47 protein-coding genes (1 of these 47 only partly in view) are annotated in these 57,671 nt (G+C 66.0%); 24 read left to right on the top strand and 23 right to left on the bottom strand.

Annotated features, from left to right (window positions below):
• Nucleotides 1-174: 174 nt before the first annotated feature.
• The 3 genes from ahcY to OH146_RS04360 are packed head-to-tail and all read right to left on the bottom strand — an operon-like array spanning nucleotide 175 to nucleotide 3,322.
• Entirely contained in the window at nucleotides 175-1,653 is a 1,479-nt protein-coding gene (gene ahcY, locus OH146_RS04350) for an adenosylhomocysteinase (protein WP_265157724.1), read from the bottom strand.
• A 53-nt stretch (nucleotides 1,654-1,706) separates the two neighbouring features.
• Nucleotides 1,707-3,119, bottom strand: coding sequence for a phosphomannomutase/phosphoglucomutase (locus OH146_RS04355; protein ID WP_265157726.1), 1,413 nt, complete (start codon nucleotides 3,117-3,119; stop codon nucleotides 1,707-1,709).
• Entirely contained in the window at nucleotides 3,116-3,322 is a 207-nt protein-coding gene (locus OH146_RS04360) for a DUF3499 family protein (protein ID WP_265157728.1), read from the bottom strand. The genes OH146_RS04355 and OH146_RS04360 overlap by 4 nt, the downstream gene beginning before the upstream one ends.
• A 24-nt stretch (nucleotides 3,323-3,346) precedes the next feature.
• Between OH146_RS04360 and OH146_RS04365 the strand changes: the two genes are divergently transcribed.
• Nucleotides 3,347-3,781, top strand: a complete 435-nt coding sequence (locus tag OH146_RS04365) for a metallopeptidase family protein (protein WP_265157730.1) — start codon at nucleotides 3,347-3,349, stop codon at nucleotides 3,779-3,781.
• A gap of 33 nt (nucleotides 3,782-3,814) precedes the next feature.
• Here OH146_RS04365 and OH146_RS04370 read toward each other — a convergent pair whose 3' ends face one another.
• From OH146_RS04370 to OH146_RS04380, 3 genes are read right to left on the bottom strand one after another with little or no spacing between them, the layout of a single operon-like run.
• On the bottom strand, nucleotides 3,815-5,362 hold the full coding sequence (locus OH146_RS04370; RefSeq protein ID WP_265157732.1) for a DUF5719 family protein: 1,548 nt from the start codon (nucleotides 5,360-5,362) through the stop codon (nucleotides 3,815-3,817).
• Complete coding sequence (locus OH146_RS04375) at nucleotides 5,355-8,231, bottom strand: glycosyltransferase family 2 protein (protein ID WP_265157733.1); 2,877 nt, start codon at nucleotides 8,229-8,231, stop codon at nucleotides 5,355-5,357. Before OH146_RS04375 ends, OH146_RS04370 begins: the two co-directional genes overlap by 8 nt.
• Before the next feature lie 60 nt (nucleotides 8,232-8,291).
• Nucleotides 8,292-8,618, bottom strand: a complete 327-nt coding sequence (locus tag OH146_RS04380) for a WhiB family transcriptional regulator (RefSeq protein WP_265157734.1) — start codon at nucleotides 8,616-8,618, stop codon at nucleotides 8,292-8,294.
• A 363-nt stretch (nucleotides 8,619-8,981) separates the two neighbouring features.
• Between OH146_RS04380 and OH146_RS04385 the strand changes: the two genes are divergently transcribed.
• Nucleotides 8,982-9,953 (top strand): GlxA family transcriptional regulator, encoded by a 972-nt coding sequence (locus OH146_RS04385; protein ID WP_265157736.1) that lies wholly within the window; start codon nucleotides 8,982-8,984, stop codon nucleotides 9,951-9,953.
• Between the two features lie 17 nt (nucleotides 9,954-9,970).
• Here the strand turns inward: OH146_RS04385 and manA are convergent, their stop codons facing one another.
• A complete protein-coding gene (gene manA, locus OH146_RS04390) occupies nucleotides 9,971-11,116 on the bottom strand; it encodes a mannose-6-phosphate isomerase, class I (RefSeq protein ID WP_265157738.1) in 1,146 nt (381 codons plus the stop codon).
• A gap of 151 nt (nucleotides 11,117-11,267) precedes the next feature.
• Here manA and OH146_RS04395 point away from each other — a divergent pair, with 151 nt between their 5' ends.
• Together OH146_RS04395 and OH146_RS04400 are read left to right on the top strand one after the other, a co-directional pair.
• The gene (locus tag OH146_RS04395; RefSeq protein ID WP_265157740.1) at nucleotides 11,268-12,446 is read left to right on the top strand and encodes an acyl-CoA dehydrogenase family protein; all 1,179 of its coding nucleotides are present in this window, start codon (nucleotides 11,268-11,270) and stop codon (nucleotides 12,444-12,446) included.
• Nucleotides 12,447-12,477: 31 nt separating this feature from the next.
• Nucleotides 12,478-13,878, top strand: a complete 1,401-nt coding sequence (locus tag OH146_RS04400) for an O-antigen ligase family protein (protein ID WP_265157742.1) — start codon at nucleotides 12,478-12,480, stop codon at nucleotides 13,876-13,878.
• A gap of 37 nt (nucleotides 13,879-13,915) precedes the next feature.
• Here OH146_RS04400 and gmd read toward each other — a convergent pair whose 3' ends face one another.
• The gene (gene gmd, locus OH146_RS04405; RefSeq protein WP_265157743.1) at nucleotides 13,916-14,899 is read right to left on the bottom strand and encodes a GDP-mannose 4,6-dehydratase; all 984 of its coding nucleotides are present in this window, start codon (nucleotides 14,897-14,899) and stop codon (nucleotides 13,916-13,918) included.
• Between the two features lie 96 nt (nucleotides 14,900-14,995).
• Here gmd and OH146_RS04410 point away from each other — a divergent pair, with 96 nt between their 5' ends.
• A complete protein-coding gene (locus tag OH146_RS04410) occupies nucleotides 14,996-16,273 on the top strand; it encodes an O-antigen ligase family protein (RefSeq protein WP_265157745.1) in 1,278 nt (425 codons plus the stop codon).
• 3 nt (nucleotides 16,274-16,276) lie between these two features.
• Here OH146_RS04410 and galE read toward each other — a convergent pair whose 3' ends face one another.
• Together galE and OH146_RS04420 are read right to left on the bottom strand one after the other, a co-directional pair.
• Nucleotides 16,277-17,263, bottom strand: a complete 987-nt coding sequence (gene galE, locus OH146_RS04415) for a UDP-glucose 4-epimerase GalE (RefSeq protein WP_265157747.1) — start codon at nucleotides 17,261-17,263, stop codon at nucleotides 16,277-16,279.
• A complete protein-coding gene (locus OH146_RS04420; protein WP_265157749.1) occupies nucleotides 17,260-18,261 on the bottom strand; it encodes a glycosyltransferase family 2 protein in 1,002 nt (333 codons plus the stop codon). Before OH146_RS04420 ends, galE begins: the two co-directional genes overlap by 4 nt.
• Nucleotides 18,262-18,301: 40 nt before the next feature.
• On the opposite strand from OH146_RS04420, the gene OH146_RS04425 reads away from it, so the two are divergent.
• Nucleotides 18,302-19,399, top strand: a complete 1,098-nt coding sequence (locus OH146_RS04425) for a glycosyltransferase family 4 protein (RefSeq protein WP_265157751.1) — start codon at nucleotides 18,302-18,304, stop codon at nucleotides 19,397-19,399.
• 21 nt (nucleotides 19,400-19,420) lie between these two features.
• Here the strand turns inward: OH146_RS04425 and OH146_RS04430 are convergent, their stop codons facing one another.
• Together OH146_RS04430 and OH146_RS04435 are read right to left on the bottom strand one after the other, a co-directional pair.
• Nucleotides 19,421-20,602 carry a DegT/DnrJ/EryC1/StrS family aminotransferase gene (locus tag OH146_RS04430; protein ID WP_265157753.1) on the bottom strand — a complete coding sequence of 394 codons (1,182 nt, stop codon included), beginning with the start codon at nucleotides 20,600-20,602 and terminating at the stop codon, nucleotides 19,421-19,423.
• Nucleotides 20,599-21,543 (bottom strand): NAD-dependent epimerase/dehydratase family protein, encoded by a 945-nt coding sequence (locus tag OH146_RS04435; RefSeq protein WP_265157755.1) that lies wholly within the window; start codon nucleotides 21,541-21,543, stop codon nucleotides 20,599-20,601. Before OH146_RS04435 ends, OH146_RS04430 begins: the two co-directional genes overlap by 4 nt.
• A 116-nt stretch (nucleotides 21,544-21,659) precedes the next feature.
• Here OH146_RS04435 and OH146_RS04440 point away from each other — a divergent pair, with 116 nt between their 5' ends.
• The 4 genes from OH146_RS04440 to OH146_RS04455 all read left to right on the top strand — a co-directional run bounded on the left by OH146_RS04440 (nucleotide 21,660) and on the right by OH146_RS04455 (nucleotide 25,196).
• Entirely contained in the window at nucleotides 21,660-22,580 is a 921-nt protein-coding gene (locus OH146_RS04440) for a glycosyltransferase (protein ID WP_265157756.1), read from the top strand.
• A gap of 69 nt (nucleotides 22,581-22,649) precedes the next feature.
• Complete coding sequence (locus OH146_RS04445; RefSeq protein ID WP_279348844.1) at nucleotides 22,650-23,351, top strand: glycosyltransferase family 2 protein; 702 nt, start codon at nucleotides 22,650-22,652, stop codon at nucleotides 23,349-23,351.
• Nucleotides 23,348-23,716: a DUF2304 domain-containing protein gene (locus OH146_RS04450; protein WP_265157760.1), complete on the top strand. Its 369-nt coding sequence runs from the start codon at nucleotides 23,348-23,350 to the stop codon at nucleotides 23,714-23,716. Before OH146_RS04445 ends, OH146_RS04450 begins: the two co-directional genes overlap by 4 nt.
• A 52-nt stretch (nucleotides 23,717-23,768) precedes the next feature.
• Nucleotides 23,769-25,196, top strand: a complete 1,428-nt coding sequence (locus OH146_RS04455; RefSeq protein ID WP_265157762.1) for a DUF2142 domain-containing protein — start codon at nucleotides 23,769-23,771, stop codon at nucleotides 25,194-25,196.
• On the opposite strand, the gene OH146_RS04460 is transcribed toward OH146_RS04455, so the two are convergent.
• The 5 genes from OH146_RS04460 to OH146_RS04480 are packed head-to-tail and all read right to left on the bottom strand — an operon-like array spanning nucleotide 25,183 to nucleotide 33,172.
• Entirely contained in the window at nucleotides 25,183-27,048 is a 1,866-nt protein-coding gene (locus tag OH146_RS04460) for a hypothetical protein (protein WP_265157764.1), read from the bottom strand. The genes OH146_RS04455 and OH146_RS04460 overlap by 14 nt on opposite strands.
• Nucleotides 27,045-28,265, bottom strand: a complete 1,221-nt coding sequence (locus OH146_RS04465) for a hypothetical protein (protein ID WP_265157766.1) — start codon at nucleotides 28,263-28,265, stop codon at nucleotides 27,045-27,047. The genes OH146_RS04460 and OH146_RS04465 overlap by 4 nt, the downstream gene beginning before the upstream one ends.
• Nucleotides 28,266-28,318: 53 nt before the next feature.
• A complete protein-coding gene (locus OH146_RS04470) occupies nucleotides 28,319-29,383 on the bottom strand; it encodes an NAD-dependent epimerase/dehydratase family protein (RefSeq protein ID WP_265157768.1) in 1,065 nt (354 codons plus the stop codon).
• 55 nt (nucleotides 29,384-29,438) lie between these two features.
• Nucleotides 29,439-30,695, bottom strand: coding sequence for an acyltransferase family protein (locus OH146_RS04475; protein WP_265157770.1), 1,257 nt, complete (start codon nucleotides 30,693-30,695; stop codon nucleotides 29,439-29,441).
• Nucleotides 30,695-33,172, bottom strand: a complete 2,478-nt coding sequence (locus tag OH146_RS04480) for a glycosyltransferase (RefSeq protein ID WP_265157772.1) — start codon at nucleotides 33,170-33,172, stop codon at nucleotides 30,695-30,697. Before OH146_RS04480 ends, OH146_RS04475 begins: the two co-directional genes overlap by 1 nt.
• A gap of 210 nt (nucleotides 33,173-33,382) precedes the next feature.
• Here OH146_RS04480 and OH146_RS04485 point away from each other — a divergent pair, with 210 nt between their 5' ends.
• The 8 genes from OH146_RS04485 (at nucleotide 33,383) to OH146_RS04520 (ending at nucleotide 42,245) form a co-directional block, all read left to right on the top strand.
• Nucleotides 33,383-34,675, top strand: a complete 1,293-nt coding sequence (locus OH146_RS04485; protein ID WP_265157774.1) for a Wzz/FepE/Etk N-terminal domain-containing protein — start codon at nucleotides 33,383-33,385, stop codon at nucleotides 34,673-34,675.
• A 197-nt stretch (nucleotides 34,676-34,872) separates the two neighbouring features.
• On the top strand, nucleotides 34,873-36,498 hold the full coding sequence (locus OH146_RS04490; protein WP_265157777.1) for a polysaccharide biosynthesis protein: 1,626 nt from the start codon (nucleotides 34,873-34,875) through the stop codon (nucleotides 36,496-36,498).
• Nucleotides 36,495-37,625 (top strand): DegT/DnrJ/EryC1/StrS family aminotransferase, encoded by a 1,131-nt coding sequence (locus tag OH146_RS04495; RefSeq protein ID WP_265157779.1) that lies wholly within the window; start codon nucleotides 36,495-36,497, stop codon nucleotides 37,623-37,625. Before OH146_RS04490 ends, OH146_RS04495 begins: the two co-directional genes overlap by 4 nt.
• Nucleotides 37,626-37,627: 2 nt before the next feature.
• Complete coding sequence (locus tag OH146_RS04500; protein ID WP_265157781.1) at nucleotides 37,628-38,254, top strand: sugar transferase; 627 nt, start codon at nucleotides 37,628-37,630, stop codon at nucleotides 38,252-38,254.
• Nucleotides 38,251-38,886: an acetyltransferase gene (locus OH146_RS04505; RefSeq protein WP_265157783.1), complete on the top strand. Its 636-nt coding sequence runs from the start codon at nucleotides 38,251-38,253 to the stop codon at nucleotides 38,884-38,886. Before OH146_RS04500 ends, OH146_RS04505 begins: the two co-directional genes overlap by 4 nt.
• Nucleotides 38,843-40,081 (top strand): glycosyltransferase family 4 protein, encoded by a 1,239-nt coding sequence (locus tag OH146_RS04510; RefSeq protein WP_265157785.1) that lies wholly within the window; start codon nucleotides 38,843-38,845, stop codon nucleotides 40,079-40,081. Before OH146_RS04505 ends, OH146_RS04510 begins: the two co-directional genes overlap by 44 nt.
• Nucleotides 40,078-41,292: a glycosyltransferase family 4 protein gene (locus OH146_RS04515; protein WP_265157787.1), complete on the top strand. Its 1,215-nt coding sequence runs from the start codon at nucleotides 40,078-40,080 to the stop codon at nucleotides 41,290-41,292. The genes OH146_RS04510 and OH146_RS04515 overlap by 4 nt, the downstream gene beginning before the upstream one ends.
• Nucleotides 41,289-42,245 carry a GNAT family N-acetyltransferase gene (locus OH146_RS04520; RefSeq protein WP_265157789.1) on the top strand — a complete coding sequence of 319 codons (957 nt, stop codon included), beginning with the start codon at nucleotides 41,289-41,291 and terminating at the stop codon, nucleotides 42,243-42,245. Before OH146_RS04515 ends, OH146_RS04520 begins: the two co-directional genes overlap by 4 nt.
• Here the strand turns inward: OH146_RS04520 and OH146_RS04525 are convergent.
• Nucleotides 42,217-43,473, bottom strand: a complete 1,257-nt coding sequence (locus tag OH146_RS04525) for a hypothetical protein (RefSeq protein ID WP_265157791.1) — start codon at nucleotides 43,471-43,473, stop codon at nucleotides 42,217-42,219. The two genes, OH146_RS04520 and OH146_RS04525, sit on opposite strands and share 29 nt — an antisense overlap.
• Nucleotides 43,474-43,615: 142 nt before the next feature.
• Here OH146_RS04525 and OH146_RS04530 point away from each other — a divergent pair, with 142 nt between their 5' ends.
• A complete protein-coding gene (locus OH146_RS04530) occupies nucleotides 43,616-44,908 on the top strand; it encodes an oligosaccharide flippase family protein (RefSeq protein WP_265157793.1) in 1,293 nt (430 codons plus the stop codon).
• Nucleotides 44,905-45,444 carry a GNAT family N-acetyltransferase gene (locus OH146_RS04535; protein ID WP_265157795.1) on the top strand — a complete coding sequence of 180 codons (540 nt, stop codon included), beginning with the start codon at nucleotides 44,905-44,907 and terminating at the stop codon, nucleotides 45,442-45,444. Before OH146_RS04530 ends, OH146_RS04535 begins: the two co-directional genes overlap by 4 nt.
• A gap of 1,464 nt (nucleotides 45,445-46,908) precedes the next feature.
• Here the strand turns inward: OH146_RS04535 and OH146_RS13885 are convergent.
• Complete coding sequence (locus OH146_RS13885) at nucleotides 46,909-48,957, bottom strand: acyltransferase family protein (protein ID WP_265157797.1); 2,049 nt, start codon at nucleotides 48,955-48,957, stop codon at nucleotides 46,909-46,911.
• A gap of 105 nt (nucleotides 48,958-49,062) precedes the next feature.
• Between OH146_RS13885 and OH146_RS04545 the strand changes: the two genes are divergently transcribed.
• Genes OH146_RS04545 through OH146_RS04560 form a run of 4 tightly spaced genes read left to right on the top strand, consistent with a single transcriptional unit; the run spans nucleotide 49,063 to nucleotide 53,061 of the window.
• The gene (locus OH146_RS04545) at nucleotides 49,063-49,653 is read left to right on the top strand and encodes an acyltransferase (protein ID WP_265157799.1); all 591 of its coding nucleotides are present in this window, start codon (nucleotides 49,063-49,065) and stop codon (nucleotides 49,651-49,653) included.
• Nucleotides 49,650-50,738, top strand: a complete 1,089-nt coding sequence (locus tag OH146_RS04550; RefSeq protein WP_265157802.1) for a DegT/DnrJ/EryC1/StrS family aminotransferase — start codon at nucleotides 49,650-49,652, stop codon at nucleotides 50,736-50,738. Before OH146_RS04545 ends, OH146_RS04550 begins: the two co-directional genes overlap by 4 nt.
• Nucleotides 50,735-51,721, top strand: a complete 987-nt coding sequence (locus tag OH146_RS04555) for a Gfo/Idh/MocA family protein (RefSeq protein WP_265157805.1) — start codon at nucleotides 50,735-50,737, stop codon at nucleotides 51,719-51,721. The genes OH146_RS04550 and OH146_RS04555 overlap by 4 nt, the downstream gene beginning before the upstream one ends.
• 44 nt (nucleotides 51,722-51,765) lie before the next feature.
• The gene (locus OH146_RS04560) at nucleotides 51,766-53,061 is read left to right on the top strand and encodes a nucleotide sugar dehydrogenase (protein WP_265157807.1); all 1,296 of its coding nucleotides are present in this window, start codon (nucleotides 51,766-51,768) and stop codon (nucleotides 53,059-53,061) included.
• Here OH146_RS04560 and OH146_RS04565 read toward each other — a convergent pair.
• The 4 genes from OH146_RS04565 to OH146_RS13895 all read right to left on the bottom strand — a co-directional run.
• Entirely contained in the window at nucleotides 53,058-54,335 is a 1,278-nt protein-coding gene (locus tag OH146_RS04565; protein WP_265157809.1) for a nucleotide sugar dehydrogenase, read from the bottom strand. The two genes, OH146_RS04560 and OH146_RS04565, sit on opposite strands and share 4 nt — an antisense overlap.
• Nucleotides 54,328-55,620, bottom strand: a complete 1,293-nt coding sequence (locus OH146_RS13890; protein ID WP_265157811.1) for an O-antigen ligase family protein — start codon at nucleotides 55,618-55,620, stop codon at nucleotides 54,328-54,330. The genes OH146_RS04565 and OH146_RS13890 overlap by 8 nt, the downstream gene beginning before the upstream one ends.
• A gap of 80 nt (nucleotides 55,621-55,700) precedes the next feature.
• A complete protein-coding gene (locus OH146_RS04575) occupies nucleotides 55,701-57,050 on the bottom strand; it encodes a glycosyltransferase family 4 protein (RefSeq protein ID WP_265157813.1) in 1,350 nt (449 codons plus the stop codon).
• Between the two features lie 5 nt (nucleotides 57,051-57,055).
• A protein-coding gene (locus tag OH146_RS13895) for a glycosyltransferase family 4 protein (protein ID WP_265157815.1) crosses the window boundary here: on the bottom strand, nucleotides 57,056-57,671 show its final stretch. 713 nt of this gene lie beyond the right edge of the window; the window shows 616 of its 1,329 coding nt (coding positions 714-1,329); the start codon falls outside the window, past its right edge; it ends in the stop codon at nucleotides 57,056-57,058.

Consider the following 57,671-nt stretch of genomic DNA (forward strand, 5'->3'; position numbering starts at 1 on the left):
AAACACCGCGCAGTGCAGAAAACACCCCGCCGTGCAGAAAACACCGCGCCGTGCAAACACCGCGCAGTGCAGAAAACACCCCGCCGTGCAGAAAACACCCCGCCGTGCAGAAAACACCGCGCTGTAGCGCCGTGCGGATGCTGCGGCGCGGCCTTGCGGATGCTGCGGCGCGATCTAGTACCGGTAGTGGTCGACCTTGTACGGGCCAGCAGGGTCAACGCCGATGTAGGCGGCCTGCTCGGGTGTCAGCGTCGTGAGCTGCACGCCGAGCGCATCGAGGTGCAGTCGCGCGACCTTCTCGTCGAGGTGCTTCGGCAGCACATAGACCTGCTTCTCGTAGCGCTCATTGTGCGCGTAGAGCTCGATCTGGGCGAGCACCTGATTGGTGAAGGAGTTGCTCATGACGAACGACGGATGCCCCGTGGCGTTGCCGAGGTTCATGAGGCGCCCCTCGCTCAGCACGAGCACGCTTCGGCCCGTCGGCAGGCGCCACTCGTGCACCTGCTGTTTGATCTCGATGCGCTCGGCGCCCTCGAGCCGCTCAAGTCCCGCGACATCGATCTCGTTGTCGAAGTGGCCGACGTTGGCGACGATCGCGAGGTGCTTGAGGCCCAGCAGGTGCTCGACCGTGACGACGTCCTTGTTGCCCGTGCCGGTGACGACAATGTCGACGTCCCCGATGACGGACTCGAGCGTCGTCACCTGGTAGCCGTCCATAGCTGCCTGCAGCGCGCAGATGGGGTCGACCTCGCTCACGATGACGCGAGCGCCCTGGCCCCGCAGCGCCTCCGCGGCACCCTTGCCGACGTCGCCGTAGCCGCAGACGAAGGCGACCTTGCCGCCGATCAGCACGTCGGTCGCCCGGTTGAGGCCGTCCGGCAGGGAGTGGCGGATGCCGTACTTGTTGTCGAACTTCGACTTCGTCACGGAGTCATTGACGTTGATGGCGGCGAACTGCAGTTCCCCCGCCCGCGCGAGCTCGTAGAGGCGGTGCACGCCCGTCGTCGTCTCCTCCGTGACCCCCTGGATGTCGGCGGCGATGCGCGTCCAGCGGTCCTTCGAGGTGGCGAGGGAGCGACGCAGGGTGTCGAGAATCACGGTCCATTCGTGGGTGTCGCCCGCCGCAGCATCCGGAACCGCGCCCGCGAGCTCGAACTCGCGACCCTTGTGCACGAGGAGGGTCGCGTCACCCCCGTCGTCGAGGATCATGTTGGGGCCCGTCCAGTCGGCGCCGGCAGCGGATGCCTCGGCCGACCAGTCGAAGATCTGCTCGGTGCACCACCAGTAGTCCTCGAGGCTCTCGCCCTTCCAGGCGAAGACGGGGACGCCGCCCGGCGCCTCCGGCGTGCCGTCGCCGACGACGATCGCGGCGGCAGCTTCGTCCTGGGTGGAGAAGATGTTGCAGCTCGCCCAGCGCACCTGTGCGCCAAGAGCCGCGAGTGTCTCGATCAGCACGGCCGTCTGCACCGTCATGTGCAGGCTGCCGGCGATGCGGGCGCCCGCGAGCGGTTGTGAGGCGCCGAACTCCTCGCGCAGGGCCATGAGGCCTGGCATCTCGTTCTCCGCCAGGCGGAGCTGGTGGCGGCCGGACTCGGCGAGGCCGAGGTCGGCGACCTTGAAGTCGAAGTTCGTGGGGGCGCTGGAGGAGGGCATCCGCCAATTCTCGCAGATGCCGCCGTTCATCATTCAGGAACCGGCGAAGGCGACTACTGGCGGATGAGGGCGAGCACCCGGTCGCGCAGGCGCTCCATCTCGGGCTCGGTCGCGGCCTCCACGTTGAGCCGCAGGAGGGGCTCCGTGTTTGAGGGCCGCACGTTGAACCACCAGAAGCCCGCCTCGGATGCCCCGCTCACCGTGAGCCCGTCGAGCTCGTCGAACTCGCCCTCCGTCGTGAAGGCGTCGACGATGCGCGCGTAGGCGGCGGGGATGTCGGTCACGGTCGAATTGATCTCGCCGCTCTGGAAGTACGGGTTGAAGCGCTCGGCGAAACTCGAGAGCGTCTCCTCCTGGGCACCGAACTCGGCGAGCAGGTGCATGGCCGCGAGCATCCCGTTGTCGGCGCCCCAGAAGTCCTTGAAGTAGTAGTGGGCGGAGTGCTCCCCGCCGAAGACGGCGCCCGTCGCCGCCATCTCGTCCTTGATGAGGGAGTGGCCGACGCGGGTGCGCACGGGCATGGCCCCGGCGTCCTCGATCGTCTCCTTCACGAACCGCGAGGTGATGAGGTTGTGGATGACGCTGACGGATGCCGCGGGGTCGCTCTCGCGCGCCCGCCGGATTTCGCGCAGCGCGACGACCGCCGCAACGGCCGACGGGGTGACGGGTGCGCCCGTCTCGTCGACGACGAAGCAGCGGTCGGCGTCCCCGTCGAAGGCGAGCCCAAGGTCGGCGCCCTGCTCGACGACCGCCTTCTGCAGGTCGACGAGGTTCTCCGGTTCGAGCGGGTTGGCCTCGTGGTTGGGGAAGGTTCCGTCGAGTTCGAAGTAGAGCGGCAGCACCTCGATCGGCAGCTCCGGCAGGCCAGCGGCCGTTCCCAGCACGGCGGGTACCGTGAGCCCGCCCATGCCGTTGCCCGCATCGACGACGACACGGAGCGGGCGGATGCCGGAGAGGTCGACGAGGGAGCGGAGGTAGGCGGCGTAGTCGGCGAGCACGTCGCGCTCGCGCTGCTCGCCCGGCGAGGCGACCGGCTGGATGCCGTCGCGCAGGTAGGCGGTGGCACGGTCGCGGATGCCGCGAAGGCCCGTGTCGAAGCTGATGCCCTGGGCACCAGCGCGGCTGAACTTGATGCCGTTGTAGGTGGCCGGATTGTGACTGGCGGTGAACATGGCGGCCGGCGCGTCGAGGTGGCCTGAGGCGAAGTAGGTCTCGTCGGTCGAGCAGAGTCCGATCAGCACGACGTCGGCACCGCGGGCCCGCGCGCCCTGTGAGAAGGCGGCGGCGAAGCGAGGCGAGGAGTCGCGCATGTCGTGGCCGACGATGATGTCGCTGCCCGCAGCATCCACCTCGTCGACGAAGGCGGCGCCGAGCGCTTCGACCACTTCTTCGGTGAGCTGGCTACCGACCAGCCCCCGCACGTCGTAGGCCTTGATGAATGCGGAGAGATCGATGGGGTCGCTCATGCTCCCAAAGCTACATGACGGATGACCTGCCACCCCTGTGGGGCTGAGAGTCGCTCCGAGTGCCGCTCGCACAGGTCGTAGCTGTGCGGTTCGGCTTTCTGGCTGAGGGGGCCGAGCACCGCCATCGAGTCGGCGTAGTCGTAGGTGAGGGTCGAGATCGCGGCGCTCGTGCACGCGACCTTGCTGCAGGGCCGTCCGTCCATTTGGGTCCAGCCTAGACTGGGCTGATGGCAAGGACCCGCAGCACACGCGCATCGAAGCGCGGCGGCTGGCGCGATCGGCACGGCCGCGGCATCCGCGCCTCTGTGACCGGGCCGTACCTGCCCCCGCTTCGCACCCGCATCGACGTCTTCGACATGACGGTCGCGGCTGCGGCCGGCTACCTGAAGGACCTGTGGCCGGATGAGCTCGCCGAGGTGCGCTTCGAGGTCGCGGCTGTGCCCGTGCAGTCGGGTGGCACGGGCGTCGCCCGCTGGAGCGTCTACCCCTCGCAACAGCGCATCGTGCTCTACCGGCTGCCGATCGAGCGTCTCGCCCGCCTGCACCGCGACGACGAGTTGCACCGGCGCATGGTGATCGAGAGCTGCGTTTTCCGGGCCGTCGCGGAGCTGCTCGGCAAGGACCCCTGGGACCTCGCCCCGGACCGCTTCCGCCACTACTGAGCTGCGGATGCCCGCCCGTCTCTTGCTGCGCGGCTACGGGTAGACGACGATGGGGCTCGAGGATGGCGCCCTCGGGCTCACGCTGTGGGCTGTGATGGTGCCGGCGCTGAGGTAGCCGACGCTCGCGTGCATCCCGTCGACGCCCTCCAGGGTGTAGACGCCACCTTGCGCGACCTCGACGAAGACGGCGCTGCCCGCTTCGACGGTGACGGCAGCCTCCGCGTCGCCGCGGGTGAGCACCACGTCGGCGTCCTCGTCGCCGGGATTGTGGAGCGTGAGCACAGGGTTCGCGCCTCGCGCGACGGCGAGCAGCGCGGTGTCGTCGAGGGGCTGGGTTGCGGGCAGCCAGACGAAGTCGTTGTCCCCATCGCTCGCGACGGTCGCGACCCGTACTCCCGCGACGATCGGCACGTCGGAGGCGATCGAGGCGACGTAGCGTCCCGGCTCGAATCCGCCCACAGGCAGTTCCGTGACGCGGCCCGGATCGAGGGTGACGCTGATGTCGACGGGTGTCTCCTCGACGCTCTCACCCTCCTCCGTCACGGGGACCATAGTGACGACAGCGTGCGCCTGCGCCTCCCCCGGCACGAACATCCGGATGGCCGGATTGAGATCGAGATAGTCCTCGCCCGAAATCGCATCCTCGATGTCCTCCGGATCGGGGAGGATGACCCCCGGGATCGACAACTCGGTCGAGGGCTCCGCCGGTCCGGTCACGAAGTCGAGACCGCCGGGCTCGAGCGTGCGCACTGTCGACTGTTGCAACGTCGCGACCACGAGCGCCCCCTGGCTCTGCACGCGCACGACGGGGCTCGACAGCCCGGGCGCGAGGCCCGCGAGGGAGAACACCCGCTGCTCGCCCGCCGGGATTGCAATGCCGGAGGTTCCGGGCGCGCTCACGGCACCGGCATCCGAGTACACCGTGATGTCGACCCGTGCGGCGACCTCACCGGGGTTGACGATCGTGAGGATGCTCGTGCGACCCGTCGTCGTCGCGCCGCCCACCAGCCAGGTGTCGTCGCGCGGTTCGAGGCACTCTGCGGCAGCCGTGCCCACGAAGTCGCCGCTCGAAAGCGACTGCGACTGGCTCGCCGCGAGCAGGGCGTCCTCGTCACTGCCCGCGAGCGCGACGATCTCGCCGGTGTCCTCGCCGCCGTCGACATCGCGCGCTGGGGTCTCAGCGATGTCACCGTCGCTCGCACCGCTCGTGATGGTCGCCTCGCCGAGGGCGGATGCCGTGGTCGCCTGCGCACCCGTGTCATCCCCCAGCCGCAGGAGCGGGCCGGGGCACACCCTCGCCTGCTGTGCGGCGACGGGCGTCACGACGACGGCGGGGGGCTCGAGCGAGAGGGTCGGTAGGGGAAGCAGGATGGTCGCGGCGAGCACGACGGCGGCGACCGCGACGCCGATGAGGCCGGTGACGACGCGGGCGGAGACGATGGCGGCGCCCTTGAGGGTGCGGGGAGACCTGGCTGCCCCACTCGGCGTCGTCTCCGCGGGGGCAGCCGGCGTGGCGGGGTAGGTCAGGTCGATGTCGCCGACGTCGTCCTGCGGCTCGTGTGATCGCTGCGGGTCAGTCATCGAGATCCTCGTCGAAGGTCGTCGCGGGCCCCTCCCCCAGCGTCTGCATGCGCGTCGGCCGGCGGCGCTGCGTGGGCACCGCGAGGAGGAGCGTGATGAGGGCGATGCCGCCCTGCACTCCCGCGACGACTCGCCCCTCAAGCGTGTCGAGGGGTCCGGGCCGCTCCTCAGGCGCCGTGCGGGGCGGGTCGGCGATGCGCCAGAGCAAGCCCAGGTCGGTTTCGCCCACGGCCGTCACGTCGGCACTGCCGTCGAGCGAGTCGATCGTGCGCTGCGCAACCTGCTGCGCGGCCCCGCTCGGCTCGGCGGCCGGCGCCTCGCGGTCGGCGAGCACGACGAAACCGATGTGAAGCTCCTCGAGGTCGCCTTGCGGGTCGTAGGCGCCACGGGAGGCGAGGTTGCCGGCGAGGCGCGCGAGGGTGCGCTCGTCATCCGACAGGTCGACCGATGTCGCGGCGAGCGTCGATTGGTCCTCGAGGGTCGATCCCGTGCCGCGCTGTACGGTCGCGAGCAGGGCGCCCTCGGCTGTGGGGGTGAGCAGCAGGGTGCCGACGGCGGGGTCGGTGCGGGCCTCCGCCGCGACGACGGCCGGCACGAGGCGGGCGTCGCTCGGCTCGATGGCGGCGTGACCGAGGTGCATGGCGAGCAGGAGCGGCATCGAGAGGGCGAGCACCGCGAGGGATGCCACGACTCCCGCCCATCCGCCCGCCGGGTGGTCGCGGACGACGGGGCCGGCGGCAGCGAGCCCCTCGAGCGCGACGACGACGGCGCCGACGAGGCCGAGCCAGAACAGTGACAGGCCGCTGCCCGGCCACACGGGCACCGTCTCTGCGCCGAGAGCGGTAACAGCGATGTGCGTGCTGGCGACGGCCGTCGCGAAACCGAGGAGGGCAACCGCGAGGGCAGGAACGGCACGGCGGATGCCCGGCATCACGAGGGAGAGGAGCGCGAGGATGCCAACAGGGGCGAGCAAGGATGCCACGATGATGTGAGCGCCGACCCCGGGAAGCGCGAGCCGCGCAGCGGCATCCGTCCATCCACCGAGGCCCTCGCTCGCGCTCACGAGGGCGAGATGCCATCCCGAGGTCGCCCCCGCCGCGGCGGGCGCTCCCGGGTCGGCGAGCAAGGCGAGGGGCGTGCCGCGGAGGACTTGCTCGATCACGAGGGGGGCGAAGAGCGCCGCCGCGAGCACGGGCATGGCGATGAGTCGGCCGATGCCCTTCGGGCTCGCGATCATCCATGCGAGCCAGCCGAGGAGGAGGGCGGGAACGAGCACGGGGGCGCAGGCGGCGATGCCCGCGAAGAGGAGCGCCGCAAGGGCGGCGGAGGAGACGGAGCGGGCGCCCTTGAGGAGGGCCAGCAGGAACCACGGCAGCAGGATGTGCGCGATCGCAGAGGGCAGGTGGCCGCTCATGAGCGAGGCGATGTAGGGCGGCGCGAGCGACCACAGCACGGAGGCCACAAGGGGGATCCACGGCGAGCGGGTGATCCGGCGCGCGGCGAACCACGCCGTCATGGAGGCGAGCGGCAGAGCGAGAAGGTGGAAGGCGATGATGCTCAGCGACGGTTCCCAGAACGTCAGGGAGCCGAGCACAGCGACGATCGCTGCGAAAGGATCGGCGGGCCCGAAGAAGCCCGCACCGATGTCGCGCCAGCCGACTCCGACCGCCGACCAGAGGTCACCGACGCTCGCGCCGAGCGGCAGGAGGCCGCCACCCGTGGCGGCGCGGGCCGTGAGGAGCGGGCCGAAGGCGATGACCCCCGCAATCGCACCGAAGACGGCGACCCAGAGCCCGCCACCGCCCAGGTAGCCGATTCGCGGGTCGTCGACGACCGTGCCCGTGGCGGAGAACGCTTCGCGCGCCTGCCCTCGCCGCTCCCGCAACTCCGCGGCGGTGACCCGCAGCGGGGCGATCGCCTTCCAGCCGAGCCGCCGTGCCCGGCCGAGAGCACGACGTGCCGCCGGCACGCTGCCGTCGAAGGCGGCCACGACCGCCGCCGTGAACTCTCCGGGGATGCGCCCCGGCCGCTTGGCAAGTAGGTGCCAGATGCTGCGCAGCACGGCGAGAGGCAGCAGGCTCAGCCAGTGCACGGGAACCGCCAGGGCCGGCGAATAGACGAAGCGGCGGTGCAGCTGGGCGATGCGGGCAAGGCGCGCGTGCCGTCGCGGGTTTCCGTCGTGTCCGTCAAAGCGTTCCGGCCCGCCAAGCGCGGTGATCTTGGCGCCCGGCACGACCATGACGCGATGGCCTGCAAGCCGGGCCCGCACGCACAGGTCGAGCCCGGCGTCGATCGAGGGGAGGCCGGAGTCGAAGCCACCGAGAGCCTCGAAGACGGAGCGACGCACGAGCATCCCGTTGGCCGCGACGCCCATGACGTCCTCCGTGACGTCGTGCTGCGCCTGGTCGAGCTCTCCCTCCACGAGGGAGACGGATGCGCCGAAGCGCGTCATCGATTCCCCGAACTCCGCGATGACATCCGGCCGGTCCCAGGTCATGATCTTGGGTCCGGCGATGGCCACAGAGGGGGCGATCTCGACGGCTCCGAGCAGCTGTTCGAGTGCCCGAGGGTGGGGCGCGCTGTCGTGCGCGAGCAACCAGACCCACTCGGCATCCGGGTCCTGCACGGGGGTCCCAAGTACGGCGTGGCCAACGGCGGCGCCGAAAGTGGCGGGGGCGCGCGGCGGCAGCGTCATGAGCTGCGACGGTTGGGCTCGCGCCAGCAGCGCGGCCGTGTCGTCGCGCGAGGCGACATCGACGGCGATCAACTCGTCGGGGGTGCGTGTCTGTTCCGCGAGCCGCGAGAGGGTGCGTTCCAGCGTGTCGCCGCCGTTGCGGGCGACGAGCACGACGGTGACTCTCTGGCGCATCTGTCCGAGACTACGTGTTCACGTCGCCACAGCCCTCGAGACACGCAGGGCGGATGGCGCTCAGACGGCGCGCTTGCGGAGCTTGCGGCGCTCGCGCTCCGAAAGCCCGCCCCAGATGCCGAAGCGCTCGTCGTTGGCGAGGGCATACTCGAGGCACTGGGCCCGCACCTCGCAGGAGGCGCAGATCTTCTTGGCGTCGCGCGTTGAGCCGCCCTTCTCGGGGAAGAACGCCTCGGGGTCGGTCTGCGCGCAGAGCGAGTCGGCCTGCCAGGCGAGGGCGTTGTCGTCGTCATCGTCGCTGCGCCGCCGGACTCCGGGGACACCGAGCGACACAGGGTCGACGAACCAGTCGTCGGGGACTCCCCTCCGCTGTAGATCGGGCGCCATATCACACTCTCCCCTCGGCCTTGCGTGCGACGTGCGCGGAAAACGCATCGAAGTAATTACACTCGTGTAGTTCCCGCGCGTCAAGTCGCAAATCGTAAAGCCTCAACCCCTCATCGAGGGTTAGCGGGTGCATTTCGCTCCCGGCGCGTCGCTCCCCAGCGTCGCGTCGGAACTCGACGATACCCGTCCGATGCGAGCCCTCGCAGCGTGCCGACCGTTGCGATCACCACCACCGCGACGATTCCTGCCATCCAGATCTCCATGGCAGAAACGCTACGAGCATCGAAGATCTGTCACGAGTGGCAGTATCGCCATGGTTCGATAAAATCGTGCCATCTCACGTCGAGAGTGAAAGGGAAGCCCATGCTCAAGAAGGTCGTGCTCCTTGCAATCCCCGGCACGACGCCGTTCGAATTCGGCGTCATCTGCGAGGTCTTCGGCATCGACCGCAGCGACATGGGCGGGCCCGCCTTCGACTTCACGATCGCGACCGCGACCCCCGGCCCCGTGCGCACGAGCCTCGGCTACACGATGGAGATCACCCAGGACCTCTCGGTCGCCGCCGACGCCGACCTCGTCGCCGTGCCCGCCCACACGATCGGCGGATCCAGCGACACGGGGGACTACGACGAGGCATACCTCGAGGTCATTCGCGACGCCGAGCGACGCGGAGCCTGGGTGCTGAGCGTCTGCAGCGGCGCCTTCCTGCTCGGCGCCGCGGGCATCCTCGACGGCCGCCGCAGCACGACCCACTGGATGCACACCGAGCGCCTCGCGGTCGACTATCCGGGCACGCTGGTGGACCCCAACGTGCTCTTCGTGGATGACCGCCGCGTCGTCACGGGCGCGGGCACCGCCGCGGGCATCGACGCCGCCCTCCACGTCGTCCGCACCGAACTCGGGGCCGCCGTCGCCAATGTCGTCGCCCGCCGCATGGTCGTTCCGCCCCAGCGCGACGGCGGCCAAGCGCAGTACATCGGCAACCCCGTGCCCGAGCACCGGGGCGACTCCTTCGCTGCCGTCGCGGACTGGATGCTCGAGAACCTGCACGAGGACCTCACGATCGCCCATCTCGCCCGCAAGGCCCACATGTCAGCGCGCACCTTCGCCCGCCGCTTCCGAGCCGAGATGGGGGCCACCCCCGCCGCCTGGCTCAACCGCCAGCGGCTCCTGCGCGCCCAACAGCTGCTCGAACAGGGGCACCGCAGCCTCGAATCCATCGCCGCAGAATGCGGCTTCGGCACGGCGGCCGTCATGCGGCACCACTTCGTCAAGTCCCTGCAGACGACCCCGACCGCCTACCGGCGCACCTTCGGCCCGCGTGCCGCCGGATAACCCTCCAGAGGCACGTGTCAGCTGGCGGCCGCGGCCACGAGCAGCTCCCCGCCCGCGTCAGCGCGCACACTCGCCCGCTCCCCCGCCGGCACGTAGACGGCTTCGCCCCGCGAGAGAGCGAGCGGCGAAGCATCCGCTGCCGTGACCGTGCCGGAACCCTCCGAGGAGAGCACGATCGAGCGCGGCCCCGCGGTGAACTCGGCTCCGTCGCGCACGCGCACGAGCTCGAAGCCCGCACCCTGAGGGCGGAATGCCGTGACCCCGTCAGTGATGGGAAGCGCCGAGAGGAAGGGCGGCGGCAGCGGAGTGAAGTCCAGCACCGAGAGAAGCTCCGGCACGTCGACATGCTTGGGGGTGAGCCCCCCGCGCAGCACATTGTCGGAGGCCGTCATGAGCTCGATGCCGAGACCCGAGAGATAGGCGTGGATGTTGCCGGCCGGCAGGAAGAGCGCCTCGCCGCGCGAGAGGCTCACACGATTCAGCAGGAGTGCGATGACGACGCCGGGGTCACCCGGGTACTCAGCCGCGAGCATCCGCATCGTGTCGGCGGCGGGGCCAGAAGCGCTCTCGGCCGCCACCGCCGCCCGCTCCACCAGCGCGTCGACTCCCTCGCCGCGCGTGATGAGCCACTCGAACACCGCCGCGAGCGGCTCGGCCTCGACGCGCTCGGCGAGGCTCACAAGCGCGGGGTCGTCGCCCGCGAGTTCCCGGATGTCGGCGGCCGACAGGGCGGGATCACGGAAGCCGCACAGCGCGTCAAAGTGCTCACTGACGGCCACGATGATCTCGGGCTTCGCGTTGTCGTCCTTGTAGTTGCGATGCGGCGCGTCGAGCGGGATGCCCGCCGCGTTCTCCCGCTCGAAACCCCGGGCTGCCTGCTCGGGCGTCGGATGCGCCTGCAGCGAGAGCGGGCTCGCTGCAGCGAGGATCTTCAGCAGGTACGGCAGGCGGTCGCCGGCACCCTCGGCCGCCACAACCTCCTCAAGCGTCGGAGGGAGGCCCGCGGCATCCGCCCCCACGACCGCCGTGGGGCACCCCGGATGCGTGCCCAGCCACACCTCCGCCTCCGGGTCGCCCGAAGGGGCCTCGCCGCGGAACTCGGCGATCGCCGAGCGGGAACCCCACGCGTAGGGGCGGGGGTCATTGGTGATGCGGAGCAACATCACAACTCCTCAGGCAAATGCTTGACGGCGAGCTACAAACCTCCGGGGGGAGGCGCCGAGCGGCTTAGGACCAAAGTACCAACCACCTTGGGGAACGCAGGTAGCCCACCTAGGCTCCTCGCGTCCCGACCCATTCGACCACGGAGAACCCATGGCATTCGACACGCTCAGCTCCGACTTCTACGCCCTCGAGAGCACGCTCAGCGAGCAGGAGAAGAACTACCTCGCCGACCTGCGGGCATGGCTCGAGAGCGACATCAAGCCCATCGTCAACGACCACTGGAACCGTGCAGAGTTCCCCGCCGGGCTCGTGAAGGGCATGGCCGAGCACGGGGTCGCGGGTTTCGCGTGGGAGGAGACCCGGGCGTTCGAGAACTCGGCCGTCTTCCGCGGCTGGCTCGCGGTCGAGCTCGCGCGCATCGACGCAAGCGTGTGCACCTACATCGGCGTGCAGAACGGGCTCGCGATGGGGGCGATCGCCGAATGCGGCAGCAGCGAGCAGCGCGCCGAGTGGCTGCCCCGCATGGCCCGCGGCGAGGTCGTCGGCGCCTTCGGCCTCACGGAGCCGCTCTCGGGCAGCGACAGCGCGCAGGGCCTGCGCACGACCGCGACGCGCGAGGGCGACGAGTGGGTATTGAACGGCGAGAAGCGCTGGATCGGCAACGCGACCTTCAGCGACATCGTCGTCATCTGGGCGAAGGACACGGAGGACGGCCAGGTCAAGGGCTTCATCGTGCCCACCTCCACGCCCGGCTACACGGCCACCAAGATCGAGAACAAGCAGAGCCTGCGCATCGTGCAGAACGCCGACATCGTGCTCGACAACGTGCGCGTGCCGCACCCACTCAAGCTCGAGAACGCCAACAGCTTCAAGGACACCGCCAAGGTGCTGCGGGCCACGAGGGCGGATGTCGCGTGGACGGCCGTCGGCATCGCGATCGGCGCCTACGAGGCCGCCGTCGCCTACGCGGGCGAGCGCGTGCAGTTCGGCAAGGAGATCGGCGGGCACCAGCTCGTGCAGGACCTGCTCGTCAAGAGCCTCGGCAACATCACCGCCTCGCTCGCCATGTGCACGCGGGTGTCCGAGATGAGCGATGCGGGCACGCTGCGTGACGACCACTCGGCGCTCGCCAAGGCCTACTGCACGGCGCGCATGCGCGAGACCGTCAGCTGGTGCCGCGAGGTGCTCGGCGGCAACGGCATCGTCACCGACTACGACGTCGCCCGCTTCTTCGCCGACGCCGAGGCGATCTACTCCTACGAGGGCACGCGTGAGATGAACACCCTCATCGTCGGCCGCTCCATCACGGGCAAGGCCGCCTTCGTCTGAGCAGCTGCCGTCGGCGCGTAGGATCGAGTCCATGCCTCGCACCGCCGCCCCCGTCTCGCGTGGGATGCGGGCCTACGCCACGCTCGTGCTGTTCACGCTCCTGGCGGGTGACGCGTGGCGCAACTCGATCAGCTGGCTCGGCTGGGGCATCCTCATCGGGGCTCTCGCCCTCGCAGGCATCACGATGCTCGTGCGTCGCCGCCGCGACATCCGGCCCGACAGCATGCCGTACCCGCTGCTGGTCTTTCTCGGGCTCGCGACCGCGTCGATCGCCTGGTCGGCCTACCCGCAGTGGACGGCTCTCGGCGCGCTCGCGCAGTGGGTCACGACGGCCATCGCGGGGCTGCTGGCCCTGACGCTCGACTGGCGGGAGATGCTGCGCGTGCTCTCCCGCGCCGTCCGCCTCATCCTCGCCCTGTCGCTCCTCTTCGAGCTCGTCGTCGCCCTCTTCGTGCGGCAGCCCGTCTTCCCGTTCTTCACGGGGTGGACCGTCGATGAGGTGCCCATCATGTACGCCTGGTCGCGCGCCGACCTCTTCACGGGAGACCCCATCCAGGGCATCGTGGGCAACTCGAGCACGCTCGGCTTCATCGCGCTGCTCGGCCTCATCGTCTTCGCGATCGAGTGGTTCGTGGGGCGAGGGGCGGATGCCACGGCCGCCGATCCTCGAGGTGCCGACCTGCACGGTGCTGACATGCTCACCCCGCGTCACCGCCGTCTGCACGTGGCGGGGTGGTTCGCCGTCGCGGCCCTCGTGGTCGTGCTCACGGCGTCCGCCACCATCACGGTCGCGATCGTCGCGGTCCTCGCCGTGACGGGACTCGTGCAGCTCATGCACCGGGTGCCGGTCGGGCCGCCCCGGCTTGCGGCGGGGTCGGCCGCCCTCCTTGTTGCGGCGGGACTCGTGACCGTCGCCATCCTCATGCGGGAGAGCCTGCTCGGCCTACTCGGCAAGAGCGCCGATCTGACCGGTCGCCTCGATAACTGGCGCATCGTCGCCGATCTCGCTGCCGAGCGGCCCGTCGCTGGCTGGGGCTGGGTCAGCTACTGGATTCCGTGGGTGGAACCCTTCGACGGCCTCGTCATCCGCAACGACACGGAGCAGCTGCACGCCCACAACGCATGGCTCGACGCGTACCTGCAGCTCGGCGTGATCGGGGTCGTCGTGCTCGCCGCCCTCGTGCTCTCGGTCGCGACCCGGGCCTGGTTCATCGCCCTCGACGGCGCATCCGCCTCGCGCCCGGCTGACCGTGCCCTCGCGATGCTGCCGCTCCTGCTCGTGACGGTGCTCGTCGTGCAGAGCCTCGTGGAGAGCCGCCTGCTGCTCGAGTACGGCTGGTTCCTGCTCGCCTACCTCGCCTTCGCGACGAGGCGCGTGGCCGCCGGACCTGACGGGCCCGTGCGCTGGATGCCGCAGTCGCGCGTATCCTGACGGGCCCGCGCCCTGGCGGCCCGGCACCTCCGAAGGTTTAGCGGCCGAGGCGGCGCTGCTCCTCCAGGTCGGAGTCGACCATCATCTGCACGAGCTCGCGGAAGTCGACCCGTGGCTTCCAGCCGAGCGTCTCGCGCGCCTTGCTCGGGTCGCCCACGAGCAGGTCGACCTCGGCGGGGCGCATGAAGCGCGGGTCCTGCGTCACGTGGCGCTCCCAGTCGTCGATGCCGACATGGGTGAAGGCGACGTCAAGCAGCTCGCGGATGGTCTGCGTCTCCCCCGTCGCGATGACGTAGTCGTCGGCCTTCTCCTGCTGCAGCATGAGCCACATCGCCTCGACATAGTCGCCCGCGAAACCCCAGTCGCGGCTCGCCTCGAGATTGCCGAGCGCGACCGTGTCCTGCAGCCCGAGCTTGATGCGGGCGACCGCCTGCGTCACCTTGCGGGTCACGAATTCAGGGCCGCGGCGCGGCGACTCGTGGTTGAAGAGGATGCCCGAGGAGGCATGCAGGCCGTAGGACTCGCGGTAGTTGATGGTCATGTAGTGCGCGAAGACCTTCGCGACGCCATAGGGTGAGCGCGGCCACAGGAGCGTCGACTCGCGCTGCGGCACCTCCTGCACCTTGCCGAACATCTCGGAGCTCGAGGCCTGGTAGAAGCGGACCTTGGACACGTCGTCGCCCGCGTAGAGCCGAGTCGCCTCGAGCATGTTGAAGGCACCCTTGCCCGTGACATCCGTCGTCATGGAGGCGTTCTCCCACGAGTACGCGACGAAGGAGATGGCCCCCAGGTTGTAGACCTCGTCGGGCTGTGCGGTCTCGAGCGCCCGCATGAGGCTCGGCAGGTCGGTGAGGTCGCCGAAGATGAGCTTCACGTCGGGCAGGATGCGCCGGACCGTCTCGAGCTTGGGGTTGTTCTGCCCGCGCACGAGGCCGTAGACCTCGTAACCCTTCGACAGCAGCAGCTCACCCAGATAGAGGCCGTCCTGGCCCGTGATTCCTGTGATGAGTGCGCGCTTCATCGGTGTGTTCCTCCAAGGGATCGAGGCATGAGAGGCCAGACGGGTCGCCTAACTCTACACGCGCGCCCCCGCCGCATGCCGTACCCTGAAGGCCCCATGGCAACCCCACCGCGCCCGCCCCTCATCCCCGATGCGGGATGGGCGTTCCTCGGGTCGGCCGCCTTCACCAAGGCTGCGACGCTCGCGGTGCTGGGAACCGTGTTCCTCGCCCATCCGATCGTCGCCATGATCGGCTGGTGGGGCTACGGCGCAGCGCTCGCCACCCTGGCCGCGTTCTGCGGCGCCTCGCTTCGCGTGCGCCGCGGCGAGATCGAGTGGAACGGGATGCTGCCCATCTCGCTGCTCGTCTTCGTCGGGTGGAGCCTGCTCTCGATCGTCTGGAGCCAATACAACTGGGCCTCGCTCGGCGGGATCGCCTACCAGCTGGTGGTGGCCTTCCTCGGCGTCTTCGTCGCGCTCAGCCGCGACCTGCTCCAGGTGGTGCGTGCGGTCGGCGATACGCTGCGTTTCGTGATCGCCGCCTCCTTCGCGGTCGAGATCCTCGCGGGCGCGCTGATCGACATGCCGATCCCCTTCCTCGGCGTCTCTGGCAACCTCGTGGAAGGCGGCCCGCTCGAGGGCCTGCTGGGCACCCGCAACCAGTTCGGGGCGGTCGCCGCGATCGCCGTCATGACGTTCTTCGTGGAGCTCGCGACCCGTTCCGTGAGCCGCTGGGTCTCGGCGACATCGCTCGCGGCGGCGCTGCTCGCGGTCGCCCTCACGCAGTCACCCGTCACTCTCGGCGTGCTCGCGGTGCTCGTCGTGGCGACGGCCGTGCTGTTCGGCGTGCGTCGCGCGGGCGAGCCGCTGCGGCGCATCCTCAATCTCGTCGTCCTTGGGGTCGTCGGCCTCACGCTCGTGATCGTGTGGGTGGCGCGCTCGCGCGTCATCGCGCTGCTCAATGCGGGCAGCGAGTTCGAGCTGCGCTACACCCTCTGGATGCAGGTGCTGGGCCTCGCACAGTTACACCCCATCGAGGGCTTCGGCTGGGTGGGTGTATGGCCTCGCGATGTGCCCCCCTACTCGTGGTTCTTGGTGGCGGGGCGCGGCCACGCCTCGGCGCTCAACGCCTTCGTCGATGTCGCCTTCCAGCTGGGGCTCGTGGGCCTCGTCGCGTTCGTCGCCCTGCTGGGCCTCGCCCTCGTGCGCTCGTGGCTGCTCGCGACGCGTCGCCGCACGATCACCTACGTCTGGCCGGCCCTCGTGCTGCTCGTGCTCGCCGTGACCTCGCTCGCGGAGAGCTCGCTGCTCGTCGGCTTCGGCTGGCTGACGCTCGTCGTGTGCTGCGTCATGGCGTCGCGCAATCTCAGCTGGCGCACCCGCCTGCCTCGGTGACCCTTAGGCCGTGTGCGCCTGCCAGGCCGAGGCGACGATCTCGTCGAGGCCGCGGCGCGCGCGCCAGCCGAGCACCTCGGTGATGCGGGCGGGGTCGGCGATGAGCTTGGGCGGGTCGCCTGCGCGGCGCGGCATGATCTCGGGCTGCAGCTCACGGCCGGACGCCCGCGCGATCGCCTCGATGACCTCCCGCACGCTGCTGCCCTCGCCCGTGCCCACATTGAAGACGGATGCCTCGGGCTCGGCTCCCTCGCCACGCCGGGTCTCGAGTCGGTCGAGGGCGGCGAGGTGCGCGTGCGCGAGGTCGAGCACGTGGATGTAGTCACGGATGCACGTGCCGTCAGCCGTCGCGTAGTCGTCGCCGAAGATGCGCGGCTGCTCCCCCGCGTCGAGCCGCTGGAACACCATCGGCACGAGGTTCTGCACGGCCGTGTCGCCGAGGTCCGGCCAGCCGGCGCCCGCGACGTTGAAGTAGCGCAGCGAGGTGGCGGAGATGCCGAGGGGGGCGACGGATGCTGTGAGCAGCTGCTCCCCGACGAGCTTGGTCGCCCCATAGGGGTTGATGGGGCGGGTGGGGTCGTCTTCCGCGACGGCGCCCGTGTCGGGTTCGCCGTAGACGGCGGCGGAGGACGAGAAGACGACGCTGCCGACCGTGCTGCCCTCGATCGCGAGCAACAGGTTGGCGAGGGAGCCGACGTTCTGCGAGTAGTACCAGGCGGGCCGCTGCACGGACTCCCCGACCTGCTTGCGGGCGGCGAAGTGGATGACGGCGTCGACGGCGTGCTCGTCGATGAGGGTGCGCACGGCGGAGGGAGCGGCATCCGTAGCCAGGTCGATCTCGAGGGTCGGGATGCCCTCCGTGCGGGCGCGGACGCCGTTACTGAGGTCATCGACGATCACGACGCGGCTGCCACGCTCCTGGAGGAGGCGCACGACGTGCGAGCCGATGTAGCCGGCACCGCCGGTGACGAGGACGCAGGGAGTTGTCATGCTCTTATTCCATCACGCGGCGACCTTCCCGCCGGCTGCAGGAGGTCGCGCGCGACGTCGAGCGTTCCCTGACTCGAGAGGCGCCGGTAGGAGCCGGCGCGATACTCCCGGAGGACGGGACCGAGGCGGGCGACCCGGTGCCGGGAAAGCCCTGCGCGCACCCGGTCGAAGCGGGCGCGGTCACGGGCGGCACCGCGCCGCTCGGGCGAGACGGGAAGCGTTTCGAGCCGCTCGGCGAGCGCCTGGGCGCGGCGGGCGAGTCGCTCATAGCGGTCACCCCGGGGTTCGAGCATCCGCCCGATCCGATAGCGCAGGGTCGGCTTGGTGGCGCCGATCTGGTTGCCGCCGTGCTGCCGGTAGTCGATGAGCGCGGCGTCGAGGAGCTCGACCTGCCCCGTCGAGGCCGCGACGATCGCAAGCCACTCGTCGTGCACCCACGAGTCGGGGATGGGCAGCGCGTGCTCGAGCAGGGAGCGCCGCAGCAGCACGGTCGCGCCCGTCACGAGGTTGCGGCGCAAGTTGGCCTCGAAGGCGCGCCCCTCGGCGATCTCACGCCTCTCGCCCGGCGAGACCCACAGAGCGTCGAGCAGTCCCGCGCCGATCGGCGAGCCCTCGCCGTCGACGAGTCGGGCGTCGGAGTGCTGCAGGAGCAGCTCGGGCCTCACTTCGAAACTCGGCACGGCGGCCGCGAGGCGATCGGGGTGCCACACGTCGTCCTGGTCGCTGAGCGCGATCAGCTCGCCAGTGCAGGCGCGCAGGGCACGCTCGAAGTTCGCGGTGACCCCGAGCCGCCCCTCCGCCTCGAGCACGCGGAGGGCAACGGATGCCCCGAGCCGACCGTGCACGTCGCGGATGACGTCGAGCGTGGCATCCGTCGACCCGTCGTCGGCCACGACGAGCTCGGTGGGCGGCCGCGACTGGGTGAGGATGCTCGTCACCTGCTCGGCGACGAAGCGCTCACCGTTGTAGGTCGCGAGGGCTACGGAGACGGTCGTCACGCCGCGAGCCTACCGGGGCGCCGTCGCTAGCATTGGACCCATGCCCCTCGTCTTCGTCAACCTGCTCCAGACCACGGGGACGAAGGGGGGGATCGAGATCTACGCCCGCGAGCTCTACCGTCACCTTGGCGAACAGCCGGGCGAGTTCAGCTTCATCGGCTATGGCAGCTCAGAACTCATGAAGCGCGATCACTCCTGGTTCCCGGGCGAGGTCATCGACTCCGGGATCAGCGGGGAGAACCGTCTCACGTGGGCCTTCGGTGAGCTCTTCAGCGTCGCTCGCGCCGCGCGACGATCGGGTGCCGACCTCATTCACGGACCCGCCATGTTCGGGCCGCTTCACCCCCCGGTTCCTGTCGTGATCTCGGTGCACGACCTCCTGTATTTCTCCCACCCCGAACTCATGCAGACGAAGCTCTTCACAGAGCCCGTCAAATGGATGGAGCGGAGAGGTGCCGCCGCGGCGACGCGTCTCATCACGATCAGCGAGTACTCGGCGAGCGCCATCCGTCGTTATCTGGGGTTTCCCGACGACCGGATTGACGTCATACCCCTCGCGGGGCGGGCACCGGATCCCGTGGTCACGCCCGGCGCGACGAGGGCGTCGGATCTGTTTCTCGCGATCGGCCAGCGAAGCCCCTATAAGGACTTTGAGACGATCGTGCGCGCCTGGACCCATATTCCGGAGAGCGATCGACCTCGCCTCGTGATCACGGGCAGCCACGGCGACGATCCACTTGTCCCGCTCGTAGAGCGGCTCGGCCTGCAGCGCTGGGTGGAGTTGAAATCGTGGGTACCGACCGAGGAACTCACTGATCTCTTCGCCACCGCGACGGCGCTCATCGATTCAACCCTCGCCACGGGCTTCTCGTTGCCGACGCTTGAGGCCATGGGCATCGGGCTTCCCGTGATCCTCGCCGACACCGAGGTCTTCCGCGAGGTCGGCGCGGATGCCGCCGACTACTTCTCCGCGGGGAACCCCGCGGATCTTGCGCGTGCCGTGCAGTCGCTTTCGCAGGATCCCGAGCGGCGTGGCGAACTCACGCGCCTCGGTTTGGCTCGAGCGTCACAGTTCTCATGGGAGGCGGTGGCGGCTCGGACGCTCGACTCGTTCCGAGAGGCACTGCAGCAGGCCTGATGTGAGCTTGCTACACCCGTCTCAGCTGAGCGAGGCGAGCGTGTCGTAGACGAGGTCGATGCCGCTCTCCACGGGGTAGTGGTGGTTGCCGACGAAGAGGCCGTCGACGTGCACCTTGTCGGCCGCGGGAAGCTCCTCGGGCACGATGGCGTCGAGGTATTGCATGACGGGGTTGCGGGCGAAGTTGCCGGCGACGATCGGCCGGGCCTCGACCCCCGCCGCTTCGAGCGTGCGGGCGACCTCGGCGCGGCGCCCCGCGAGGGCTCCCTCGAGCACGAGGGAGAAGCCGAACCAACTGCTCTCTCCCGTCTCGCGCTGCAGGCGCACGGTCTCGAGCCCGGCGAACTTCTCGACGAAGTAGGCGGCGTTGCGCCGACGCCCCTCGACGAGCGAGGGAATCTTGGCGAGCTGCTCAATGCCGATCGCCCCCGACATCTCGAGGGGGCGCACGTTGTAGCCGGGCAGCACGAAGCGGAAGAGGTCGTCGAAGCGGTCGCCCGTCTTGTCGTGCACGAAGTTCTTCTCGGGGAGCTCGCGCGTCCAGCCGTGGGCGCGCAGCGACAGCAACTCCTGGTAGAGCTGCTCGTCGTCGGTGAGGATGACGCCGCCCTCCATGGTGGAGATGTGGTGCGAGAAGAAGGCGCTGAAGGTGCCCATGAGCCCGGCCGTGCCGGCCCAGGTTCCCGCGTCGCGCGCGCCCAGTGACTCGCAGTTGTCTTCGAGGAGCACGAGACCGTGCTTCTCGGCGAGCGCCGTGAGCTTCGTGAAGTCGTTGGGGTTGCCGAGGAGGTTGACGGCGAAGATCGCCTTGGTGCGCTCCGTGACGGCCTGCTCGGCGAGCTCCAGGTCCATGTTGAGCGTGTCGAGGTCGATGTCGACGAACCGCGGGATGAGGCCGTACTGCTGCAGCGGGTAGTAGGTGGTCGCCCACGATACGGCGGGCACGAGCACCTCATCCCCCCGGTTGAGGTCGATGCGGGGGTCGATCACGGCGGCCGCGATGGCGAGGAGGTTGGCGCTGCTGCCCGAGTTGACCATGACGCCGTAGCCGGCGCCGAAGTGCGCCGCGAACTCCGACTCGAACTGCTTCACGAGGGGCCCCATCGTGAAGCGGCCGCTCTCGACGACGCGCTGAATGGCGGTGTATTCGGCCTCGTCCCAGCTCGAGGTCGCGAGCGGGAATCCCTGGGGTGCGTCGGTCATGTGGCGGTTCCTTGATCGGGGGGTGTCGCGGCCAGGTAGGCCGCATAGCTCGCGGCGTAGCCGTCGTCGAGGGTCGTGCTGGGGTCCCAGCCGAGGGCGCGGGCGCGACTGGAGTCGAGCAGCCGCTGCATGACGCCGGACGGCTTCGTGGTGTCGTATTCGAACTCCCCGCCGAAGCCGACGGCCCTGGCCGCCGCTTCATAGTAGTCGCGGATGCTGTGGTCGACTCCGACGCCGAGGTTCAGCATCGCGGGCCACGCCTCGAGGGCGCCGACCTGGGAGATCAGCCAGGCCGCGAGGTCCGGGGCGTAGGTGAATTCGCGCCGGGCTGTGCCATCTCCCCACACCGAGACGGTGTCGTCACCTGCACGCACAGCGGCGTGCGCCTTTGCGATGGTCGAGGCGACGAGGTGGGCACGCCCGGGGCGGAAGTCGTCGCCGGGGCCGTAGAGGTTGCTGGGGACTGCTGCGCGGTAGGCCCATCCGTATTGGCGGCTCGTGTACTCGCAGAGCTTGGTGCCCGTGATCTTGGCGAGCGCGTAGCCCTCGTTGGCCCCCTCGAGCGGCCCGGCCAGCAGCCGCTCCTCGACGATGGGCTGCTCCACCTCGGCGGGATAGATGGCGCCGCTCGAGATGTAGAGGAACTCGGGCACCTCGGCCGCGATCGCCGCCGAGATGACACTGCTGTCGAGCTGGATGTTCTCCTGCAGGAAGCTCGCGGGGCGCTCGAGCTTCTCGGTGATCCCCGCGACACGGGCGGCCGCGTGGATGATCGAGTCGGGGCGGATGCTCGCAATCGCCTCGGCCGTCGCAGCCGCGTCCCGCAGGTCCACCTCGGCGCGAGTCAGGGCGACGAGCTCGTCGCCGGGCCGGATGGTGTCCCACTGCTGCACGATGCTCGATCCGAGCATCCCGGCGGCGCCGGTGACGACGACTCTCATCAGCAGTGACTTCGCGATTCGGCACAGTCCACTACGAGACAACGACGCAGGTGCATGAAGCCGAGCTTACTTGAGCAGCCTCGGCCCGCTCGCATCGGTGAGTAGGCTGGATCATCGTGACGACAGCAGAGCGAGCGAGCGCAACAGGCGAGATCCTGGACATCATGATGCCCTACTGGGGCAGTCCCGAGCACTTCATGATCGCTGTCGAGAGCGTGTTGGCGCAGGACGATCCGAACTGGCGCCTCACGATCGTGGATGATGTGTACCCGGATGCCATGCCTGGTGAGTGGGCTTCGTCGATCGAAGACAGCCGCGTCACCTACATCCGGAACGAGGAGAACCTGCGCCCCAGCCGCAACTACAACAAGTGCGTGGGGCTCGCGAAGAGCGAGTTCGTCGTGATCATGGGCTGCGACGACATCATGCTGCCGGGCTATGTGGGAAGGATCCGAAGGCTCATCGCTGACTTTCCCGATGCCGACATCATCCAGCCGGGCGTCACCGTGATCGATGAGAACGGCACTCCCGTCTCCCCTCTCGCCGACCGTGTCAAGGCTGTCTACCGACCGCACGGTAGCGGTGCCCGGCGTTACGAGGGTGAGACCATTGCAACGAGCCTTCTCCGCGGGTTCTGGCCGTACTTCCCCAGCGTCGCCTGGCGCACGTCAAGGGTCGCTTCGGGCTTCCGCACGGATCTGGACGTCACGCAGGATCTCGCCATGATGTTCGAGATCATCTCGAACGGTGGGTCGATGGTGGTGGACGACGAGGTCGTCTTCGCCTACCGCCGCCACTCGGCGAGCGTCTCGGCCGTCACGGGGCCGGACGGCTCGAAGTTTCGGCAGGAGCGGGTCCTCTTCCGAGAAGCCGAAGCCTCGTGCCGCGAGCTGGGATGGCGGCACGCCGCCCGTGCGGCGCATAATCACACGTCGTCTCGGCTGCACGCTCTCACCGAGTTGCCCGGGGCGATCGCCTCGCGGAACACGACCGGGATGCGCACCCTCACCCGCCACATCCTCGGGCTTCCGTACTGACACGCCACCCGACTCCGCGCCGATAGACTCGTGCCCGTGTCACCAGACTCGTCCCGCATCCTCATCGTGATGCCTGCATTCAACGAGCAGGCGTCTGTCGCGGCGGTCGTCCGCGAGGTCCGCGAGAAGGTCCCGGATGCGTCGATTCTCGTGGTCGATGATGGTTCGAAGGATGCCACGAGCCGCGAGGCACGCAAGGCCGGAGCGCTCGTCGCGACGCTTCCATTCAATCTCGGCGTCGGGGGTGCGATGCGGGTCGGGTTTCGGCATGCCCTCACCCACGGCTTCGAGGCGGTCGTACAGGTCGATTCCGACGGCCAGCACGATCCCGCGGGAGTTCCCGCACTGCTGCGCGAACTCGAGTCCGCCGACCTCGTGCTCGGTGCTCGCTTCGCCGGAGAGGGAGACTACCGAGTGAGGGGCCCTCGACAGTGGGCGATGAAGCTGCTTGCGATCGTGCTGAGCCGCACATCCCGCGCGAAGCTCACCGACACGACCTCTGGCTTTCGTGCTTCGGGTCCCCGTGCCATCCGGCTCTTTGCCGAACACTATCCGGCGGAGTACCTCGGAGACACGATCGAGGCTCTCGTGATCGCCTCACGCTCGGGTCTCATCGTCCGGCAGGTGCCCGTCGCCATGCGCGTTCGCGCCGGTGGCGTACCTTCGCACAACCCCTTCAAAGCCGCCGCCTACCTGGGGCGTGCGACCCTCGCACTGCTCGTCGCTTTCATGAGGCCACGGTCTACCTACGGCGTGGCGGTCGAGCGGTGACTCTCACAAGCTACATCTTCGGCATCGCGTCGGCGTTGCTCATTCTTGTTGTCGTCGTCGAGATGCTCCGACGTCATCTGCTGCGGGAACGTCACGCCATCTGGTGGTTCATTGCAGGCGTGCTGGCGCTGACCGCCGGGGTGTTCCCCCAGACACTCGAATGGGCGTCGGATGTCATCGGTATCGAGGTCCCTCTCAATCTCGTGTTCTTCGTGAGCATCACGATCCTGTTCTTCGTCTGCCTTCAGGCAAGCGCGGAGCTGACACGCCTCGAGGCGCGCACGCGTACCCTGGCCGAGCGAGTTGCTCTCATCGAGATGGAGTTGGAGAGCCAGCGTGAACGCAGCACCGACGACGCCGACTGACCGGGGTTTCACGCGACCATTCCTGGCGGCGTGGGCTGCCTTGTGCCTCCTGATGACCCTGTGGTCAATTGCGACGCCGATCGGAGCAGCCCCTGACGAACCGGCGCACCTGATCAAGGCCGCGTCCGTCGCACGTGGAGAGTTCATCGGCGAGCGGGGCAGTTTCGGTCATATCGTCGACGTGCCGCAGTACGTCTCCTTCACACATGCCCAGACGTGCTTCGCTTTCGACTCGAGGGAGGAAGCGGACTGCGCGGAGCCGGCACCTGAGCCGAGCGACGCCATCGTGCCGGGATCGACGACGGCGGGCCTCTACAACCCTCTCTATTACGCGCTCGTCGGCTGGCCGTCACTGCTCCTCGACGACAGCTCTGGGATCTACGGCATGCGGATCGCCAGTGCACTCCTCGTCTCTGGTTTCCTCGCCCTCGCAGTGGGTCTCGTCTGCACGTGGCGTCGCCGACTTCTGCCGCTCATCGGGCTGGCCGTCGCAGCCACGCCCATGGTCCTTTTCCTGGGTGGCACAGTGAACCCGAACGCGCTCGAGATCACGGCCACCCTGGCCGCGTTCGCTGGAATGCTCACGATCATTCGCGAACGGGAGAGACCGCTCGCGCCTCTCGCGGGCGTGGTGCTGGCGGGAGCCGCAGTGGCCGCCAACATGCGTGGACTCTCGGTGCTGTGGCTTGTCGTCGCGATCCTCGCTCCCCTCGTGCTCGCATCCGGTCACCAGATCGTCGAGCTGCTGCGTCGCCGTCCGATCCAGGTTGCGATCGCCGGTAGCGCACTCGCCGTTCTCGCCGCGGCGATCTGGCTCTTCTCGACGAATTCCCTGGGCGCAGCGGTGAATGACCCTCTCACCGAGACCATCGCGCCCGGTGTCGGCGCCCCGTGGTACTACGGCGCTTGGTGGACCTTCCAGGCCACACTCGAGCATCTGCAGAGTGCCGTCGGAATCTTCGGGTGGCTCGACGCACCGGCGCCCCTCTTCGTCTTCGCCGTCTGGATCGCACTCGCAGGGGGCCTCCTCCTGTTGGGCGCCCTCCTCCTGCGCGGGCGGCACCTCGTCTTCGCCTTCCTACTTGTCGCCTCCACCGTGGCCCTACCGCCGCTCGTGCAGGCGGCGTACATCTCGGGAGGCGGACTGATCTGGCAGGGTCGCTACATCCTTCCCGTCTTCGTCTGTGCTGCCCTCGGCGTCGCAACTGTGCTGTCGGACGTGCTGCGCCCCACCCCGGGCGTGACCGTGCGCGCCACCATCCTCGTCGTGTCGCTCTGGTCTGTGGCCCAGGTTCATGCCTTTGCCACGGCGATTCGCCGCTATGCCGTGGGACTTGATGCGAGCTGGGCCGACCTTGTGACGGCCGCCGAGTGGGTGCCCCCGGGAGGTCTGCTCCTGTCGCTGGGCGGCATGGTGGTGGTCTCGGCCGCGCTCGTTGCGGGCGCTGTCGTCGCAGTGCGCCGGTTCAGTAGGGCGTGACTGCCACTCCGAGCTGCGGGCAGGTGGCGTCGACCTCGGCCTCGAGACTCTCGTCGGAGGTGTGGACAATGGTGCCGCCGCCCATGAGGTCGACGATTGTGCAGAGGTCCTCGGCTTTGCCCGTGTCGTAGCCTCCGTATGCCGCGACCCGCAGTTCCGGATGCTCCGTGAGTGAGTCGGCCCACATCTGCATGATCCAGAAGTTCACGGTGACCTCGTGCAGTTCCCCCGACCGCCACAGCAGGTGTGGCTGCTCCGGGTCGGAGAGACTCGTGATGGTGTTGACGACATCATCGCCGTGACCGAGGAACTCGCCCCTGAGCGTGCTGAGCACCGGCCCGGCTTCAGCCCCTCCGGTGATCGGGCGCGGAATCCAGTAGAGGAAGAAGACCAGGCTGGCGGCGGCGACTGCCAGGGCTGCTGCCCGCAACGGGCCCCTCGGTACACGGTGCACGATGGCACCCGCGACGACTCCGAGTGACAGCAGCAGCAGCACGACGGTGATGAGCCAGAAGTACTTGAGCGGGTAGTACGTCCACGGGGTGGGCTGGTGGCGTGACATGAAGAGCAGCACTGCGAGTCCGAGAATCGAACCCGTCGCTAGCGCCAGGAGCCCGTAGACAATCGGATGTCGCGGCGTGCGAAAGGCGAGCAGCGCCAGCACGAGGGTCGCGACAAGAATCGCGAAGAACACCCACCGCGGCACCGAGTGCGCACCGCCGAACGCCGAGAGAAAGTCGGAGAGCGCGATAAAACTCGGCAGTACGACGGCGAGACCATACACAATGAGCTGCATTCCGCTTGCCAGAACGAGGAAAAGGGAGAGCCGCCTAACGCGGAGGAGACTGCGACGGTGACGAAGGACGAGCACGACGGCGAGTGACGCAGGGAGCAACACGAACGGGCTCCACACCGTCAGCAGCAGCGTTGCCGTGACGCAGAGCAGGGCGAGGGCGTGTGCGGGGCTCTTCTCCTCCACAAGGTAGGCGGCGAAGGAGGCGAGAACTACGACCAGGGCGATGTGGGCGTTGAAGAATCCGAACTCCAATGGATACCCCGTGACGAACCACGTGAGCGGCACGAAGGATGCCACGGCGCCCACGGCCCCCACCATGACGAGGCCTGCTCCCGCACGTTCCGTGACGGCCGCGGCGACGACTCCCGTGAGCAGGCAAACTCCCGCGATGACCATGGCCCACACCCCTGTGAACGCCGTGAGGTCGTGACGAAGGAGGTCGGCGGGCGCGACCGCGTCACGTCCAGGAGCCATTGCCAGCGCGAGCAGGGCCGAGGGCATCGGAACGGGATTCTCCTCGGGGCCGACAGCGATGCCCGAGTGGTAGAGCACCTGCCGGGCGAACAGCACATTGTTGGCCGAGTCGCCGTGGACGACGAGGGAGAGGCGCGACGCCCCCGGTAGCTGGGCGCTCACGAGAGTCAGGGCGATCCAGAACGCGCCGCCGAGTGCAGCGGGCAGCCAGGTGACAAGCGTGACCGGTCGCGGCCGGGCTGGAGCGACATTGCGCCCCAGCATGACGGCGGCCCCCGCGAGGCCGAAGAGCGTCCATGCGATCGTCACCGAGACGTGCATCGTCGCGGGAAGGAGAGGCGTGACCATGAGCACGCCGACGATGAGCCACATGGTCGCGAGAAGCGAACCCATGACGGCTGCGAAGGCGCCGACTCTTGAGGAGACGGCGACGCCCCATGGGAGCGCTGCTGCCGCGAAGAGCGGCCAGAGAGGAAAGCCGGCCAGCGTGGCAGCTGCCGAGGCGATGACCAGGGCAGCGACGAGTAGTGCGAACCAGGACTCCCGCAGGTGATCGTGCCCCTGCCGCAGCCGTCGCCTCACTGCCGCACCTCCCCCACGGGGCGTGCCGCCGGGCTCGCGAGCCACAGCACGTGCAGGAGGAGCCCAGCGAGCGGCGCGATGACCGTTGCGAGGACGACCCGCAGCACGAGCTCGTCGAGGGGCAGCATCATGACCGCGACCGTGACCACTGCTGCCGCCATCCATCCCGCGGAATACGCGAAGTGGCCGTCTCTGCCGAGCACGGCCGCGCCGGTCGCGCAGAGTGCGCCGACAAGAGCGGATGACGCCACCATCAGGGCAATGACGCTTCCGTCGAGCGTGACGGGGGCGCCCGAGACGAAGCCGAACACGGCGGGACCAAGCAGCCAGGCGGCGAACGCGAGGACGACCCCGCCGGCGGCAAGGATACCCAGGATCGCGAGGAGCAGCCGCGCCTCTCTCTGCCGCCTCTCGCGGAAGCGCACGACGAAGTAGCTCTGAAGTGCCATGACCGAGACGACGAGCGGGGCGCGGGTGAGGGTGAGGGTGAAGACGAGCTCGCCGATGAGTGCTTCGTCAGCTCCCGGCGAGGTGACCCCCAGGAGCAGCGGAAATGCGCTTACGAGCACGGCCGTGGAGACCGCGGCGACGATGGTGCGCGCAACGTTCCACGTGAGGCGACGATATCCGACATCGATGTCGCTACGGCCGACGAAGCTCCGGCGGATGCTGGGCCACAGCAGCATGATCGCGAGGGGGAACGGCAGGGCGGCCGCCCAAGCCAGCGCCACGACATTAGGGGCGATGAGGAGTACGACTCCTACGAGCGCGAGCCTCACGAGGCCGTCGACGGAAATCATGAGCGCAAGTGCACGCCACTGGCTCACCCCATACAAGGATCCGCTCAGGGCTGCGACCAGCACATACGCGGCCCCTCCCAACGCGAGGGGCCATACCAGCGCCCACCCCGAGTCCGGAAAGACGGCGTCGACCCAGATTGGGGCGGATGCGACCGTGACGGCGAAGACGAGGGCTGCCGCGATCACCGCGAAATTTCGCGTGCGACTGGCGCGCACACGTGTGCCGGCTTCAATGGGACGGGTGGCACGGGTGACTTCCTGTTGGATGCCCGAGAGCGCACCGACCACGAGGTATAACGCCGCCCAGAAGATGGCGAAGAGTGCGTAGGGAGCGGGCCCGATCACTCGATACACCAGCCAAGTGACGACGTAACCCGCGGCTCCAGCGACGATGGTCGCCGCGATGATGGGCGTCATGCCCCCCTTCGCCCCGGCTGGCGATTTCCCCCCGGCCTCGCCCATTGTGCCTGTCAGACCCTCTCAGCGATCCACTGCTGCAAGCCGGCGATGCCCCGCTCGACGCTCCACTCCGGCTTCCAGTCAAGCTCCGCCGTCGTGCGTTGAATCGTGCACTCCGCATGCCGCACGTCCCCGTCACGGTACTGCTCCGTGACATGCGGGGCCGGAGCGCCATGGAAGTCAGCGATGTGCTGAGCGAGTTCGAGGATCGTGGTCCCGACGCCCGACCCCACGTCGAAGGGGGTCGAACCGGTGGCGAGATCGCCGATGACCGTTTCAAGGGAGGCCGCGACATCCTCGATGTAGACGAAGTCGCGCGTGATGCGACCGTCTTCATAGACGGGGATCGACTCCCCGCGCATCGCCATCTGTGAGAAGAGAGACACGATGCCCGTGTAGGGGTTGATGAGCGACTGGCCGGGACCGTAGACGTTCTGGAAGCGCAGGATCGTCAGGGCGACATCGTGGGAGGAAGTCCATGCCGACAGGATGTTCTCCTGCGCGAGCTTGGTGGCGCCGTAGACGCTGGTCGGGGCCGGGCGTGTGCGGGAACCCTCGCTGGGAAGGGGCCGTGCGCCGGCGAAGTCCCACTCTTTGCGCTCGAACTGGGCATGCGAGCGCTGACCCGGGGCGAAGGTGCTGCCGTCTTCACGCTGCCACTCTCCTTCGCCGTAGACGGCGCGGCTGCTGCTGAGGACGAACTGGCGAGGCGTATGACCGGCGCGACCGAACGCATCCAGCATCTGGGTCGTGCCGACGACGTTGACCTCGGCGTGCCTGGTCGCCTCGTGAAGTGACTGGGCGGTGCCTGTCTCGGCCGCGAGGTGCACGAGGATATCCGGCCGGACGTCGGCGAGGAGGGAGTCCCAGTCGGCGGCCTTCGTGACGTCGCCATGGACGAGCTCGGCGGCGGGGTGGAGCTCGGCCGGGCGCTCGGCGTTGGGGTGCACCTGCGGGTGCAGATTGTCGAGCACGACCCAGCGGTCGGCGCGGGCGGCGAGGCGCTGCGAAAGGGCACAGCCGATGAAGCCGGCGCCCCCCGTGACGAGGACGGTGCCGATGTCAGTAGCGACCAAGTGGGACTCCTTGTGTGGTGAGAGGTTCTTCGACTTTATCGAGCGCGCTGACGCGTCAATCAGCACGCGCCGGCGCTGGCCCTGCGGCGGGCGGACCATCCGCGGGCTTCCCGCGAGCGATGCGTTCGCGGGGCCAGCGGAACCACCAACGGATGCCGCGTCCCGGTCCGAGGTCCTTGAGGCTCATGGCGCGCTTCTCGACGCCGTGCCAGCTGACCCATGCGCAACCGAACGTCACGAGTAGCGTCGCGATGACCCACGGCACGTAGCCCCAGTGGTGCCAACCGAGGTACGCCGTGAACTGCTGCACGAGGAATCCGTAGACGTAGATTCCGTAGGAATAGTCGTTCTTCGCCCCAATCCACTGCACCTGGCGCGGTAGCTTGGCGGCAGACCACAGGAGCAGGTAGGCGAAGGCGGGGTACCCGATGAGCACCCAGCCGCCGAAGGCGAGGCTCAGCAGCACCACGACCGCGCTCAGTGCACCGAGGATGTTGTTCAGGGGAATCGCTTTGGAGTAGAGCCCAAGGCTCGCGCCCACGAGGAAAACGTAGGTGAGGTTGACCCGGAACGGGTCCCCGAACATCGGGAGGTACGAGGGAACGAGGGTCGGGAAGAAGGTATTCGACAGCGAGATCGCGAGCATGCCGAGCGCCGAGAGCACCACGAGCCAGCGCGCGTACTTGAGGGCGCCGATCACGAGGAAGAGGGCGATGACCAGATAACACGCCCATTCGTAGGAGAGAGTCCACAGTGAGCCGTTGAACACGCTCGACCCGGTCATCTCGCCGTAAGGGGTTGTCGTCGCGAAGAGGTCGTGCACACCCCAGGCCCGCATGGTTAGGTCTGCATTAGCCACGATATAGCTGACAGGCCCGCCACCACCAAGGGTGAAGTAGCCGGCGAGCGGACGGCCCTCCATGAGCCAGACGAGTGGCCCGACGACTAAGGCACCGACGGCGAGCACGAGCCAGAAGGCGGGGAAGATCCGCAGGACGCGCCGCCAGAGGAACTGGATGATGTCGGAGCCTGCGCCGCTCTTGGCGATCAGGTATCCGCTGATGGCGAAGAAGCCGACGACGGCGATGCCGCCGATCGTCTCCTGGTTACGGACGATGAGGGGCATCGGGTCGGAGCCCCAGCCGCCGAGGGGGAATGCGTGCGAGAAGATGACGAGGGAGGCAAGGACGAGGCGGAGAAGGCCGAGCGCGTTGTGGTGACCCGCCATGCCCTCCGAGAGGGACTGGCGAACGCGCACCCGAGGTTTCGGCGTCGATTCGGGAAGCTGCTCTGCGGGGCTTGTGGCGGTCATCAACGCCTCCTGAGCCGCTTGGCCACCTTGCCGACAACAGCGCTCGGCCCGGCGGTGCGCAGGTAGAAGGCGGCGCGTCCGACGTCGTGCAGGAGCCCCGAGCGACGGCGCTGCTTGCGCCCCTTCGCCGCGGCGGCCAGCTGGGCCGCCGTGAGGCCGCGGTGGTCGCGCGAATGCCGGGCCTCCGCCACGAAGTCGACGAGCGGGGCGAGGGCAACCTCCCAGAAGTAGCTTTCACGGACCCGGCGGATGTTCGCCTTGGCTTCCGCAATGAACTCATCGTCGAAGAGCACGCGCTCGAGGGCTGCCGCAAGCGCCTCGACGTCTTCCGCAGCGACGACGACGCCGAGGTTCTCGCGCTCGATGAGCTCGGCGAAGTGGTCGCCCGCCGTCACGACCATGGGCAGCTCCGCCCACAGGTAGTCGAGGATGCGGGTGCGGAACGAGAAGGTCGTCTCGATGTGCGAGAAGTGCGTGCTGACGCCCGCATCCGCCTCGGTCAGGTAGTTCTGCCGGTCGGCATAGTCGACCCAAGAGGGGTTGAAGAAGACGGAGCGGTCGAGCTCGCCGAGCTCCTCGGCGAGCGCTCGCGACTCCTTGACGATGCGCATCTCGGGCACTCCTGGGTGCGGATGCTTCGTGCCCTGGAAGAACAGGCGTACCCCGTCGCGTCGCCCCGAGAGTTCGGCGACCGCGCGGATGAGGGTCTTGGGGTCGAACCAGTTGTAGAGGCCACCGCTCCACAACAGCACCTTGTCGTCGCGCCCGATGCCGGGCATGACGCCCTTGAGCACGTCCCGCTCGTGTGTGGGTGGCGTGGAGGAGAGCCCGAAGGGGGCGATGCTGATGAGCCCGTCGAGATCGGGGTCACCGTCGTAGTTGAGGGGGTTGATGCGGCCGAGGGCCGCGAGCTGCCCGAGCCAGAACATCTTCTGCCGGTCGGAGGCGCAGAGGAAGAAGTCGCCGCGCTGCAGCTGCTCGTTGAGCACATCGGTCGCATCCGATACTTGCTGGGTCCACTGCGCCGCGGGCAGCTCTCGGCCCTGCTCCAGCTGCTCGAGGTGCATGGGGTCGTAGATGTCGACGACGAGGATCTTGGAGCTCGTGCGGATGCTCTCGAAGACGGCCATCGCATGTCCTTGGAAGACGATGACATCCGCCCAGGCCTCGAGGGGGCCGAACTTGGCGTCGTCGCCCGGCCGCACGTGCTCGATGCGGAACGGAGCATCCATCTCCTCGGCGCCCGAGAGGGTGACGAGGCAGACGTCGTTGTCACGGGAGAGGAGCTCGGCCATGTTCCAGGCGCGGATGGCGGGGCCTGCGAGCTTCTTGCCGATCGGGTCGCCCGTGATGACGACCACCTTGGTGCGCTCGGTCGGCTCGAGCACGTCGAAGGCACTCACGATGTCGGTGTACCCGTCGAGGTATTTCTCCTCCTGGTACACGGGCGCGTCGACCTGGCCGAAGAGCCGCCACAGCATGTTGTCGCTGACGGTGCGGCTGGTCTGGATGTCGTCGCGGCTCTTGCGCAGCGACGGTAGGTGCTCCACGAACTGGTCGATCGCGAACATGGCGGAGACGGCCTGCTTCGATACCGCCTCGGTGTCGTCACTGTCGCCGCCCGGCTTGCGGAGGTCGTAGGCGGTGGAGTCGAGTCCGGCGCGGGAGATGCCGCGGCGGATCGCGAGCGTGACGGCGGCTGGCAGGGTCTCGTGGAGGGCATCCTCTTCGAGGTTCTTGTAGAGCGTGAAGAGGGCGTTGCGCTCGAGAAGGTAGGTCTCCTTGTAGGGGCCGAACTCCGCCATCGAGGCGTGGTGCTTGTGGTACGCGAGCGATTCGGGAACGTAGGCGAAGCGCCAGCCGCGCAGGTTGAGCCGCCAGCCGAGGTCGACGTCCTCGAAGAACATGAAGTAGCGCTCATCGAAGCCGCCGAGGGCGTCGTAGACGCTGCGGCGCACGAACATGGCGGAGCCGGTGCCGAAGAGCACGTCCTGCGGCACGTCGGGTGTCTTGGGGATCGCCTCTCCCGTGAAGGGCTTGTATCCCATTCCGTACCAGGTCATGGCGGAGCCGATGTAGTCGACCTTCTCGCCCTCCCAGTCGAGCACGCGGCTCGCGACGGCACCGATCTGCTCGGATGTCTCGAACTTCTCGACCGCGGCCCGCACCCACTTCTCGTCGGGGCGCGCGTCGTTGTTGAGGAGCGCGATGTACTCGCCGCTGGATGCTGCGACTCCCCTGTTGCATCCGCCGGCGAAGCCGTCGTTCGTCTTCGAGACGACGAGCTTCACGTGCGGCGCGGCAGCCCGGATGCGCTCGGCGCTGTCGTCGCCGGACGCATTCTCGACGACGACGATCTCGAGTTTCTCCTGCGACCAGTCCAGTCGGCCAAGGTGGCCTATGGCCTCGATCGTGTCGTCGGCACCTCGGAAGTTGACGAGGATGACGGAAACGACACCCAGTCGCTGCGTGGGCATGGGCGCCTTTCGGGAGACGGGAACGGACCCCCGGAGTCTAGCAATCGGCGCGTTGGTCACGCCGCTGCATCGCTGGCTACGCTGACCCTGCCCGCCGCGCGAGCCGATGGTCGGCAGGAACCTCAGACGCCACACCACTAAACTGTGCGAATCGCAGTGAGCATTCGGGTTGCTCCAGCGCGGCACACGATCGGGACATTGAGGGACTAGATGACAGCTCGGGATCTCCTCCGCGTCGTTCGCGAGGGGTGGGCGATCATCCTCGCGGTGACAGTGCTCTTCGCCGCCGCTGCCTATGCCTATGCGGCGACCCGCACCCCGACCTACGAGTCCGCCGCGACTCTGCTCGTTTCTGCCTGCACGGTGAGCGAGGACGTCGAGGTCTGCGACCCGGCGGGGGGCACTGCCTTCGCCGTGGAGCGAGCCCGAATTTACGCGAGTGTCGGCACCACCGGTGAGGTTCTTGACGGCGCGGCGGAGTACACGGATGCCGTGGATTCAGGTGAAGCACTCATCGACGTCGTCACAGTCAGGCAGGCAACGGACTCCGCCCTTCTTACTGTGAGGGCAACGGCCTCGACTGCGGAGGATGCAGCCGACATTGCCAATGCGGTCGCCCTGTCCCTGATCGAATATGTGGACGACACCGTTGAAGTGGAAGAGACAGATCGAACCCGCGTGCAGTTCGCGGTGATAGGCGAGGCAGACCCGCCTTCCGGGCCTTCAGAGAGCATCCGCCAGACCGTCGTGTTGGCCGCGATACTCGGGATCTTCATCGGCCTTGCGCTCGCACTTCTCCGTTGGTACTTGAACACTCGGATCCGGGATGCCCAGGAAGCCGAGGCAATCGCTGGGACAGATGTATTGGCCGAGCTCCGGTTCGCAGCCGACGACGTCCCTGTGTCGGATCGAGACAGCGACGACGCTTTCCATCAGCTGCGGACCGTCATAGCGGCACGCCTCACGAACGGGGAGACCACAGGGACCACTGACGAAGCGCCGCGTATTCCTGCTGTTGTCGTCCTTTCGCCTGGAGACGACACTCTGACCCCGCACGTGACGCGTCGACTCGCGGCCTCCTTCGCGTCGACGCGCGCGCGCGTCGGAGTGCTGAGCCTCCACGATGGGTTCGACGCGGCTGCCAACGCGGTCGATCTGCGTGAGTCGCTTGGTCGGGAAGACGCTGCTGCAGCCGGACCCGTTGGCGACGCACTCGTGATGACATATTCGACACGAGGCGAGGACACCTCGGTACTGCTCGGGACAAAGGCATTCAGCGCGTTCTTGGAGCAGCTGCGAACCGTCGCAGATGTGGTGTTGATCGATGCTGCTGCGAACGGGCCCCAAGCCGAGTTGACGGGAGCTGCCCGAGTGGCTGACGGAGCACTAGTGGTGGTGGAGGCCGGTCGCACCAGACGGCAAGAGCTCGAAGGCGCCCTGCGCTCACTCGACCTCGTCGGCGTACCAGTTCTGGGCCTGGCGACTGTGAACAGGTCCAACTAGCCCTCATGACGCGAGTGAATTCGAATCGAGATCCGGCGACGAACGCGGACGTCGTGCCGCCGCCAGGTCGCCTCGCTGTTGCGCGGAGAGTTGTCGGCGGCCAGTTCATATTCGATGCCCTGGCATGGTCGGCAGCTCTGGTCTTTGCGGCCGTATTCCGTTACGAACTGGCATTCGAGCGGGTGCACTGGCCTGCGATGGCCATGCTCTCAGTCGTCGCAGTGGTCCTGCAGTTCGTGCTCGGGCGAATCTTTCAGCTGTATCGCGGTCGATTCCGCACCGGATCCTTCCACGAGGTGCAAGCGTTGACCGTGACGACGACGGCAACGGCAATCATCATCGGCATCCCTGTCCTTCTTGCGCTGGTCCCCGTACCGCGGAGCACCGTGCTCGTCGCACTGCCGATGGCGCTCGTGCTTATGGGCGGTGCAAGGTACATCCGCAGGCTCCGATTTGAGAAGCGGTCAAAGCCGACAGCGTCGGCGGAGCGCACGCTTATCTACGGCGCAGGCGAGCTTTCGAACTTCGTGATCCCTCAGATGCTCACCACTCGATCCTCGAAGTACCTGCCGGTCGGACTCATCGACGACAGCCCGGCGAAGAGCAACTTTTCCGTAGGAGGTGTGCCCGTCCTGGGCACCGGCTCTGACCTCGAGCAGGTCGCTCGGGACAGTGAGGCGAGCACATTGGTCGTCTGCATCGGCCGAGCCGACTCGGCTCTCATCAGGCGCATCAAGGATCTCGCTGACGACGCGGGGCTGCGTATGCTCGTCTTCCCGCTGTTGAGCGACATCCTCGAGGGAAGGACCGCTCTCAAGGATTTGAAGGAGGTCTCGATCGAGGATCTCATCGGTCGCCATCCCGTCGATACCGATGTCGAGTCGATCGCCGACTACCTCACCGGAAAGCGCGTCCTCGTCACTGGTGCGGGAGGCTCGATCGGCTCCGTGCTCTCGCAACAGATCGCCAAGTTTGCTCCCGCCGAACTCATGATGCTCGACCGCGACGAGTCGGGACTGCAGTCTTCCCAGCTGGCCGTCGACGGGCATGGCCTCCTGAACACCAAGGACGTCATTCTCGCCGACATCCGCGATCGTGAGACCCTCCTGCGCATCTTCGCCGATCGCCGCCCCGAGGTGGTGTTCCACGCCGCCGCCCTAAAGCATCTGCCAATGCTCGAGCAGTATCCGGATGAGGCGTGGCAAACGAATGTTAAAGGCACGCTCAACGTGATCGATGCGGCGCGAAGTGTCAATGTCGCGACATTCGTCAACATCTCCACAGACAAGGCGGCGAATCCCACGAGCGTGCTCGGCCACTCCAAGCGCGTGGCTGAGAAGTTGACCTCATGGGCGGCCGAGGAGACGGGGATGCGGTACCTCTCGGTACGTTTTGGGAATGTCATCGGCAGCCGCGGCTCGATGCTTCCGACCTTCACGTCTCTCATAGAGTCAGGCGGGCCTCTCACGGTCACCCACCCTGATGTGACCCGCTTCTTCATGACCATTCCTGAGGCCTGCCAGCTCGTCGTGCAAGCTGGCGGCATCGGCGATCCCGGTGAAGTCCTCATTCTCGATATGGGCGAGCCCGTGCGCATCCTCGACGTCGCGCAACGGATGATCGACATGTCTGGCAAAGAGGTCGAGATCGTGTTCACAGGTTTGCGTCCTGGGGAGAAGCTTCACGAGGAGCTGCTGGGCGAGAACGAGTCGGATGCGCGGCCGCACCATCCCAAAATCTCTCATGCGCGTGTCGATTCCCTCTCCCCTGAGCGCCTCGATAGGGCGGAGTGGTTGCGTCGGTGCGGGGTGGCGGAGCGATGAACGAGCGAATCTACATGTCGTCGCCTGATGTCGGTCAGGCGGAGGAAGATGCGATCGTTGCGGCCATCCGTTCGGGCTGGATCGCGCCGCTCGGCCCCGATGTCGACGCCTTTGAGGCAGAGATCGCGGAGCGTATCGGCCGACGCCATGCGGTCGCCCTGAGTTCCGGGACTGCTGCCCTGCACCTGGCATTGCTCTGTCTCGATGTTTCACCAGGCGACGTCGTCCTGACATCGACCATGACGTTCGCCGCCACGGCGAACGCCATCCGCTATGTAGGCGCCGAACCCGTCTTCGTGGACTCGGATGCCACGAGTGGCAACATCGACGTGGACCTGCTTGAGGAAACGCTCGACGATTTCGCTGCCCGCGGCGAGCGTGTTGCTGCCATCCTCCCCGTCGATCTGCTCGGCAAGGCGGCCGACTATTCGCGAATCCTTCCCCTCGCCGAGCGCTACGGCGTGCCCGTGCTCGCCGATGCAGCCGAGTCCCTCGGCGCATTTCACGCAGGCGCGCCGGCGGGTTCCTTCGGCGTCGCCTCAGCGTTCTCCTTCAACGGCAACAAGATCATGACTACATCGGGGGGCGGAATGCTCCTGACCGATGACTCCGACTTGGCGGCACGAGCGCGCTATCTTGCCACTCAGGCTCGGCAGCCGGTGCTTCACTATGAGCACACGGAGGTCGGCTACAACTACCGGCTCAGCAATCTCTTGGCCGCTCTCGGTCGTGCACAGCTCGGCCGGCTCGACGAGATGATCGACCGACGCCGCGCGCTGCGCGACCGCTACCGCGAGTTTTTTGGCAGGGTCGCGGGCGTCACTATTTTCGGCGGAGAGAGTGACTCGGAGGACAACTTCTGGCTCACTTCAATCCTGGTAGACAAAGAGACGACGGGATGGGCACCCGCCGAGCTGAGCAAATGGCTGGCTGGCGACGATATCGAGAGCCGCCCGCTGTGGAAGCCTATGCATCTTCAACCCCTCTTCTCCCGGTCGCGTTCCTTCACGACCGGCGCCGCGGAGCTGCTTTTCAGGACCGGCCTCACTCTGCCAAGTGGTTCGGCGCTGAGCGAGCAGCAGGTCGACCGTGTGCTCACTCGGGTCGCTGAATTCCTGGACAGCTGACCGTGGCCCGCAAACCCTACGACGTCGCGAAGCGCACCGGCGACATCCTCGTCTCTGGTGTCGCGCTGATCGTTGCTTCTCCCGTCATGCTTGTTACCGCTGCTCTTGTCGCCAAGGATTTGGGCCGCCCCGTGATCTTCCGACAGCCTCGCCCTGGTCGCGGTGGAAAGATATTCACCCTCTACAAGTTCCGCTCGATGCGAGACGCCACCGTCGGGGAGGGGGTGGAGTCGGATTCCGCACGCCTCACCACTTTCGGCCGCCGGCTACGTTCAACAAGCCTCGACGAGCTGCCCTCGCTTCTCAACGTGTTCAAGGGTGACATGAGTATTGTCGGCCCTCGCCCGCTTCTGGTCTCGTACCTGGAGCGCTACTCACCGCGACAGGCTCGCCGCCACGAGGTGCGCCCGGGGGTAACCGGTCTGGCGCAGGTTTCGGGACGCAATGCGCTCGGCTGGTCAGAGAGGCTGGAACTCGATGTGGAATACGTGGAGAACCGCTCGCTCCGCCTCGACCTGTCGATCATCTGGAGAACTTTCGCAGCGGTTATACGCCGCGAAGGTATCAGTGCCGAGGGCAGTGCAACCATGGATGAGTTTCGAGGAGATGAGCGGAGGGGAAACGGATGACGCAGCCTCTCATCGTGATCGGCGCCGGCGGTTTCGGTCGGGAGACACTCGATGTGATCGAGGCAATCAACGCCGTCGCACCGACTTTCGATCTACTGGGTGTGATCGATGCCCATCCGAGCGAGGTCGCCTTGCAGCGTCTGCATGCGCGCGGTGTCACGTTCCTTGGGACAGATGAGGCGATTATCCTCGAGCGCGATGCACAGTTCGTCGCGGCCATCGGGTCGCCGAGCGTGCGCGAGACAGTGACAGCGCGGTTGGTGGCCGCAGGCGCACAGCCCGCAACTCTCGTGCATCCGGCAGCGGTGATAGGGAGCGTCCCGCGCATCGGTCGCGGCAGCGTCGTGTGCGCCGGCGCGCAGGTCTCCACCAATGTGTCGATCGGCGAGTACGTACACATCAACCCGAATGCAACGATCGGTCACGATGCTGTGTTGGAAGACTTCGTCTCGATCAACCCAGGGGGCATCGTCTCGGGAGAAGTGTTCGTCGAGAGCGGCGCTCTTGTCGGGGCGGGCGCCGTCATCCTCCAAGGTCTGAGGGTTGGGCGCGGAAGCACCGTGGGTGCCGCCGCCTGCGTCGTCCGCGATGTCGCGCCGACGGCTACAGTCAAGGGGATCCCGGCCCGGTGACTGTGACCATAGGCACCGAAGCGCGACGTCGATCACACCATCGATCATCGGCAGCAGTGAAGGAAGAGTGACGCAAGTGGAGCAGGCTAGTGATCCGGTGCGAATCGTTCATGTGAGCTCCGTTCACTCATGGAGCGACAACCGGATTTACTATCGTGAGTGCACGAGTCTGCAGGCCATGGGATACAAGGTGACCCTCGTCGCTGTGGAGAGCACGGTCGACGCGGAGCGCACAGACGTTGACGTTGTAACTCTGCGTCGCCTCCCCCGCCTCGTTCGTGCTTCACTCGGATCGGTGCTTGCAATCGCTGCCGGACTCCGCACTGGAGCGAAGCTGTTTCATCTCCACGATCCCGAGCTCACATGGGCGATTCCCCTGCTTCGCGGCCTAGGTAAGCGCGTCATCTACGACGCCCATGAAGACCTCTTGATGCAGATCGACAACAAGAAGTACGTCACGCCGGCGCTGCGACCATTCATGATTGTGGCAGCGAGGGTGTCACTGGGATTGGCTCGTCGTGCGAATCATGTTGTCACGGCCACGGAGACGATCGCAGAGCGCTTCTCCGCATCCCGCGTCACCACTGTCCACAACTACCCCACGCTGAGTGCGGATGCTAGCCCCGGCGGCCCCGTCGCATCACGACCGCGATCCCTGGTCTACGTCGGAGCGATCTCCGAACGCCGCGGGGTGATTCAGATGGTTGATGCGATCGCTTCGAGTGCGTTTCCCGAGGGCTGGCGCCTCCAGCTGGCGGGACCGATGCCTGCCGATCTCAGAGCCAGAGTCAGCGCGAGCGCGGGGTGGGCCGGCGTCGAGTACCACGGGCCCGTCAGCCCGAGCCACGCCCGAGGCCTTATGCAGGGTTCGCGTGTGGGCTTCGTGGTTTTGCAGTCCAACGCGGCATATCTGGATTCGCTTCCGACGAAGATGTTTGAGTATTTTGCCGCTGGTACTCCGGTGATTGCCTCCGACTTTCCGCTTTGGCGCCGCATCATCGAGGAGCACGACTGCGGTCTCGTCGTGGATGAGAAGGACCCAGACGCGATCGCAGCAGCCGTCGCTCGTTACTCCGAGGAGCCTGATCTCCTTGATCGGCATTCTCGCAATGCCCTCCGCGCGGCGAAGGAAACCTTCAATTGGGATGCTGAGACGGTGCATCTCCGCGCGGCCTATCGAAAGGCAGTCGAATGAAGATTGCCTATCTGCACCAGTACTTCAACCCGGGCACCGGAGCCACAGGCTCGCGCTCCTACGAATTCGCCAAACGGCTTGTCGCGGCGGGCCATGACGTTCATATGATCGCTGCACGCTCGTCGGAGGCGCACACGAGCGCCGGTTGGCAAGTCGAGACCGTAGACGGCATAACGGTTCACTGGTGCAGCGTGCCGTACTCCAATCGGATGAGCTTCCGCCGTCGCATCCTCGCCTTCGTTCAGTTCGCCGCGCTTTCCGCGAGGCGCGCCCGCTCTGTGCGTGCCGACCTCGTCTTCGCGACGAGCACTCCACTCACGATCATCCTGCCTGCCCGCTTCGCGACCTTGTTTCGACGCACCCCAATCGTCTTCGAAGTGCGCGATCTCTGGCCCACCATGCCGATAGCGCTCGGGGTACTGAAGAACCCGGTCATGATCGGCATAGCGAAAGCTCTCGAGAAATGGGCCTACCGCTCCGCCCGGCGAGTGGTTGCTCTTTCCCCGGGGATGCGGGACGGTGTGATTGCACGCGGCTATCCAGCTGAGCGCATCGAAGTAATTCCCAATAGCTGCGATCTGGCGGACTTCCAGAGGGTTTCCGACGAAGCTGTTACTGCCTGGCGAAGCAGTCATGAGTGGTTAGGGGATCGCCCGCTCATCGTTTACTGCGGGACCTTCGGACTCGTCAACGGCGTCGAGTATCTCGCCGAGGTTGCAGCCGCGGCAGCCCAGCTCAATCCTGAATTACGGTTTGTCGCCATGGGCGATGGGGCGAGACGTGAGGCCGTGCGTGAGAGAGCGCAGGAACTTGGCGTCCTCGACTCCAATTTCTTTATTCTCTCCCCCGTCCCCAAGGCTCAAGTTCCTGTCGTCTTCGCTGCAGCCACCGTTTCGACCTCGTTGTTTATCCCTGTGAAGGAGATGGAGGCCAACAGCGCGAACAAATTCTTCGACGGGCTCGCCGCTGGGCGACCGATAGCCATCAACTACGGGGGTTGGCAGGCCGAGGCGCTCACAGAGAGCGGGGCAGGTATCGTCCTATCTGCCGATGATCATCAATCGGCTGCGAGGCGACTCGTGAACCTCGTATCCGATGAGGCCGAGCTCAGGCGAAAAAGAGCGGCGGCCTCGCATCTCGCGTCCGCCTTCTCTCGCGATGTTCTCGCCCAAAAGTTCATCAGCACTCTTGAGGATGCAAGGCACACATGACATCAGACTTTGGGGGGCTTCTTCTGCCTGATCAGTTTGACTACGAGGTCCTCGCGTCCGACGCATGGCTGGAGTGGAACCACGCGGCTTGGGGCCTTGCGCCACACAGAGTCACATACGGCACCTCCCACAAACTCGAAGGCGTCATATACACAGATAAGCGCGGCAGGGTACGGCAACCACCACTAAACCCATATCTTCCCTTCCGCTTTGTGCCGTCAGGGAACGACCGCCCCGAACGGCTAAGTCGCCAGTGGGATGAGCTGTGCAGCGAACTGGCAGCCGAGCTATCGGCGCGCCGAATCATCGGGACGTTGTCACTGACGCCCAACTTCAGTGACGCTAGACCGTTCAGGTGGGCGGGGCTGCTTACAACAGTCAATTACACATTCACCACGTCACTGCCCTATGAGATAAGCCGCGCAACCCAGGCGGTGCGCAAAAATGTGAGAAAGGCTTCGCGCGAGGGATTTGTCTTCGCGCAAGGGGCAACTCCTCGTGAACTTGCCGACTGTCTAAACGCGACAGCAGACCGCAAGGGGTTCGACTATCGGGTCTCAGCTTCGATGTTAGAGCGTGCTGCGGCTGCGCTTGATTCTTCGGAATATCGAACGCACAGCGTGAGAGCTCCGAATGGCGAGGCGGTTAGCGCCGGTGCTCGCTTGGTGACCAAGGGCGGGACCGCGCTGGACTGGATTCAGGGAACGCAGTTCGGAGCACTCAAACGAGGCGCCGCTCAACTCATGTACTCCGGAGTACTGGAAGAGATGGCCGAGCTGGGCCTCACATCATTCGACTACGCGGGAGCGAATATCCGCGCCGTCGCCCGCGCCAAGGCGGAGTGGGGAATGAGGCTCACCGAGTACATCACCATCCATCAAGCCGATGCCCGCTATCTCGTCGCGACGATGAAAAGGGCCGGCTCTAGGCTTGCTGGTTCTCGTACGAGCTGAGAACAGAGGCGAATCCGGCCATCACGTCGCTCTCGATGGAAGCGTTGAGCGATTCGAGGCCAAACGCGCCACAGAATCCCCCACCTTCATACCCACCCTCGGCAAGAATCCGCGCGGTTGGGACGTAGCCGAACGGGTGGTCAATGCATCCCACGCAGAAGATGATTCGGGAGGGCACCAGCGCACGAACGCGAGCGGCGTACCCGCTCACTGCTTCGCCGCTGATGCCGACGAGGGTGACATCCGCGAGATCGACGGAATGAAACACCACGGGCTCCTTCGCCCCTTTGACAAAGTCTGCGCTAACTCGCTCAACTCGACGAGCGCGAACCACATCACTCATGCGGTCCTCCGCTCGGTCGAAAACCTCTTTGACCCTTACCGCCAGGCTTCCAGCCCACTCGAGGTAGGCATGCTCCGTCATATCGTCGAAGAGCCGCCCCATCACCAGTTGCCTCAGACGCCTGCGAGCACTGTGCACCTTGGTGCTGGCACTCGGCCTCGTGTCACCAGAAAATCCCTGCAGGAACGCAACCGGCAGCTCGCTATTCCCGACATGGGCACGAAGTGCGTCGCGCACGACTCCTGGGTAGTGCGCGGCAATGGTATTCAGGTGAGGAAAACCCACTGGGTGGCAGGCGTAGTTCCAGATCACCCCGACGGGCTCTCCGCCGTCAGCGACGAAGGCGATCACGCCAAGAGTCTCATCCGTCTCACCAGAGGGATTGGGGGCCATGACCACTTCGTTCACTCGAAAACGACGGCCCACCACGACCTTCTTTCGGAGACGCCGGTTGATGCTGTGTTCCGCGAAACCGGTGCCGACGCGCATTGTAACGTCAACCGCCCGTGCCGGATCTAGGACATCACGGGTCGCGTCTCCAACCTTCGCAACCAGCCACTGCATGTATTGGGAGTCAGGCATACCCAGCCTGGGCTTCGTGTCATCGGTCATCGGTGCGCGATGTGTATGCGTTGCGGCCACGAAGATGCGCTCCGGCGCTAAGTCAGCAGCACGCTCGATCGCGGCCCGGAGGATGCGACCGGGGTAAAGAAGATCGAGCGAAACGATCAGAACCGGCTGTTCCCCGTCTGGCCAGATAGCCAAAAAGGTGGCTTCGATCGGCTCGCTGATTCCGAGCCACGTTGCACGATCCGCACCTGTCGCCGCGCCGAGAGGCACTTGTCCATCAGGTGAGATATCCACCGAAATTGCCGAAGCCTTCACTTTTGCTGCTCTGCTCTTTCCCTCGAATACACGCGCGAGTCCAGCTCTTCAGATCCCTCTACTGTTGCAAGGGGCATCTCAGCGGAACGATAGGATCGACCGCAAGTGCTGGGCGGTACCTGCCTATTATGAAGCGAGGCACGTGAGAAGACTCATCAGTCGGTTTACCGGCCGGTTCAGCGCTGGCCTTCGAGGCGTAGCTGCCATCACACTGGGGACCGCCTTCGGGCAACTAATTCTTGTCGCCGTCGCCCCGATACTTTCTCGCCTGTACACTCCCGAACATTTCGGGATCCTGTCGCTGCTCATGGCCGTGGCCGCGATTCTCGGACCTACTGCAACGCTCAAGCTCGAAGCCGCCCTGCTATTGCCTAAGGACGAAGATACCGCCCGCAGATTGCTGCGTCTCGCGCTCTTCTCATCCACGGCTGTTGCTGTGGCTTCGGGAGTCACCGTCTGGCTGCTGCCCGCAATCGGTTTCCTTACCGAGCTGAAGGAAGTGGAGGCAGCACCGCTCTGGGTTTCAGGTATGGTGCTTGCCAGCTCGACCTTCTCTGTGCTCAGCCAGGCCGCTCTCAGAGATCGACAGTACAAGACAGTAGCGAACCGATCCATAACTCAAGCAATCGGAATGGCCTTCGGTCAGGTTGGCCTGGGTCTGATCCATCCATCGAGCGCGAGCCTTATGGGCGGATACCTCTTCGGCAGGTCGGTCGGCTACGTCCCACTCATCCGTGCTTCCAGAAGTCTCTTCAAGCGGCCACTCGGCGGGGGTTACAGGCGTACTCTCCGCCATTACTGGCGATTTCCGCTGGTGTTTACCCCGTCGGGCCTGTTGAACTCGTTGGGTAGCCAACTACCGATCCTGCTGATTGCATTGTGGTTCGCCGCGGAGGGTGCCGGACAGTTGGGCATGGCGCAACGGCTCGTATTCGTTCCCATGACTCTCATCGGAGCGTCTCTCGCTCAGGTGTTCGGCGCCGAGATTTCCAGACGGCTTCGCGACGGCGCAGGAGGCATGAGCCAGCTTTACCTGCGGATTTCGAGCCGAGTGGGAATGCTGGCTGCCGCTCTTGCTCTTGCCATCTTCCTGCTGGCACCATCCCTGCTGCCATTCATTCTGGGGCCCACGTGGGAGGGAAGTGGGCTCCTCGCTCAAGCGATGGCCTTGTCCGTCGGACTAGGGCTCGTAGTGTCACCGCTCAGCAGGGTCTATATGACATTCCAGAGGTCGTTCGCTTCGATAACGGTCGACATTTCGCGCATAGCCCTGTTGGTCAGCGCTGCAGTTGTCTCTCGGCTCCTTGACGCCGATATCGTGACCACTGCATGGTTGCTCTACGGCGGACAGGCGGTCAACTACATCGTCACGTGGGCGTGGGGATATCGCATTGTGCAAGTGGCAGAGCGCGAAGCGCAAAGGGGATCCGCATGAAACGCATCAGACTCGTCAAGTATCGGGTATTCGAATGGCGAGATGCCCCTGAAAAGGTCACGACCAGCCTTCGCGGCGTTGAGTTGAGTCCGATCACCCCCGGCAACTCGGAGTGTGTCCAAGATTTTCGGGGGCCAGCCGTCGCTCGCCGCTTCGCGAACATGGCGGACTCAGGACAGATCGGACTCTATGCGCGCATCAATGGGCGCGTCGTCGGACATGGTTGGGTTACTGCCCCCTCCGACCGTAGGCGGCGCGTGAATGGCTACTTCGACCTCGAACCGCACGAAGCGCTAATTCACTTTTGCGCGGTCGATCCTGAATACCGGGGCCACCGCATTTTCGGACTGCTACTCCACGAACTTGCCCGTGTCGCCAGGAGCAAGGATCTGAACGCTAAGGTTCTCGTCGACACTGAGTCCGAAAATTCGGCTTCCATAAAGGGCATAGAGGCCGCCGGGTTCAACCCCTCCTTCGACCTCGTAGTGTGGCGTGTAGGTCGCTGGGCGCCGTACCGTGGGCGCCGAGTTCAATAGCAGACTCGACGTTGCTGGCACGACAGCGCCATCGTTCGCATCATGCAGACTGTGAGTAGGAGAGACGCTGCGAAGTTGAGGCTAAGCTCGCGTGCTATCCTCGTCGCCCAATGGCCGCACCGATTATGCAGAGCGCTGGCTGCACCCAAAGCGGTGCTCGCCTAGGCTTCATAGTTCGCGCGCTGGTCGCGATTCCCGCAGCGGTTCTACTCCTCGCGATCCTCCTGCACTGGGTGAACGCCGCTGTCATTGCCCCGCTATACCCACAGCTTGGGTATCGGTACGAGCATCCAGATCTCCTGCTGGTTGCCGTGACAATTGCGGTGGCAAGTGCAGTCACCCTCGCGCTCCCACGACGCCTCGACAGACCGTCCGACCTCATTCTGTGGGTCCTCTTCGTGGTTGCTGTCGCTCCGAGCATCCTTATGGCGCCCTACACCTCATATCTGTCTCGTGAACAAGCGACTACGCTCGCTCTCGTGATGGGCGGGGTTTCTGCCGCAGTTGCGCTCTCGTTGCGGCGCCGCGGGTCAGGCCTGACATTCCAACTGCCTCCGCTAGCGTTCACGATCCTCCTCGCCGTGGTGTCGGCGACCACGTATGGACTTCTTGCGGCAACGCAGGGACTAAGCCTCGACTTGTCGGACATCCTCGATGTGTACGACCTTCGAGAGGAGTACTCCACTGCCGCCTCAGACATCGCGATCCTGAGCTACCTCGTCTTCACCCAGGCCTATGTCGTGAACCCTATTCTCATCGCGAGAGGAATCAGCGCTCGGTCGCTGGTTCCGTTCACACTCGGCGTGATGGGAGAGCTCGTCCTCTACTCCAGCACCGGCTTCAAGTCGATGATCTTTTCCATCGCTGCGTTCGCAGTCATCGCCGTCCTCTACTGGCGACGTGTACCCCTGCGCGGTAGCACCTTCCTCTGGGGCGCGAGTGCTCTGATCGTCGTGTCGTCACTTGCGGATGCGATCATGAACTCCGGCGTGTTCACATCACTGTTTACTCGCCGGTTCCTCAGCACACCGGGAACTCTGACCTCCGCATACATTGCCCACTTCAGCGAGAACCCGCACGCGAATCTTGGGCACTCGATATTGCGATCGGTCGTCGACTATTCGTACGACCGCAGCCCCCCTTACGTTGTCGCCGAATGGCTCACAGGGCGCACGAACATGGCGTCGAACGCAAACCTCTTTGCCGACGGCTTCGCGAATTTCGGTTGGGTGGGCATGATCGGCGCTGGGGGCGTGCTCCTCGTATACCTTTGGTTTCTCGACCGCGCGGCGGAAGGGCTCCCTCGCCTGCCGGTCGCGTTGATCGTCGTGATGCCGACGATCGTGCTTTCCAGTTCATCGATCCTCACGGCCATGTTCACTCATGGACTTGTAGCCCTGTTCCTACTGTTGATGCTCGCGCCGCGAGGGAACTGGTGGGAACCTCGAGGCGAACGCAATCAACTCAGTGGCCCTCGCGGAGCGGCGCAACCACGGAGATCTCGTCCCACAACACACTGGCCAGGTCCCGGGCGAATGACGCGGTCAGGTGATGCGCGTCGCGGTATACAAGACGCGCTCCGATGATCGGACCACACTCATCGTCGTCACAAAGATGGTCGTTCAGGTCGATGACCTTTGCCCCCGCAGCCGTGGCGGTGGCTGCGAGTGCCCCTGCCCACTTCCCACGAATGGCCCTTTCGGGCGAAACCGTGCATGCCGCTGTGTCGTCCATGTTCGCAGCCAGACAGGTGGGCGGCACCAGCGGGAGATAGGGGGTATCAGCGATCACAACTACTGGGGAGACAGCTGATACACGCTCGACCGTCTGTTGTAGTCCCTCCAGCCACTCGTCAAGCTCCGCTTCGGCTCCGTTGGAGGCATTAGAGACAATGACGAGGTCGACCGGGTCTGCGACCAGACGCTCAAGGACCGCACTCCTCCAGGTCGAGCATTCGTCATAGGGCAACGCATCCAACACGACGTCAACGACTGCCGAAGGGCATGATGACTTCGTGTAGGAATCGACCTGGAACCCGTGCCTCTCCGCGAGCTCCGACACGGCGGGGAACCACTGCGCTGCGTGCGAGTCTCCGAAGAGAGCGACCCGAACTCCCGAGGTCACATCCCCGAAGGAACACCCAATAGGTTCCGTCGCCGTCCAGTCGAGATGGCACCCATCACGATATATAGAGGGGATGTCAGTACTCGCCTCCGTCAGAGCTGGGGTCAGATTTGAAGGAACAATGGTGGAGAACTCAGGCGGAACGACGAGTCCAAGCTCATGACTGGCTACATCCGCAACCTCGCCATTCGCCGCGAGTCGCGCATCCGCCACGGGGAGCGATGTAGCGGCGAGAATCGCCGCGAGAAGTGATGCGACCCCGGCGCCGCCGATCACCACGCGGGGCCGCAAGTTCACAACTCCTGGCGCGTGACGGAATGGTTGTTCGACCCAGCGGTAGAGGAGCCATGCGATGGGGAGGGCCGCGAGGCCCAGAACGACCCCAATCCACGCTGGCACTTCAGAGCTCGCACCGATAACAGTGATGGGGACGATCAAAAGAGGCCAATGAACTAGATACAGCGAGTAGGAGATCTCACCGACGAACTGCAGCGGACGACGCCCGAGCACGATCTCGGGCCCCCACAGAACTTCCCTTCCTCCTCCCAGAATGAGCGCAACTGCGCCAGCCGCAGGGATGGCAGCAAGCCACCCAGGAAAGGGAGCCGCCCCGGGAAGGACAACGGCGGACGTGACAATCGCGGCTAGGCCGAGCCACGAGAGAACGGCCGCAACAGCGGGCGAACATAGCGTGTGAACCCGAGGAGCGAGAAGCGCCGCCACTCCGCCGAGCGCAAGTTCCCATGCTCTTGTTGGGAGCGAGAAGAAAGCCCAAACGGGCGACGTATACGTCACGTACTGGCACCAAGCGAAGGACGCCGCACACACGGCTACCGTGACTGCCAACAGCCCGCTGCTGCGCTGTGCCCATGCGCGCCAAGCCACGACGAGCAGGAGAGGCCACAGCAGATAAAACTGCTCTTCGATCCCGAGTGACCAGTAGTGCTGAAAAGGCGAGGGCTCGGTGCCTGCGAGGTAATCGGTCCCCTCAATCGCAAAGGCGATGTTGGGCACGTAGAACACCGTCGCGACGAGATCAGTGCCCACTCCAGGAATCAACGTAGGCGGCAGCCAGATGAGGCACACGACAAACGTCACTACTGCAACGACCAGAGATGCCGGCAGAATGCGACGGATCCGCCGCACGTAGAAGCGTGAGAAGTCGAAGCCCTCTCCACCCGCCAACTCGCGCACAATCAATGAAGTGATGAGAAAGCCGGAGATCACAAAAAAGACATCGACCCCTACATAACCTCCCGGGAGAGCATCGGGCACAGCATGATTCACCACTACCGCCGCCACGGCGATCGCCCGAAGTCCTTGGATGTCTCTGCGCTGCGGGGTAGCTTTCGCTCTCGCATCGGCGAGCGCAAGATCAGCAGAGGTCACACACCGATGCTAAGGCCGCCAATGACGGCGCGACGCCGAGCAGGACACAAGCGGTACGTCGGTAGACTTCCGAGCGGGACCGTGGGACATGGGAGATCAGATCACGTGAAGAACATCGCTTCGTCCGCGCAGGTCGCCGACGCCGCCGCCGTCGGAGACGGCACAAAGATCTGGGACCTCGCGCAGGTTCGTGAGGACGCGTCGATCGGCGCCAACTGCATCGTCGGCCGCGGCGCGTACATAGGCGCTGGCGTCGTCCTCGGCGACAACTGTAAAGTCCAGAACGACGCCCTCGTCTACGAGCCGGCGGTCCTCGGCAACGGTGTCTTCATCGGCCCGGCAGTCGTGCTCACGAACGACACCTACCCCAGAGCGGTCAATCCCGACGGCACCCTCAAGTCGGCGCACGACTGGGAACCGGTGGGGGTGACAATCCGCGACGGAGCATCCATTGGCGCACGGACGGTGTGTGTTGCCCCCGTCACCATTGGACGGTGGGCCACCATCGCGGCGGGTGCCGTGGTCACCAGAGACGTGCCCGACTACGCCCTTATGGCGGGCGTGCCGGCAAGGCGCATCGGATGGGTCGGCAAGGCTGGCCACCCCCTCATTGAGGACGCGGAGGGCTGGGTATGCCCAGCGACCGGCGAACGCTACATCGAGAACGACGAGACCCTGACGGAGCAGCCCGCGTGAACGAATTCATCCCAGCAGCGAAGCCCATCATCGGCGACGACGAACGACGTGCCGTGGACGCGATCCTTGCAACCGGCCAGCTCGCCCAGGGCACAGAGGTAGCGGCATTCGAGAGCGAGTTCTCTGAGGTGCTGCTTGACGGCCGTGCTGCAGTTGCCGTCAACTCAGGCACCTCGGGCCTGCACCTCGGCCTGCTCGCGGCTGGCATCGGCCCCGGCGACGAGGTCGTTGTGCCGTCCTTCACCTTCGCGGCGACGGCAAACTCGGTAGCTCTCACCGGCGCAACTCCCGTCTTCGCGGACATCGAGGCCGAGCACTACTGCCTCGACGCGGATGCAGTGCGTGCCGTCGTCACGGACCGCACCGCCGCCATCATGCCTGTGCACCTCTACGGGCATCCGGCCGACATGGAAGCACTGGGCGCCCTTGCCGACGAGAAGGGACTCAAACTCTTCGAGGATGCTGCACAAGCCCACGGCGCGAGCCTCGATGGCAAGCGAGTCGGCACCTTCGGCGACTTCGCCATGTTCAGCCTCTATCCGACCAAAAACATGACCTCGGGTGAGGGCGGGATGGTGAGTACGGGCGACGCCGAGATCGAACGCCGCCTGCGCCTGCTACGCAACCAGGGAATGAAGCGTCAGTACGAGAACGAGCTTGTCGGTTTCAATGCCCGCATGACCAACATCCACGCCGCGATCGGTCGCGTGCAGCTCACCAAGGTGAACGGGTGGACAGAGCAGCGCCAACGGAACGCTGCGTTTCTTACCGAGAACCTCCGCGGAGTCGCGACGCCTGCGGTCGCGAACGGTGCCGAGCACGTATACCACCAGTACACGATCCGCGTGAGCGACGACCGCGACGGCTTCGTCACTGCCCTTCGCGAGGAGTACCAGATTGGCAGCGGCGTCTACTATCCGATTCCCAACCATCGCCTGCCATCGTTTCAGCGCAGCGAAGAACTGCCGGTCACTGAAGCGGCCTCTCGTGAGGTCATCTCGCTGCCCGTGCACCCCTCCCTTTCTGCGGGAGACCTCGAGCGAATCGTCGATGCCGTCAATGCGCTCGCGAAGGCCGGTGCGTGATGGACCTGCGTGCAGGCCTCATCGGCCTCGGCATGATGGGGCGCCACCACGCCCGAGTGCTCCGCGAGATCCCCGGCGTCACCTTCGTCGCGGCTGCGGATGAGGCAGGCGACCTCCACGGTGTCACTGGCGGGGCGCCCGTTGTGCGCAACGTGGAGGAACTCATCGATCTCGGCATCGACATGGCAGTCGTAGCAGTGCCGACAGCCTTCCACGAGGAGGTTGGACTGCGGCTCGCCGAGGCCGGCGTGCATACACTCATCGAGAAGCCCATCGCCGCCGACTCCGCAGGGGGCAACCGCCTCGTCGATGCCTTCGAAGCGAAGGGACTCGTCGGCGCTGTCGGTCACATCGAGCGGTACAACCCCGCGTTGCAGAGTCTCAGAAGCCGCATCGAGAACGGCGACCTCGGCGAGGTGCACCAGATCGCCACCCGCCGGCAGGGCCCCTTCCCCGCTCGCATCGCGGATGTCGGTGTGATCAAGGACCTGGGCACGCACGACTTCGACGCGACCGCCTGGCTCGCCCAGAGCCACTACGCCACGATTTATGCGCAGACGGCGCTCAAGAGTGGCCGCCCTCACGAGGACCTTGTCGTGGCCACCGGTCGGCTGCACAACCAGATCATCACAAGCCACCTCGTGAACTGGCTGTCCCCCCTGAAGGAGCGCCTGACGATCGTCACCGGCGAGAACGGTTCCTTCGTCGCCGACACGATCTCCGCCGATCTCACCTACTTCGAGAACGGCACCACTGCGACCGACTGGGAGTCGGTCGCGGCATTCCGCGGGGTCTCGGAGGGCAGCATGACCCGATTCGCACTCACCAAGCGCGAGCCTCTTCGTGTGGAGCACGAAGCGTTCCGCGATGCGATCCTCGGCACGCGCTCAGAAATCGTCACGCTACGCGAGGGTCTTGCCACGCTCCGAGTGGCAGAGTCGGCCATCGAGTCCTCGCGGACGGGCAGCGCCATCACTCTCTGAATCAGACCCCCTTCTGACGCATCGACACCAAAAGGACATCACCAGTGAATGTAGTCGTCATCGGGCTTGGCAAGATCGGCCTGCCCCTCGCCGTACAGTTCGCGAGCGCGGGCCAGACCGTCGTTGGGCTGGACGTGAACGAGGCGGTCGTAGAGAGCGTCAATCGCGGGGTGGAGCCCTTCCCCGGAGAGGCACACCTCCAGGAGAAACTGGCCGAGTGCACCGCCGCGGGCAGGATTAGTGCAACGACCGACTACGCGAAAGCTATCCCCGGTGCCGACGTGATCGTCATTGTCGTCCCGCTCTTCGTGGACGATGAGGCCCGACCCGATTTCGGCTGGATGGATTCGGCAACAGAGGCTCTCGCGCCGCACCTTACCCCCGGCACCCTCGTCTCATATGAGACGACCCTGCCGGTCGGCACCACGCGCACGCGCTGGAAGCCGATGCTCGAGGCCGGGAGCGGCCTCGTTGAGGGCGAGGACTTCCACCTCGTGTTCTCCCCCGAGCGCGTGCTCACGGGACGTGTATTCGAGGACCTCCGCAAGTACCCCAAGCTCGTCGGCGGCCTGAGCGAGACTGGAGCAAAGCTGGCGCGCGACTTCTACGAAGCCGTGCTGCAGTTCGACGCCCGCGACGACCTGCCGCGGGCGAACGGAGTGTGGGATCTCGGCACCGCCGAGGCCGCCGAGATGGCAAAGCTCGCCGAGACGACCTACCGTGACGTCAACATCGGCCTGGCGAACGAGTTCGCGCGCTACGCCGACAAGACCGGAATCGACATCTACAAGGTGATCGAAGCCTGCAACTCCCAGCCCTACAGCCACATCCACCGGCCCGGCATCGCCGTCGGCGGTCACTGCATCCCGGTCTACCCAAGGCTCTATCTCTGGAACGACCCGGACGCCACCATCGTTCGCGCCGCGCGCGAACGCAACGCGGGCATGCCCGGCTACGCCGTACGGATGCTGCAAGCTCATCTCGGAGGCCTGGATGGCAAGCGCATCGCTGTGCTCGGAGCCGCGTATCGCGGAGGCGTCAAAGAGACAGCCTTCTCCGGGATCTTCTCAACTGTCTCCGAACTCGAAGAGTTCGGCGCCCAGGTGAGTGTGCACGATCCCCTCTACAGCGACGAGGAGTTGGAAAGCCTCGGCTTCACACCGCGGGCTGAGGGCGTCGAAGCCGACGCTGTAATCGTGCAGGCTGACCACGCTGAGTACAGGGACTGGGACGAGTCAAAGGTCCCCGGTCTTCAGGTAATCCTTGACGGACGACGGGCGCTCGATCCGAAAAAATGGCGGGGGGCGACTTACGTCGCGATCGGCGCCACGACGCTCTAAAGAGCCTCCGCTCTTGAGCCTCTGACGCGGTTCCTCGTATCGAGCACTGGAACTTCGCCCTCACCGAGCGAAGCGAAATCAAACTCATCGTGATCTGTGACGACTACGACAGCATCGGCACCGTCAAGAAGTTCAGCCTGAGATTGGGCTCGCACCACACCGTCCGGCCAATGTGACTCACCTACATGAGAATCGACGGCATACACCTCGGCCCCATAATCACGAAGGACTTCGATGATTCGCAGCGACGGAGACTCCCGGATGTCTCCGGTGTTCCTCTTGTAGGCCAGGCCCAGTAAGCCGATACGACTGCCGCGGATAGCCTTACTCTTGGCGTTCAGCAGGGACATGAGACGCTGAACCACATAGTCCGGCATGTGATCATTGATGTCGTTGGCGAGCTCGACGAAGCGGAAGTTCTGCCCCAACTTCCGGCGAACCTGCCACGAAAGGTAACTAGGGTCCACCGGCAAACAATGCCCCCCAACGCCCGGTCCTGGCGTGAACTTCATGAACCCGAAGGGCTTCGTGCTGGCAGCCTCAATTGCCTCCCACACATTCACCCCCAACTGGTGAGCAAAAATGGCGAGCTCGTTGACAAGTGCAATGTTTACGTGACGAAAAGTGTTTTCGAGAAGCTTGGTGAGCTCGGCTTCTTTCGGAGAACTGACCGGCACCGTAGTCCGCACCAACTGACTGTAGAAGGAATTCACCTTCTCGAGTGATGCCCCGTCGATGCCAGACACGACCTTCGGCGTCTCGACGAAACCCCAGGTCTTATTTCCGGGGTCGATACGTTCCGGGCTATAGCCGACATGAAAATCGATGCCAGCCCGCAGTCCTGATCCCTTCTCCAGCGCCGGAACGAGCAGCTCCTCGGTCGTACCTGGATACGTGGTGGACTCAAGGATCACTGTCGAATGGCGACGCATATGCGGTGCCAAAGACTTGGCTGATCCTTCGATGAAGCTCAGGTCCGGAAGGCTTTCGCGCAGTGGCGTCGGAACTGTGATGACCGCGACGTCGAAGTCGGCAGCGTCAGCATAATCAGACGACGGCAAGTAGCGCGTTGAATCGAGCGCCGCTTGCAGCTCCTCATCCGATATGTCATCGATGTAGGAGTCTCCTCCTGCCAAGCGCATGACACGTGACTTGTCGAGATCCAAGCCCACGACATTGAAGCCTTGAGCGACGGCGCGCATGGCTACAGGCAAACCGACATAGCCCTGCCCGACCACTACGACTTTGATTGCAGCCACCATCTGATCACTCATCTCTGCTCTTGGCCATCGCGGCGAATGAAACTGCGGTCGAGCGATGGTCACTCGCCGGGGGAACCGACCGGATATGCAGCCATCTCGGCAGCCTCAGCCCAATGGCAGCCGCAGAGGCTGCTGCAACGAACACGAGAAGCATGAACATCAGCCAACCCTGCGGCTTAGTCTCACTAGTTGAAGTTAGACCGTTGATGTGGAGCGCCAGCATCGTAAGCAAGGCCCATATGGCTTGCGGGGCCGTAGCCCGACGGTAGGAGACCCACGCAACCGTGTAAACGAAGAGGTAAAGGAAAACGACCGGAACCAAACCGATAACGCCCAGGGCCGAGAGCCAACTGAGAATCTCGTTGTGTGCATGGATCATCTGCGCACCGTCAGAGGCTTCTGCTACTGCGGTAGCCTGCGCAGATCCCCCTGGCCACTCCCGCAGAAAGCCAAAACCGGTTAGAGGGTTCTCAGCAATGAGGTTCAGGATCCCGTGCCACACGTCGCTGCGGCCCGACAGGGACGAGTTCTTCCCAAGGACATCCAGGAACGTGCTCCAGTTCAGCGCCGTCAATACAACGCCGCCCACGGCAAGCACAGCGGCGCCAACGGCCATGCGAACTGACCTCCTTACCAGCCAGAGGACTGCCCAGGCGACGAGCACGATCACGGCTGCCACGAGGCTCGTTCGCGATTCGCTGACCACGATCACACCGACGACCAACGCTATGAGGACAAGACGGATTAGTGCGCTCAAACGAAGCCGTAGGTCTAGCGCTATTACCGCGGGGAGCACCTGAAGCATCGAGAACCCCAGTTGGTTACGGTTGGCGTAGATGCCGTTGAGGTAGTCGTAGTACTGCGGCGTAGCGACGTCCGGGGCGATTGCCCAAAGCGCGAGGGAAGCGAGCGCAATCAGCACGCCAGCCCCGACAATCCCTACAAGGAGCGACTGAACTCCACCGAGACGCACGAGCGCCCACGCCGCCGCCGCCAGCGCGAGATAGGCGAGCGCGTCGCGAAGGGTGTACAACGATGCCGAGCTCCACAGGGTGGAGGCGAGCATGAGCGCCAGGAGAACCAGCAACACCGTGGGCACCGGTATCATCCGCAGCGCAGGTAGTCGCCACAGTGTTGCTGCAAAGGCCAGCGCGAGAATCGCGAGCGAGGCTTCGAAGATCGAGTAGGTACCGGCAAGCAACGCGGGCGGGGTAAGCACGATGAAGGCGATCGCGACGATCACGGCCGCGGGCCAACTGAAGGAGACACCGTGCTGAAGGGAGGAGTCCGAGGTCACCTATCGCCTCGTTTCGGTGCTGACAAAATCGACCACCCATGAAGCTTAGGCGACAGGCAGCCTCTCTCCCGTGAAGCAGATCACCGCCGTTTCAGCGTTCGCGACGCCACCCGCAGCGGGGCGGTCAACAGACGCCCCACCCGCCAGGTCGTCGAGCCATGCGCTGCAACACGGATGTCGTTCATCTCACGCATGTATCGCTCAACCACGGGCGGGAACTCGAGCCACTCGCGCATGATGTGCGGCAGGCGCGGCATGGGTGTCGGACCGGCCCCCGCAGCCTGCTCAAGGCGTACAACCAGATCCTCGACAGGGTAGGCATGCGCCAGCCGCTCGTCGACCGAGCGAGCGGCTGCCTCGCCGCGACGAGAGACCTCCTCCCGGTCCTCCGCCGCGGCTCGCAGCACTCGAGCGAGGTCGGCGATGTCGTCCGTATCGAAGAGCCATCCCGTCTCGCCGTCGCTGACGAGTTCAGGATTGGCACCCGAGCGGGCGGCGACGACCGGCTTGCCGAGGGCGAGGTACTCGACCGTGACGCGCCCGAACGCTTCGCACGTGGAGGCCATGACCGCGACATCCGCGGCCGCAACATAGGCGAAGGGGTTGCGGGTCTCATCGACAAGAGTCACCTGCTCACCAATCCCGAGCTCCTCGATGAGCGCCGCCGTCTCCGCCGCGTCCTCAGCATCGGCTCTCCCCACGAGCGTCGTGGCGACCCGCACCCCCTCGTCCTTCAGCAGAGCCATGGCACGCAGCAGGCGCCACTGCCCCTTGCTCGGATAGAGACGGCCCACCATCACGGTGCGCAGGGCGTCTGACGCGGCACTCGGGGGCGCGGATGCCTCGGCCGCAAGCTCGCGGGCACGGGGAAGGTCGATAGCGGGGTAGGCGATCGTGAGCTTCTCGGGCGCGATCCACTGCGCGATGTGGTCGCGCACCGCCTCCGAGTTCGCGACCACAAGATCCGAGAGAATGTCGATGTCCTGAAAAGTCTCGGCCCGACCGGTGCGGAACCCGAGGCCGTGGTCGAGATCGCCGTACTCGTGCACGAGCCACGCGTGGGGCACACCGACCAGGCGAGCAGCGAGAGCCGCCCACGGGGACACGATCGTGTTGGTGACCACGAGGTCGGGCTCGAATTCACGGATCCACTCGGCGATCTGAGTGACCGCCCACGAGTCCATCCGCGCCGTCAGGATCACATCGATCGGCCGTTCGCGCACGAGTGGCAGCACCCAGGAGTCGAAGTCGAGCGAGCGGTGCTCAAGGCCGCGCTTCTCGAACTCTGGTTGCATGAGCCCCTCGGGAGTGCGGGCTACGACGAAGAACTCGGTGTCGGGGCGCAGGGCACGCCACTGGTCGATGAGGTGGAGCAGGGTCAGCTCTCCCCCGCCGAAGTTGTCGACGGCGGAACTGTGGGACACGAGCATGACCTTCACGCTCGCACCCCCGCCCTACGTAGGAGAGCCGCCGCCTTACGTGGCGCCGCGAGCGCGAGGTCACCGATCCGCCATGTGCGGGACGTGCGCGGATCGACCATAGACCCCGAGGAGACGAGCAGGTCGAACGTGGTTGCGGGAAGAGTCATCCACGAGGCAAAGACCTTCGGGAGGGTGGTAAGCGGCGCCGAACCGTCCTTCACGACGGACGTGAGCCGCGGCAGCAGGTCTGCCAGCGTGTGCCGGGCGACGATATCCTCACGCAACGCTCGCCCCGCTGCGGCACCGTGCCGGCTCACTTTTGCACGGTCGAGGGCATAGCTGCGGATAGCTTCGGCTAGGGATGCGACATCCCCGGGTTCGAACAACAAACCTGTGACGCCGTGCTCGACCAGCTCCACCGTCGCGCCCGTCGCCGCACCCACGACAGGGCGGTCTGCCGCCATGTATTCGACCGTCACGCGCCCGAACCCTTCGCTGTCGGAGACGACCACACCGGCATCGGCTGCCGTGACGTATGCCGACGGGTTCGACGACTCTCCCGTGAGTGCGACACGATCGTCCACAGCAAGTTCGCCGATGAGTTCCTCGATTCGTCGGCGGTCCTCGTCC

Origin of the sequence: Homoserinimonas sedimenticola, assembly GCF_026094475.1 — a bacterium.
Taxonomy (GTDB): domain Bacteria; phylum Actinomycetota; class Actinomycetes; order Actinomycetales; family Microbacteriaceae; genus Homoserinimonas; species Homoserinimonas sedimenticola.

What these genes read in the sequence shown, in the direction of transcription:
- ahcY (WP_265157724.1), bottom strand. Translation starts at nt 1,653, where the DNA reads ATGCCCTCCTCCAGCGCCCCCACGAACTTCGACTTCAAGGTCGCCGAC.
- OH146_RS04355 (WP_265157726.1), bottom strand. Translation starts at nt 3,119, where the DNA reads ATGAGCGACCCCATCGATCTCTCCGCATTCATCAAGGCCTACGACGTG.
- OH146_RS04360 (WP_265157728.1), bottom strand. Translation starts at nt 3,322, where the DNA reads ATGGACGGACGGCCCTGCAGCAAGGTCGCGTGCACGAGCGCCGCGATC.
- OH146_RS04365 (WP_265157730.1), top strand. Translation starts at nt 3,347, where the DNA reads ATGGCAAGGACCCGCAGCACACGCGCATCGAAGCGCGGCGGCTGGCGC.
- OH146_RS04370 (WP_265157732.1), bottom strand. Translation starts at nt 5,362, where the DNA reads ATGACTGACCCGCAGCGATCACACGAGCCGCAGGACGACGTCGGCGAC.
- OH146_RS04375 (WP_265157733.1), bottom strand. Translation starts at nt 8,231, where the DNA reads ATGCGCCAGAGAGTCACCGTCGTGCTCGTCGCCCGCAACGGCGGCGAC.
- OH146_RS04380 (WP_265157734.1), bottom strand. Translation starts at nt 8,618, where the DNA reads ATGGCGCCCGATCTACAGCGGAGGGGAGTCCCCGACGACTGGTTCGTC.
- OH146_RS04385 (WP_265157736.1), top strand. Translation starts at nt 8,982, where the DNA reads ATGCTCAAGAAGGTCGTGCTCCTTGCAATCCCCGGCACGACGCCGTTC.
- manA (WP_265157738.1), bottom strand. Translation starts at nt 11,116, where the DNA reads ATGTTGCTCCGCATCACCAATGACCCCCGCCCCTACGCGTGGGGTTCC.
- OH146_RS04395 (WP_265157740.1), top strand. Translation starts at nt 11,268, where the DNA reads ATGGCATTCGACACGCTCAGCTCCGACTTCTACGCCCTCGAGAGCACG.
- OH146_RS04400 (WP_265157742.1), top strand. Translation starts at nt 12,478, where the DNA reads ATGCCTCGCACCGCCGCCCCCGTCTCGCGTGGGATGCGGGCCTACGCC.
- gmd (WP_265157743.1), bottom strand. Translation starts at nt 14,899, where the DNA reads ATGAAGCGCGCACTCATCACAGGAATCACGGGCCAGGACGGCCTCTAT.
- OH146_RS04410 (WP_265157745.1), top strand. Translation starts at nt 14,996, where the DNA reads ATGGCAACCCCACCGCGCCCGCCCCTCATCCCCGATGCGGGATGGGCG.
- galE (WP_265157747.1), bottom strand. Translation starts at nt 17,263, where the DNA reads ATGACAACTCCCTGCGTCCTCGTCACCGGCGGTGCCGGCTACATCGGC.
- OH146_RS04425 (WP_265157751.1), top strand. Translation starts at nt 18,302, where the DNA reads ATGCCCCTCGTCTTCGTCAACCTGCTCCAGACCACGGGGACGAAGGGG.
- OH146_RS04430 (WP_265157753.1), bottom strand. Translation starts at nt 20,602, where the DNA reads ATGACCGACGCACCCCAGGGATTCCCGCTCGCGACCTCGAGCTGGGAC.
- OH146_RS04435 (WP_265157755.1), bottom strand. Translation starts at nt 21,543, where the DNA reads ATGAGAGTCGTCGTCACCGGCGCCGCCGGGATGCTCGGATCGAGCATC.
- OH146_RS04445 (WP_279348844.1), top strand. Translation starts at nt 22,650, where the DNA reads ATGCCTGCATTCAACGAGCAGGCGTCTGTCGCGGCGGTCGTCCGCGAG.
- OH146_RS04455 (WP_265157762.1), top strand. Translation starts at nt 23,769, where the DNA reads ATGACCCTGTGGTCAATTGCGACGCCGATCGGAGCAGCCCCTGACGAA.
- OH146_RS04465 (WP_265157766.1), bottom strand. Translation starts at nt 28,265, where the DNA reads ATGACGCCCATCATCGCGGCGACCATCGTCGCTGGAGCCGCGGGTTAC.
- OH146_RS04475 (WP_265157770.1), bottom strand. Translation starts at nt 30,695, where the DNA reads ATGACCGCCACAAGCCCCGCAGAGCAGCTTCCCGAATCGACGCCGAAA.
- OH146_RS04480 (WP_265157772.1), bottom strand. Translation starts at nt 33,172, where the DNA reads ATGCCCACGCAGCGACTGGGTGTCGTTTCCGTCATCCTCGTCAACTTC.
- OH146_RS04485 (WP_265157774.1), top strand. Translation starts at nt 33,383, where the DNA reads ATGACAGCTCGGGATCTCCTCCGCGTCGTTCGCGAGGGGTGGGCGATC.
- OH146_RS04490 (WP_265157777.1), top strand. Translation starts at nt 34,873, where the DNA reads ATGGCCATGCTCTCAGTCGTCGCAGTGGTCCTGCAGTTCGTGCTCGGG.
- OH146_RS04495 (WP_265157779.1), top strand. Translation starts at nt 36,495, where the DNA reads ATGAACGAGCGAATCTACATGTCGTCGCCTGATGTCGGTCAGGCGGAG.
- OH146_RS04505 (WP_265157783.1), top strand. Translation starts at nt 38,251, where the DNA reads ATGACGCAGCCTCTCATCGTGATCGGCGCCGGCGGTTTCGGTCGGGAG.
- OH146_RS04510 (WP_265157785.1), top strand. Translation starts at nt 38,843, where the DNA reads ATGTCGCGCCGACGGCTACAGTCAAGGGGATCCCGGCCCGGTGACTGT.
- OH146_RS04515 (WP_265157787.1), top strand. Translation starts at nt 40,078, where the DNA reads ATGAAGATTGCCTATCTGCACCAGTACTTCAACCCGGGCACCGGAGCC.
- OH146_RS04520 (WP_265157789.1), top strand. Translation starts at nt 41,289, where the DNA reads ATGACATCAGACTTTGGGGGGCTTCTTCTGCCTGATCAGTTTGACTAC.
- OH146_RS04535 (WP_265157795.1), top strand. Translation starts at nt 44,905, where the DNA reads ATGAAACGCATCAGACTCGTCAAGTATCGGGTATTCGAATGGCGAGAT.
- OH146_RS04565 (WP_265157809.1), bottom strand. Translation starts at nt 54,335, where the DNA reads ATGAGTGATCAGATGGTGGCTGCAATCAAAGTCGTAGTGGTCGGGCAG.
- OH146_RS04575 (WP_265157813.1), bottom strand. Translation starts at nt 57,050, where the DNA reads ATGCTCGTGTCCCACAGTTCCGCCGTCGACAACTTCGGCGGGGGAGAG.